This window comes from Kitasatospora sp. GAS1066B (assembly GCF_041262605.1).
Classification (GTDB): Bacteria; Actinomycetota; Actinomycetes; order Streptomycetales; family Streptomycetaceae; genus Kitasatospora.
The window spans coordinates 1-55,121 of the sequence record NZ_JBGCCO010000031.1 but is presented as its reverse complement, the minus strand read 5'-3'; the positions used below and the strand labels follow the sequence as shown (position 1 = coordinate 55,121).

Below are 55,121 nucleotides of genomic sequence, written 5' to 3'. Positions count from 1 at the left end.
CCGCGCGGTGCAGGTAGGCGGCGGTGGCCACCGCGCCCGAGGGCTCGGCGACCAGCCGCCCGCGCCGGGCGAGCACCGCCACGGTGTCCCGGATCTCCTGCTCGGTGACCGTCACGATGTCGTCCACATAGGCCTGGAGGTGCTCGAAGTTGAGCACTCCGAGCGGGCTGCGCAGGCCGTCCGCGACGGTCCGGTACCGCTCCTCGACCGACCACGGCCGCAGTTCGCCGGAGCGCAGGCTGTCGCGCGCGTCGGCGGCGAGTTCCGGCTCGACGCCGATCACCCGCACGCCCGGGGTGGTCAGCTTGATCGCCGCCGCGGTGCCGCTGATCAGCCCGCCGCCGCTGACCGGCACCAGCACGGTGTCCAGCTCGTCCGGGGCGTCCTCGCCGATCTCCAGGCCGACCGTGCCCTGCCCGGCGATGATGAACGGATCGTCATACGGCGGTACCCAGACGTAGCCGTGCCGCCGGGCCAGCTCGGCCGGCCGGCTGTCCCGCTCCTCGGCCGGCACCAGCACCACCTCGGCGCCGTAGGAGCGGGTGGCCGCCACCTTGACCTCGGGCGAGGTGTCCGGCATCACGATGACGGCCTCGATGCCGAGCTGCCGGGCCGCGTAGGCGACCGCCTGGGCGTGGTTGCCGCTGGACTGGGCGACCACGCCGCGGGCCCGCTCCGCGGCGCTCAGCTGGGCCAGCCGGTTGTGGGCGCCGCGGATCTTGAAGGCACCGGTCGGCTGGAGGTTCTCGGGCTTGAGCCAGAGGCGGCGGTGGCCGTCCTCGGCCCAGGGCGCCGGCATCAGCGGCGTGCGCACCGCCACGCCGGCTATCCGCCGTTGGGCGGCGCGCAGCTCGTCCAGCCCGACCAGTGCCATCGCCTACTCCCCCGTGCCCAGCGGCAGTTCGCTGACCCGGTTCTCCCACTTGGTGGAGAGCACGACCGTGGTCCGGGTCCGGGCCACGCCCTTGGTCCCCGACAGCCGCTTCACCACCGACTCCAGGCCCTCCACGTCGGAGACCCGGGCCTTGAGCATGTACGAGTCGTCACCCGCGATGAACCAGCAGTCCTCGACCTCGCCGAGGTCCTTCAACCGGTGCGCCACGTCCTCGTGGTCGGCGGCGTCGGTGAGCTGAAGGCCGATCAGCGCGGTGACCCCGAAGCCGAGCGAGGCCGGGTTGACGGTGGCCCGATAGCCGGTGATCACCCCGGCCTGCTCCAGCCGGTTGATCCGGTCAGTGACGCTCGGCCCCGACAGGCCCACCAGGCGGCCGAGTTCCGCGTAGGAGGCGCGGCCGTTCTCCCGCAGTGCCTGGATGAGCTGTCTGTCCACCGTGTCCATGTACCGTCCGCGTCCTTCCGAACCGAGCCAGACCCCGAGAGCATTATCCGCAGTTCCAAGGTCACGCTTGCCGCGCAACCCGGAAATCACAGACGTCAGATGTCGGCTGCCAGATATCGCAGAGAACATACTCTCCCGGGAGGACCCTTCTTACGCCCCCTCGGCACCGCGGGCCGCGCCCAGCTCGCCCGCCCAGCGGCGGTAGAGCCGGTGCGGCACCCCGGCGGCGTCCAGGACCCGCCCCGCGACGAAGTCCACCAGCTCCTGGCCGGTGGAGCCGCCCGCGTAGAAACCGGGGGCCGCGGGCAGCACCACGGCGCCGGCCGCGTCCAGCTCCACCAAGTGACGCAGTGTCACCCCGTCGAGCGGTGTCTCGCGGACGCAGACCACCAGCGGGCGGCGCTCCTTGAGGGTGACGGCGGCGGCGCGCTGGATCAGGTCCTTGCTCAATCCGAGCGCGATCCCGGCCACCGCGCCGGTGGTGGCCGGCACCACCAGCATCCCCTTGGCCGGGTAGGAGCCGCTGGACGGGCCGGCCGCGAAGTCGCCCGCCGGCCAGTACCTGACCTCCGCCAGGCCCTCCTCGGAGCCCAGCCAGTCGGCCAGGTCGGCGCGCCACCGCGCGTCCCGGAAGGAGATCCCGGTCTCGTCCAGGATGGTCAGCCGAGCCGCCCGGCTGACCACCAGGTCGACCGCCTCGCCGGCGGCCAGCAGGGCGCGGATCACCGAGGCCGCGTACGGCGTGCCGGAGGCTCCCGTCACCCCGACCACCCAGGGCCGTCGTACCGCCGCCTGTTGTTCGTTGCGCATACCTCGCACCCTAGAGCGTGCGACGCGGGAGGATGGTCGGCATGGCGCCGATAATGATCGACCTCACCCACCAGGTCACCACCGGCATGCCCGTCTACCCCGGCGATCCCGAGGTGGCCCTGCGCCCCGCGCTGACCACCGACACCGCCGGGGTGAACGTGCTCTCGGTGCACCTGGGCTCGCAGTCGGGCACCCACGTGGACGCGCCCTACCACGTGGACGTCACCTGGCCGACCCTGGACGGCCTGCCGCTGGACCGGTTCACCGGCCCCGCCGTGGTCGCCGACCTGCGCGCGCTGCCCGCCCGCAGTGCGGTGACGCCCGATCAGCTGGCCCCCGCGCTGGCCCGCCTGACGCCGGGCGCGGTGCTGCTGCTGGCCACCGGCTGGCCCCGGTTCTGGGGCACCGAGCGGTACCTGGCGCACCCGTACCTGACGGCGGCGGCGGCCGAGGTGATCGTCGCGGCCGGGGTCCGCACGGTCGGGGTGGACGCGCTGAGCGTGGACCCCACGCCCGACCCCGGTCCGGCCGACCCGGCGGTGGCGGCGCTGCTGGCGGGCCTGAGCGACGAGCACGACGGCGAGCCGCCGGCCGCGGCGCCGGAGCTGGCCGCGCACCGGATCCTGCTCGGCGCCGAGGGCGGCGGTGTGATCGCGGAGAACCTGACCGACCTGACCGCGCTGCTGGAGGCGCAGGCCCGGGAGAAGCCGATCAGCGTGAGCCTCTTCCCGCTGCGGCTGGCGGCGGCGGACGGGGCGCCGGTGCGCGCGGTGGCGCGGGTGGGGTAGTGGGCAGGTACTGTCCGCAGGTGGAGAAACTGCCGATGGAAAATGTGATCTTCAGCTTGTCGAGACGCCAGCTCTCGAACTACCTGGTCCGTCTGATCCTGCTGCTGGCCGTGGTCTGCGGCGTCACCGTCCTGGTCACGCACAACGCCGTGGCCACCGGGGTCGGCGCCGTCGTGGTGCTGGTCACGCTCTGGCTGGGCGCCGCGCGCGGCCGCACCACGCTGAGCCGCACCGGCATCGAGATCCGCCGCCCGCTCGGCCCGCGGCAGCTCGTCGACTGGAAGCAGGTCAAGGAGATCCGCGACGAGCAGCGGGGCGGCACCCGGCTGCTGCGGGTCGAGCTGACCGGCGGCCGCAGCTTCCCACTGCCCGCCCCCACGCACAGCGCGCTGTCCCCCAACCCCGACTACGCCACCGAGCGGGACCAGTTGCTCGCCTACCGCAAGCGGCGCTCCGGCCGTCGCTAGGCCGGACCCGGCCGCAGCTCGCACCTTGGTCTAGACCATCCCCGGGCACCCCCGATAGGCTGACCGGCCATGGCAGAGATCGTCGGTGTGGTCGAGCGACTCTGGCGCTACCCCGTGAAATCCACCGCCGGGGAGCGCCTGACCCAGGTCGCCGTCGACGATCGCGGCCTGGCCGGGGACCGGCTCTACGCGGTCCGGGACGGGGAGGGCAGGCTCGGCTCGGGCAAGAACACCCGCCGCTTGCGGCGGATGGACGGGCTGCTGCGGCTCGGCTCGCGGCTCGGGCACCTGCTGGACGGCCCCGAGCTGCTCGACCCGCTCGGCCGGACCGTCGCCGACCCCGCCGCCTTCCTCCGCGCCTACCTGCAGCGGGACGACGTCACGCTGGCCCGCGAGGACGCCGTCTCGCACTTCGACCAGCTCCCGGTCAGCCTGCTGACCACCGCCACCCTGGACTGGGTCCGCGAGGCCGTGCCGACCGCGCTGGTCGACGAGCGGCGGTTCCGCCCCAACATCCTGCTGCGCACCCCGCCGGGCACCAGGCCGTTCGTCGAGGACGACTGGTTCGGCCGGGAGGGCGAGCTGAAGTCCGGCGCCCGGCTGGCCTTCGTGCGCTCCAGCGAGCGCTGCGTGATGGCCACCGCGGCCCAGCCGGGCCTGCCGTACGCCCCCGAGATCCTGCGGGTGCTGGCCGGGGAGCACGCCAACCGGCTGGACGCGCTCGCGACCGTGAGCGCGCCCGGACTGCTGCGGGTCGGCGACCGGCTGCGGCTGCTCTGACGGTACGTCAGGACCGCTGGTGGGCCGGCAGCAGGCAGAACGGGTGCCCGGCCGGGTCGGCGTAGATCACCCAGCCGCCCTCGCGGCGCAGGAAGGCCGCTCCGTGCGCCGTCACCTCGCGCTCGGCGGCGGCCAGGTCCACCACCTCGACGTCCAGGTGGAGCTGCTGCGGGTGCAGCGGGTCGGGCCACTGCGGCGGGTGGAAGTCCTCGACCCGCTGGAAGGCCAGCACCAGGCCGCCCGGCGTGTGCAGGGTGGACCACCCCTCGTCCAGCGACCAGCGCGGGTCCGGACGGTCCACCTCGCCGCCGAGCAGCACCGCGTAGAAGCGGGCCAGCGCGGCCGGGTAGTGACAGTCCAGGACCACGCACTGCAGGGTGCCGAGCATCGTGGCCACCTCCTTCGGGCCGGCTTCGGGCTGGGGCTCCGATCATCCCGCAGCCGTCCGGGCGCCCCGGGCGCGCCACCCCGGTGCCGGTCGGCCTCAGCTGAAGTGCAGCCCGCGCAGGATCAGGTCGAGCAGCGCGAAGCCGAAGAGCGAGACGCCGACGAACCCGTTGGTGGTGAAGAAGGCGCGGTTGAGGCGGGAGAGGTCGCCCGGCCTGACGATGCGGTGCTCGTACAGGAAGGCGGCGCAGACCACGACCAGGCCGACGAAGAAGGCCGGACCGGCGTGGGTCAGGACGCCGTACCAGGCCAGCAGGCCGGTGGTGAGCAGGTGGCAGACCCGGGCCCCGTAGAGCGCCCCGGCGATGCCGAACCGGGCCGGCACCGAGCGCACCCCCTCGGCGCGGTCGGCGGCCACGTCCTGGCAGCCGAAGATCAGGTCGAAGCCGCCGATCCAGATCCCGACCGCCAGGCCCAGCACCACGGCGTCCCACGACCAGCTCCCGGTGACCGCCAGCCAGGCGCCGATCGGCCCCATCGCCTGGGCCAGCCCGAGGATCGCGTGCGGGAAGTCGGTGAACCGCTTGCCGTACGGATAGACCACCATCGGCACCACCGCGACCGGCGCGAGCACCAGGCAGAGCGTGTTGAGCGAGGCGGCGGCGCCGAGGAAGACCAGCAGCGCGAGGGCCGAGCCGGTGTAGACGGTGCGCAGCGAGACCGCGCCGGTGACCAGCTCGCGGCCCGCGGTGCGCGGGTTGCGGGCGTCGATCTCGCGGTCGATGATCCGGTTCGCCGCCATCGCGAAGGTGCGCAGGCTCACCATGGCGATCGTGACGATCAGCAGCTCGCCCCAGTGCACCCGCCGGTCGGCCAGGAACATCGCGGTGAGGGTGGCGATGTAGGCGAACGGGAGGGCGAAGACCGAGTGCTCGATCAGGACCAGGCGCAGGAAGGCCTTGACCCGGTTCGGGGGCGGTGCCTCGAAGAGATCGGCGGCAGTGGTCACAGCCCGTATTCCTTCCAGCGCTTGGTCACCCGTTCGGCGGTGGCCGGGTCCGAGGTGATCATCTCGGGCCATCCGCCGTCGCGGGTGTAGCCCTCCTCCGGGAGCTTACGGGTCGCGTCGATACCCGCCTTGCCGCCCCAGAACTTCTGGTACGAGGCGTGGTCGAGGTGGTCCACCGGGCCCTCGACCACGCTCAGGTCGCGGCTGTAGTCGGTGTTGCCCAAGGCCCGCCAGGCGACCTCCTGGTAGTCGTGCACGTCGCAGTCGGCGTCCACCACGATGATCAGCTTGGTCAGCGACATCATGTGGGCGCCCCAGATGGCGTGCATCACCTTCTGGGCGTGCTTGGGGTACTTCTTGTCGATCGAGACGATCACGCAGTTGTGGAAGCCGCCGGCCTCGGGCAGGTCGTAGTCGACGATGTCCGGCACGATCACCTTGAGCAGCGGCAGGAAGAAGCGCTCGGTGAACTTGCCCAGCGGACCGTCCTCGGTCGGCGGGCGGCCGACCACGATGGACTGCAGCAGCGGGCGCCGACGCATCGTCAGGCAGTCGATGGTGAGGGCGGGGAAGAGCTCCTGCGGGGTGTAGAAGCCGGTGTGGTCGCCGAACGGGCCCTCCGGGAGCAGCTGGTCGGGCTCCAGCCAGCCCTCCAGGACCACCTCGGCGTCGGCCGGGACCTGCAGCGGGACGGTCTTGCAGTCGACCATCCTGACCCGCTCGCCGGCCACGAAGCCCGCGAACAGGTACTCGTCGATGTCGCCGGGCAGCGGGGCGGTGGCGGCGTAGGTGACCACCGGCGGGCAGCCGAAGGCGATCGCGACCGGCAGCCGCTCGCCGCGCCGGGCGGCCACCGCGGCGTGGTTGCGGCTGTCCTTGTGGATCTGCCAGTGCATGCCGATGGTCCGCTTGTCGTGCCGCTGCAGGCGGTACAGGCCCAGGTTGCGCACCCCGCTGTCGGGGTCCTTGGTGTGGGTCAGGCCCAGGTTGAAGAACGAGCCGCCGTCCTTGGGCCAGGTGAAGAGCGCGGGCAGCTGCTCCAGGTCGACCTGGTCCCCGGTGAGCACCACCTCCTGCACCGGCGCCTCGGTCGACTTGACCTTGCGCGGCGGCACGTGGGCCATCGAGGCGAGCTTGCCGAAGGCGTCCCGGACGCCGGTGAAGCCGTGCGGCAACTCGGGCTTGAGCAGGCCCGCGATCTTCTCGGCGATGTCCTCGGGCGACTTGAGGCCGAGCGACTTGGCCAGCCGGCGCTCGGTGCCGAAGACGTTCATCGCCAGCGGCATCGCGCAGCCCTTGACGTTCTCGAAGAGCAGGGCCGGGCCCTTGGCCTTCTGCACCCGGTCGACGATCTCGCCGATCTCCAGATGGGGGTCGACCTCGACCTTGATGCGCTTGAGGTCGCCTTCGCGTTCGAGGGCCCGCAGGAAGGAGCGGAGATCGTCGTATGCCATGCCTGTCAGTATCGGCTACCCGATAGCCTGGCCCGGTCAACAGGGCCCGCCGCAGCCCGCTCGGCGCCGGCCCGGCCGCCGCCCGGCCTTGGGGGAGATCGCCACCGTGCTGGATATCGTGCCCGTTCTTCTCGTCCTGGTGCTCTGGATCTGGGCGTTCATCGACTGCCTGACCACGCCGGAGCACGAGGTCAGGCTGCTGCCGAAGGTGGTCTGGATCCTGATCATCCTGTTCTTCGGCGAGGTGCTGCTCGGGCCGCTGGCCTGGCTGCTCGTCGGCCGGCGCCGCGGCCTGCTGCCGCTCGGGCCCGCCCGGTCCGCCGCCGAGCCCCAGTCGCCCCGGCGGCCGGTGGCGCCGGACGACGACCCCGAGTTCCTGGCCGCGCTCGGCCGCGAGATGGAGCGGCGCCGGCGCGAGGAGCCGGAGGACGGATCCGCCTGAGCAGGCCCCGGTTGCCGCCACTGACCTAGGACTTTGCCTTTTGGTAAATCCCTACGACTGACGGTCCGTGGTCGGTATCACCGGCCTACCCGCCGAGACCCCCTAGCGGCCCCCTACAACCCCTCAGTGCGCACCGCCGCAGACCCACGCTGAGCTGGGCAGTCGTCCGACCGGACGGCCCAGCGCCGATCTTGGCGTGCTCCAGGCAAGGATGGGCAGGGCGGGGCGTCCGGCCACCGGCTCCAGCAGGCCCTGAGCCGATTTTCTGTACATCCTCGACAGGTAAAGCCCTAGGACCTTGTACAGAACCAACGCCGAAACCGAGTGGTCCGGCCTCGTAGTGTCGTAGGGGAAGCAGGAAATCGCAGCCGGAGCCCACAGCCGACACCGACTGCTCGGTCGCTCATCTATCTGGGAGTTCGAGATGACGGTGTTGCAGCAGGCCGCGGGGGAACCCGCCGACGCGCGCGGCCGGGTCGCGGAGCTGCACGAACTGCGCGAGCAGGTGCGGCGCGGTCCGAGCGAGAAGGCGACCGAGGCGCAGCACGCCAAGGGCAAGCTGACCGCGCGCGAGCGGATCGAGCTGCTGCTGGACGAGGGCTCGTTCCACGAGGTGGAGCCGCTGCGCCGGCACCGCGCGCAGGGCTTCGGCCTGGAGGCCAAGAAGCCGCACACCGACGGTGTGATCGTCGGCTGGGGCACCGTGCACGGCCGCACGGTCTTCACCTACGCGCACGACTTCCGGATCTTCGGCGGCGCGCTGGGCGAGGCCCACGCGCAGAAGATCCACAAGATCATGGACATGGCCATCGCGGCCGGCGCTCCGCTGGTCTCGCTCAACGACGGCGCCGGCGCCCGGATCCAGGAGGGCGTCACCGCGCTGGCCGGCTACGGCGGCATCTTCCAGCGCAACACCCGCGCCTCCGGCGTGATCCCGCAGATCTCCGTGATGCTCGGCCCGTGCGCCGGCGGCGCCGCCTACAGCCCCGCGCTGACCGACTTCATCTTCATGGTCCGCGAGACCTCGCAGATGTTCATCACGGGACCCGACGTGGTCCAGGCCGTCACCGGCGAGAAGATCAGCCAGAACGGCCTGGGCGGCGCCGACGTCCACTCCGCCGTCTCGGGCGTCTCCCACTTCGCCTACGACGACGAGCAGTCCTGCATCGAGGAGGTCCGCTTCCTGCTGTCGCTGCTCCCGCAGAACAACCGCGAGATGCCGCCGGCCACCCCGAGCGACGACCCGATCGAGCGGCGCAACGACTCGCTGCTCGACCTGGTGCCCGCCGACGGCAACCGCCCGTACGACATGCGCAAGGTGATCGAGGAGATCGTCGACCACGGCGAGTACCTGGAGGTCCACGAGCGCTGGGCCACCAACGTGATCGTCGCGCTGGCCCGGATCGACGGCCACGTGGTCGGCCTGATCGCCAACCAGCCGCAGTCGCTGGCCGGCGTGCTCGACATCAACGCGTCGGAGAAGGCCGCCCGCTTCGTGCAGATGTGCGACGCCTTCAACATCCCGCTGGTCACCCTGCTCGACGTCCCCGGCTTCCTGCCCGGCGTGGACCAGGAGCACGGCGGCATCATCCGGCACGGCGCCAAGCTGCTCTACGCCTACTGCAACGCCACCGTGCCGCGGATCTCGCTGATCCTGCGCAAGGCCTACGGCGGCGCCTACATCGTGATGGACTCCCAGTCCATCGGCGCCGACCTGACCTACGCCTGGCCCACCAACGAGATCGCCGTGATGGGCGCCGAGGGTGCCGCCAACGTGATCTTCCGCCGCGACATCAACGGGGCCGAGGACCCCGAGGCGATGCGCGCGCAGAAGATCAAGGAGTACAAGAGCGAGCTGATGCACCCGTACTACGCGGCCGAGCGCGGCCTGGTGGACGACGTCATCGACCCGGCCGAGACCCGCTCCGTACTCGCCGCCGCGCTCGCCATGCTCCGCACCAAGCACGCCGACCTGCCCTCCCGCAAGCACGGCAACCCGCCGATGTAGCGGCTGCGCGCAGCCGTCCGACCACTCGTCATCCGCAGCTTCCGGGGGAGAGAAACCCGATCATGACCAGGTCCACCGAATCGCTCGTCCGCGTCACCCGCGGCACCCTGTCCGACGAGGAGCTGGCCGCCCTCACCGCCGTGCTGCTGGCCCGCGCCGCCGCCCAGCAGGCCACCGCGGCACTGCCGGCCGTCGAGCCGATCGCCCGCTGGCAGCGCCTGGAGCGCCGCCCGGCGTACTACTCGCCGGTCAGCTGGCAGTGGGCGGCATAGTCCGCGCCGGCAGGCTCTTCTCGAACCAGTGGTCCGAGAACGCGCTGTCGTTGTACCGCGGGATCTCGCGGTAGCCCTGCCGGGCGTAGAGCGCCCGCGCCTCCACCAGGTCGGCGCGGGTGTCCAGGCGCACGGTGGTCATCCCCAGCTCGGCGGCCGCCGCCTCGATGGCGGTGATCAGCCTGGCCCCGCCGCCCTGGCCGCGGGCCGCCGGGTCGAGGTAGACCTTGGTCAGCTCGCCCAGGGCGGGCGTCAGTCGGCGCAACCCGACGCAGCCCACCGGCAGGCCGTGCCGACGGGCCACCAGGAAGGCGGCCAGGCCGGTATCGGGCTCCCACTCGCCGAGTTGGTCGACCTCCGCCTCGGTGGCCGGGCGGCGGTGGTAGCGGCTGATCAGTTCGGCCCGGTAGGCGCGGAGCAGCGCGACGGCGTCCGGCCGGTCGATCGGGGTGGCCTCGAAGGTCCAGATGGTCATCCGGCCATCGTGGCCGCCACGGGCCGGGCGGGCACCTGAATTACCCGGGTCCGGAGGCCTCAGCCGTGACGGCCTTACGCGGCCACCAGGGCCGAGGATCGGCCGGCGTGCATCAGGTCCAGGTGGTCGGCCAGCACCTGCGGGTCCTGGGCCAGCCAGAGCCGCAGCGCGGCCCCGAGCATCGCGCACCCCGAACCGAGCCGTACCCCGGTCGCCCGCGCCACCTGCTCGGCGGCGGGCACCAGCAGGTCGGCCAGCGGCGCCGGCAGCCAGACGGTCAGCGCGCAGGGCGCCGGCTCGGCCAGCGCGGCCAGCAGCCGGTAGGCCCGCGCGGTGCCCTGCAGCGTCGGCAGGACGTCGAGCAGCCCGTCGGCGACCACCTCGGAGAGGTCACTGCGGTGCCCCTGCGCCAGGCGCCGCAGCAGCGCGCGCTCGGCGACCGTGATGCGCACCGTCAGCATGAGCTCCTCGCTGTCCATGACGCGGCCTCCTCGCCTTCGGCACAACGGATTTGGTACTGGTACGTCCTACTTTGTCACAGCGGATCACCCGCTCTGACATCTGCCCACCGCGCGGGTCATGACACCTCGCCGGACACGTGATCCAGCCAACGTCAGGTCGGGCTCGGGCCGTTCGCGGGGCGTCCCGCGAACGGCCGTCGGCCGCAGGCCGTTTGCTGCGGGCCGTTTGCTGCGGGCCCGGCTATCCCACGCCGGCGTACGAGTGCTTGCCGGTGATGAAGATGTTGACGCCGTAGTAGTTGAAGAGGAAGCAGGCGAAGGCCAGCAGCGCCAGGTACCCCGCCTTGCGGCCGCGCCAGCCGGCGGTGGCCCGGGCGTGCAGGTAGCAGGCGTAGACCACCCAGGTGATGAAGGACCAGGTCTCCTTCGGGTCCCACTCCCAGTACTTGCCCCAGGCCGACTCGGCCCAGATCGCGCCCGCGATGATGGTGAACGTCCAGAGCGGGAAGACCAGGGCGTTGATCCGGTAGGAGAGCTTGTCCAGGGTGGCGGTGGCGGGCAGCCGCTCCCAGACCGAGGCCGAGGTCCGGAACGGGCCGCCGGGCAGACCGGCCGCCAGCCGCTTGTCGTAGGCCTCACGGCCCAGGTAGAGCGCGGTGGAGGCGAAGGCCGCGTAGAAGGCGCCGCCGCAGATGATCGCGGTGGTGACGTGGATCCCCAGCCAGTACGAGTGCAGCGCCGGGACCAGCTGCTCGTCGGCGGTGTAGAGCACCGTGGTGGCCAGGCCCAGGGTCAGGGTGGCGGCGACCACCGCCGGCAGGCCCATCCAGCGCACCGGCTTGCCGAGCGCGAGCAGCAGCAGGTAGGTGCCGATCATGGTGACGCCGAAGGCGCAGGAGAACTCGTACATGTTCCCCCACGGGAACCGCATCACCGACAGGCCGCGCAGCAGCACGCCGCCGAAGTTGCACGCGAAGCCGAGGATGGTGAGCGAGATGGCGATCCGGCCCGCCAGGTCGCCCTTCTCGCTGGTGCCGGCCGCGCCCGGGCCGTCGATCTCCCGCTCCTCGCCACGGCCGCTGGTGACCACGATGGCGCCCTCGCCGGCCAGCGCGGTGCGGGTCAGCGTGGTGGTGCCGCCGTCGGCCGAGGCGACCGTGACGGTCACCTTCTTGGCCGCCTTCGCCTCCTTGGCCGCGCGCACCTGCTCGGTGACGCTGACCTGGGCCGCCGCGGCGGCCAGCGAGGCCTGCTCGGCGGAGCGGCGGGCGACCCCGCCCTTGCTGCCGAAGGTCCACTCGAACATGTGCGCGAACATGGCGAGCGCGTAGACGAACATGGCCGAGTAGATCAACTTGTCGGACAGGCCCGACAGTTGGGTATTGACCCCGATGGCGAGAATCACCGTCTACTCCTTGGTTTCCGGGGCGGAAGGGGTGGCGTCTGCTGGGGTGTCAGGCGCGGCGGATTCTGACGGGCCGTCGGGTTCGTCCGGTTCCGCTGAGGCGCCTGAGGCGTCGGGCTCCTCGGGCTCCTCGGGTTCGTCGAGGGCCGGTGCGTCATCCTGCAGGTCGACCGCGAGGTCCGCCAGCTCCTCGGCGATCTTCGCCGACTCGCTGCGTGCCAGACCCGCCAGCTCCACCAGGGTCCGGCCGTCCGGCGTGGTGACCGCGCGCACCCAGATCCGGCGGCGCTGCACCAGCAGCGAGCCGATCAGGCCCAGGATCGCCAGCATCGCGCCGGTGAGCGCGACCGTGTTGCCCGGGCGGTGCGAGACGCTGAAGCTGGCCCACTGCTTGTAGCCGTCGAAGCTGATCGAGCCGTAGCCGTCCGGCAGCGTCCAGCCCTGACCCGGTGTCAGCTTGGTCCTGGCCGGCTGCCCGTCCTGCTGCAGCTGGGTCAGGTGGCTGAGGTCGAGCTGGTAGATGTTCTGCGGCACGCCGGAGTCGGTGCCCAGATCGCCCTCGTAGGCGGTGAGCACCATCGCCGGGTTCGCGTCGCCGGGGAAGAGCGAGCGCGGGCCGGTGGTCGGGCCGAAGCTGTCCGGTGCGGTCGGCAGGAAGAAGCCCGAGAAGCCGAGCTGGACCTTCTTGCCGTCCTTCTGCCCGTAGTCGCCGACCTTGACCACACCGGTCGAGGTCAGATTGGGGTCCTGCGGCAGGAACGGCACCGCGTCGTGGTAGACGACCTTGCCGCTGCCGTCCTTGACCGTGATCACCGGGGCGTAGCCGTGGCCGATCAGGAAGACCTTGCTGCCGCCGATCTCCAGCGGGTGGTTGACCGAGATGACGCCGCCCTTGGTCCTGGTCGGGTCGGAGCCCGTCCAGTAGTGGACGTTCGCGTCGAAGGTGCGCGGCTGGCCCATCTGGTCACCGGTCAGCTGGTAGGTCGCGGTGAAGTTGTCCAGGTGGAAGCCGAACGGGTCCAGGTCGTTCGGCCCGTAGAAGGCCGAGCCGTTGAAGTCGTCCATCTGGGTCAGCGTGTTGGTGTAGCCGTCGCCCTCGATCACCAGCTTGCCGCCGGTGCCGCTGGCCAGGCTGGCCCAGGCGAAACCGGCCAGCAGGGCGAAGAGCGAGAGGTGGAAGAGCAGGTTGCCGACCTCGCGCAGGTAGCCCTTCTCGCCGGCCACCGCACTGCCCGAGCCGTGCACCCGGAACCGGCGCCGGCGCAGCAGCCGCTGCGCGGCCGCCACCGCGGTGGCCGGGTCGGCGTCGGTGTGCCAGGCCGCGTAGACCGGCATCCGGGTCAGGTTGGCGGGCGCGGCCGGCGGCTTGGCCCGCAGCACGCCGACGAACTGCCAGGTGCGCGGGATGATGCAGCCGGCCAGCGAGACGAAGAGCAGGATGTAGATCGCCGAGAACCAGACCGAGCTGTAGACGTTGAACAGCTGCAGCTTCTGGTAGATCGGGGTCAGGTCCTTGTGCGCCGCCTGCCAGGTCTGCACCTGGAAGGCGTTCTCGGCGGTCTGCGGGATCAGCGAGCCCGGAATCGCGGCGACCGAGAGCAGGAAGAGCAGGATCAGCGCGACCCGCATCGAGGTGAGCTGGCGCCAGGTCCAGCGCAGCCAGCCGAACACCCCTATGCCGGTGGGCGCCTCGGACTCGACCGGAGCGGAGGTGAGCCGCTCGGCTGACGCCTCGTCGGCCGGCGGCTGCCCGTTTCCGGGGGTGGCCTTGAGGTCGGTGTCGCTCACGGTCAGATTCCGATCGAGAAGTTGCCGGTCAGGTACTGCAGCTGGTTGACCAGGTAGGTCCAGCCACCGGTGATCAGCAGCACGCCGACGGCGACCAGCATGCCGCCACCGATCCGCATCACCCACTGGTAGTGCCGCTTGACGAAGCCGAAGGCGCCGATCGCCCGGCGGAAGGCCAGCGCCGCCACCACGAACGGTATGCCGAGTCCGAAGCAGTACACGGCCATCAGGAACGCGCCGCGCCCGGCACTGGCCTGGGTGAAGGAGAGCGCCTGCAGCGAGCCCATGGTCGGTCCGATGCACGGCGTCCAGCCGATCCCGAAGACCACGCCCAGTGCCGGGGCGCCGAGCAGCCCGACCACCGGACGGCGGTGCGAGCGGATCTCCCGGGTACTGAAGCCGGGCAGCAGGCCCATGAAGGCCAGGCCCATCAGCACGGTCAGCGCGCCGAGCACCTCGCTGATGCCGCGGCTGTGCTCCTGCATGGTGCGGCCGAAGTAGCCGAAGAGCGCGCCGCCGGAGACGAAGACGGCGGAGAAGCCGAGGATGAAGAGCAGCGACCCGGCCAGGATCCGCCCGCGCTGCCGGCCCTGGGCGTCCGCCAGGTCGACGGCTGAGAAACCGGTGACGTAGGAGAGGTAGCCGGGCACCAGCGGCAGCACGCAGGGCGAGAAGAAGGAGAGCAGCCCGGCCGCGACGGCCACCGGAACGGCGAGCAGCAGCGGGCCGCTCTGCACCGTCTGATTGTTCTCCCCGAAGGCGAGCAGCGCGCTGGTCACGAGTGCTGCTCCGCCAGCAGCGGCGTGAGCATCGTGTCCAGGTCGTAGACCGACATCGGCTTCATCGCGCGGGCGGCCAGCCGGCCCTGGCGGTCGATCACCATCGTGGTCGGGACGGACTGCGGGTTGAGGCTGCCCTTGGGGAACTTGAGGATCTGGGTGCCGTCCGGGTCGTAGATGCTCGGGTAGCTGATGCCCTGGTTGACCTCGAACTGGCGGGCGTTGGTCGGGTCGGTGTCCCGGGTGTTGATGCCCAGGAACTGCACGCCCTGGTCCTTGTACTTCTCGTAGGACTGCTCCAGGCCCTTGGCCTCCTCGCGGCACGGCGAGCACCAGGAGCCCCAGATGTTGACCACCACGATCTTGCCCGCGTAGTCGGAGAGCCCGACCTGCTGGCCCTCCAGGTCCTTGCCCGCGATCGCCGGGGCCGGCTTGCGGGAGGCCGTCGGCACGGTGTCGAACCCGCTGGTGCCGGTGACGAACCCGGCCTGGGCGTCACCGCTGCCGCCCGACCCCGTCGAACTGCATCCGGCGAGCGTGAGGACGGCCGCCGCAGCGGTGAGGAGCGCGGCCAGACGGAAGCGGGGCGTACCAGACATGTGAAAAGTTTCGCATGGCAGTTCAGAGGCTTTGCGGGGGGTCGGCAGTTGCGTGTCGACCCCCCGCTGAACTGGCGTTGTAAAGATCCTTTAAACGCCTCGACGGAGATGAGAAGTTAGGCCCCGAAGCTTTTTCCGACGGGCTTGTCGCCCTTCTTGCCCTGCCCCAGCAGGTGGGCCGGCAGCAGGTCGCGGGCCGGCTCGCGGTAGCCGACCGAGACCAGCTTGTCGCCCTCGTACGTGAAGCTGGTCACCGAGGCGAGCGAGCACTGCCGCTTGCGCGGATCGTGCCAGAGCCGGCGCTTCTCGGCGAACGAGCGGGCGGTCCAGACCGGCAGCTGGTGGCTGACCGCCACGGCCTCGTGCCCGCGCGCCGCGTCCCGGGCGGCGGCCAGCGCGCCCATCATCCGCACCGCGATCTCGACGTACGGCTCGCCCCAGGAGGGGCGGAACGGGTTGGTCAGGTGCTTCCAGTAGCGCGGGTTGCGCAGCGAGCCGTCGCCGACCCCGAAGGTCTTCCCCTCGAAGACGTTGTCGGCCTCGATCAGCCGGTCGTCCACCGCGACGGTCAGGCCGTGCTCCTTGGCGGTCGGCTCGGCCGTCTCCTGGGCGCGCTCCAGCGGCGAGGCGACCACGTAGGTGATGTCGCGGTCGGCCAGGTGCTCGGCGACCCGGTCGGCCATCTGCCGGCCCAGCTCGGAGAGGTGGTAGTCGGGCAGCCGGCCGTAGAGCACGCCCTGCGGGTTGTGCACCTCGCCGTGCCGGACCAGGTGGACGACGGTGATCTCGGGGGTCGTCCCCGGGGTGTTCGTGCTCATCGCAGCTCCTCCGCGGGCTTGGCCAGCGCGGCGGCGCGGGCGGCGGCCGGCAGTGCGGCCGCGATCTTCTCGAGTGCGCGCTCGTCGTGCGCGGCCGAGACGAACCAGGACTCGAAGGCGGACGGCGGCAGGTAGACCCCGTCGGCCAGCAGGCTGTGGAAGAAGTCGGTGAAGCGGAAGGCCTCCTGGCGCTTGGCCGCGGCGTAGTCGGTGACCGGCTCGTCGGTGAAGAAGACCGAGAACATGGTGCCCGCCTTCTGCAGCCGGTGCGCCACACCCTCCTTGGTCAGCGCGTCGCCGACCAGGCTCGACACGGTCTCGGCCACCTTGCCGAGGGTCGCGTAGACCTCGTCGGTGCAGGCCCGCAGCTGGGCCAGGCCGGCGGCGGTGGCGACCGGGTTCCCGGACAGGGTGCCCGCCTGGTAGACCGGGCCGGCCGGCGCGAGGTGGGCCATCACGTCGGCCCGCCCGCCGAAGGCCGCGGCCGGGAAGCCGCCGCCCATCACCTTGCCGAAGGTCAGCAGGTCCGGGGCCCAGCCCTCGTGCGCCGCCTCCAGGCCGTACCAGCCCGCCTTGGAGACCCGGAAGCCGGTCATCACCTCGTCGGAGACGAAGAGCGCGCCGTTCTCCCGGCAGAGCTTGGCCAGGCCCGCGTTGAAGCCGGGCTTCGGCGGCACCACGCCCATGTTGCCGGGGGCCGCCTCGGTGATCACGCAGGCGATCTCGCCGCTGTGCAGCTTGAAGGCCTCCTCGACCGCCGCCAGGTCGTTGTACGGCAGCACGATGGTGTCGCCGGCCTGAGCCCCCGTCACCCCCGGGGTGTCCGGCAGCGCGAAGGTGGCCACGCCCGACCCGGCGGCGGCCAGCAGCGCGTCCACGTGGCCGTGGTAGCAGCCGGCGAACTTGACCACCTTGGCCCGGCCGGTGAAGCCGCGGGCCAGCCGGATCGCGGACATGGTGGCCTCGGTGCCGGAGGAGACCAGCCGGACCTGCTCGACCGGGGCCACCCGGGAGACGATCTCCTCGGCCAGCTCCACCTCGCCCTGCCCCGGGGTGCCGAAGGAGGTGCCGCGGCCGACGGCCTCCCGGACCGCGTCCAGCACGGCCGGGTACGCGTGGCCGAGGATCATCGGGCCCCACGAGCAGACCAGGTCGACGTACTCGCGGCCGTCGGCGTCGGTCAGGTACGGGCCGGTGCCCGAGACCATGAAGCGCGGGGTGCCGCCCACCGCACGGAAGGCGCGCACCGGTGAGTTCACGCCGCCGGGGGTGACCGCCGAGGCGCGCTCGAAGAGCGACTGGGACTGGGGTGCTTCATAGGGGTAGCTCACGAGACCACATCCTCTCAAACGGCTCGAACGGCTCCGCTCTCAAATCGTGTCCTTTACCTCTGCATGTCGGACCCGATCATCTGGAACGATGATCCGTGTGCGGCTACGGGTACGTTCATCCCGCACACTGGAGAGCGCGCGGTGCGCGCCCCGGTGCGGGCGCGGGCTCAACACGGGCTCAAGGTGACGTGATTCGGTCGAGCCTGGCCGATTGCGGCCGCACTGAGGATGACAAAAACGGTAATACAGGACATCCGGCGGGACACCGGAGGTCCGGGGGTCTGTCGATTCCGGCGAATTCCGGTGAGGATGGTCCGAGTGTCCGAGGAGCAGGACGGCTTCGAGGAGGCCACGGGGGCCGGCCGCAAGGCTGCCCGCGCGGGAAGGGGAAGGCGGGGTGAAGGACGCGTGGGGGTGACGTACAAGTACTTCGGCGCACCCGACCGCGCGACCGCTGCGAGAGTCCCCACCGCTCTCGGCCCCGGCGGTCTCGGCCTGGACGCCGGCGAGCTCGGCTCGCTCGGCCGCCTCGGCGACCTGATGGAGACCAGCGGCTCCCCCACCGGCCACCTCTCCACCAAGATCAAACCCGAGACCATGAGTGCCATGGTGCTCACCGGCATCGAGGGCATCCCCCTCCACCAGGTCCCGCCGCTGGAGCTCGTCGTCCTGCACCCCGACTACGCGGTCGTCCAGCTCCCCCACACGGTGGTCGAACCCCTGCGCAAGGCCGACGACACCGAGCTGGGCGCGGCGGCGTTCATCTGGTCCACCGTGCCGGACCGGCGGGGGCCGCGGGACGCGTTCGTGATCTACACGATGCTGCACGAGTGGCAGGACTTCGCGAACCGGCTGCACGACGCGGGGCACCAGCTGTACTGCCTGGTGTGGCCGTGAGCGGCAGCCGTACGGCCTGCTGAGGGTCCGTCAGCAGGCCGTACGGGGGGTCAGGGGCGCAGGATCAGGCGGATCGGGTCGCCTTCCTTGGTGTGCAGGCGCTGGACGGCCTTGGCGGCGTCGGCGAGTGGCAGCACGTCGGTGATCGAGCGTGAGAAGTCCAGCCGGCCGCCTTCGGTCAGGGCGACCAGCTGCGCGACGGCGTTCTCCTCGGAGCCGTAGTGGCCGAGGATCTGGTGCCGGAGGTAGCTGAAGCGGGTGCCGTCGGTGACGGTCAGCGGTTTGTCGGTCAGTCCGACCAGGACGAGGCGTCCCTTGGGGGCGAGGACGGTCAGGGCCTGTTCGCGGACGGCGGCGACGCCGGCGAAGTCGAAGGCGGCCGCCAGGCCCTGGTTGCCGGTGGCCGCCAGGACCTGCTCGCGCAGCCGGGGGTCGGCCGGGTCCAGGGCCAGGTCGGCGCCGAAGTCCAGGGCGCGCCGGCGGGCGGCCGGGACGGGGTCGACCGCGATGATCGGACAGGCCCCGACGGCGCGCAGCAGCTGGACACCGTGGGCGCCGAGCCCGCCGATGCCCCAGACACCCACGGCCTGGGCCGGCCGGACCTGGGCGGTGGTGGTGATGGCTCCCCAGGGGGTGGAGACCGCGTCCGGGATGATCGCGGCCTGCTCGATCGGGATCGAGTCGGGCAGCGCGAACAGCGTGCCGACACTGGCCAGCGCGTACTCGGCCCAGCCGCCGTCGTAGTCGACGCCTCGCGTCAGGAGGCGGCCGTCGCGGACCTCGCCCGCCTGCAGCACGACCCGCTGCCCGGCCGTCCATCCGGTCACCTCCGGTCCGAGCTCGGCGATCGTTCCGGCGACCTCGTGCCCGAGGGTGACGCAGTCGCCCGGCGGATAGGTCGGCGTGAGGGTGCCGTCGATCAGGTGGACGTCGGACAGGCAGACGCCGGCTGCCTCGACCTTCACCAGCACCTGCCCCACGCCGGGCACGGGCCGTGGCACGTCCTCGATCGTCAGTGCGTGGGAGGGGAGGTGGAGCCGCGCGGCACGCATGAGGTCCATGGCGGGGTCGTCCGTTCCGGTCGGTGGCCTGTGGTTATCGCACATCGTCCTGCTCTCCGACGTACGTCCGCGACACGGCGCTCCCGGCACCTGGTCGACCTGGTCCTGGACGGGGCGCGGGCCTGACTCGCGCCGTGCCGCTCATGCGATCATCTACCCGTACGGCATGATCCGCTTCCTTGGTGACGTTGGTTGGGAGGAACAGGTGTCAGCCGATGGCCCGGTCACCAGGACAGCGCGGAGAGCTGACGGGCCGCCAACACCGCCCTCGGGCCCCGCGCTGTTGCGCGACCGCAGTGGCGCGCAGCGCGTGTCGTTCCTGGAGCTGTTCTTCGACCTGGTCTACGTGTTCGCCGTCACCCAGCTCTCGCACGGGCTGCTCCAACACCTGGGTTGGGCCACCGCGGGGCAGCTGTTCCTGCTGCTCCTGGCCGTGTGGTGGGCCTGGAACTACACGGCGTGGTTCACCAACTTCCTTGACCCGGACCATCCCGCGGTGCGCCTCGTGCTCGTCACGATCATGCTGGCCAGTCTGGTGATGTCGGCGGCGCTGCCCCAGGCGTTCGGCGAGCGGGGGCTGGTCTTCGTCGTCGCGTACCTGGCCATCCAGATGGGGCGGCATCTGTTCGTGGTGATCTCGCTGCGCGGTCAGTCGCTGTCGCGGGAGTTCGAACGGGCGCTCGTCTGGTTCTGTCTCAGCGCGGTGCCCTGGACCGCCGGGGCCCTGGTGGCGGGTTGGGCGCGAACCGGCCTGTGGGCCTTGGCGCTTGCCCTGGAGTACGGGTCCGTGCTGGTGGGCTTTCCGGTCCCCGGTCTCGGCCGCGGCCGTACCGATGCGTGGACGATCTCCGGCGAACACCTGGTGGAGCGCTTCCGGCTCTTTCTGATCATCGCCCTGGGCGAGTCGATCCTGGTCACCGGCGCGACGTTCGGCGCCGGGGCCTTCGACACGGGCAGGACGGCCGCCTTCGTGGTCGCGTTCATCTGCGCGGTCACGCTGTGGTGGATCTACTTCGGCCTGGGCATCGAGGCGGCGGACGCCGCGGTCGAGTCGGCCAGTGACGCCGGGTTGCTCGGCATGCTGGCCACCTACATCCACGTGGTGACCGTCGCCGGTGTCATCGCCTGCGCGGTCGGCGACGAGTTGGTGATCGCGCACCCCACTGGCCATACCGCCACGACGACCGCGGTGGTGCTCACCGCCGGACCCGCGCTGTTCCTGATCGGCAACGCCCTGGACCGGCGGGTGATGCTCGGCCGCGTGCCCCGGTCCCGCGTCGCGGCGGTCCTGGCCCTCGCGCTCCTGGTGCCGGCCGGCCGTCTGCTGCCCCCGCTGGCGCTCGCCGCGGCCATCACCACCGTACTGATCGCCGTCGCGGTCCGCGATGTCCTGGAGAAGCGGCGCGAGAAGCGGCTCGGGCAGCAGCACCGATCGCCTGGTGATCGCTGAGTTCCGGTCCACCGACCGCGTGCCGGGCGGTAGTTGGGCGATGGTTGGGCGATGGTTGGGCGATGGCCGGTGCCTGGCGCACCGGCCACCACCGTGTCGCGGGTCAGACCAGGTCGCCCAGGGCGTAGGCGTAGGAGAGCTGGACCAGCTGCCAGACGAGCTCCAGTTCGCCGCGGTTGCGCGGGCCGTAGACCATGATCACGTTCTGCTCGGGGTGGCGGACGCCCCAACCGGCCTTCTCCACGTCGTCCTTGGCCGGCTCGGGCAGCGTGAGGTGGAGGCTGCCGTCGTGGTGGGGATGGATGTGGGCCCACTCCCGACCCTTCTGGAAGGCGGCCCGCGGGCCGGTGCCGATGCCTTCGGGCAGGAAGAGCGAGCGGGAGTGCGAGACGGAGACCAGGGTGGGCGCCATGTAGACGTAGGAGAGGGCACGCATGCGCTGCCACAGCTCCTCCTGCAGCATCACGGGGGCCGTCTGCGAGCGCTGGGCGTGCGGGGCGGGGCCGAAGACCTCCGGGGCCGGGCCGGGGCGGGTGGGAAGGTCGAGCATGGTGACGGTCCTTCGTTCGGGAGCAGTGTCGAGTTGTCGGGAAACGCCGGGAGGTTCCGGGGTGACCCGCCGTGTGGCGGGCCGCCCCGGAACCTCGGGATGCGGAACTGTCAGCGAGCCAGGCGTTCGCGGATCGCGGCCACCAGTTCGGCGACGCCGGCCTCCTTCAGCACGCTGTAGTGGTCGCCCTTCAGGGTCACCACGGTCGGCGGGGTGGCGGAGTAGCCGGAGCTGCCCTCGATGAACGAGTAGTCGTCACCGGTCGCCTTGAACATGGTGACCGGTGCGTCGAGCTGACGCTGCGACAATTCACGGAAGCTGTACTCGAATTCGTAGGTCTCCTGGACGATCCGGGTGATCCGGCGGATCATCGGCTCGCCGAGGCTGGGCAGCAGGGCGTGCACGAAGGCCACGAAGCTGTCCTCGTCGCGCGTCACCTCGAGGCAGCGCTGCAGGTCGGGGCCGCTGATGGAGCCGGCGAAGACGGAGAACAGGATCGTCACGTAGGCCGGGTTGCGGTACGAGGACTCGCGGCCGTACTGCGCGCCGTCGGCCTGCCGGACCTTCGGGTTCCCGGGGCAGATCAACAGCAGGTTCTCGACCCGCTCGCCCAACTGCTCCAGCTGCCAGGCCGCCTCGAACGCGACCCGGGCGCCGAAGGAGTAGCCCCACAGCATGTACGGGCCGTCGTGCTGCACCCGCCGGATCTCCGCCACGTCGGCGGCGGCCATCTCCCGGATGGTCGAGTAGGGGACCTCCTGGGCGTTGATGCCGTGCGCCTGGACACCGTAGAAGGGCCGGTCCAGGCCGATCTCACGGCCGAGCAGCCGCAGGTTCATCGGGTAGCCGCCCAGGCCCGGCCAGCAGAACACCGGGGTGTCGGCGCCGCCGTTGTGCAGCAGCACCAGCCGGGAGGCCGCCTCGGTGCCGCCGCTGTCGATCCGGGCCGCCAGGTCGACCAGCTTCGGTGCCTCGAAGAGCACCTGGAGCGGCAGTTGGGTGCCCCGCTCCCGGTTGATCCGGTTGACCAGGGCGACGGCGATCAGCGAGTTGCCGCCGGAGGCGAAGAACTCGTCCTCCACCGACACGTCCTCGTACTTGAGCGCATGCCCCCAGACCTCGGCGAGCCAGCGTTCGGTCGCCGTGGCGGGCGCGACGAAGGTGCCGCCGGTGTTCGCCGAACGCACCTGCTCGGAGGCGGCCAGCGCCTTGGCGTCGACCTTCCCGTTGGCGGTCAGCGGCAGCGCGTCGAGCACCAGCACCCGGTTGGGGAGCATGTAGTCGGGCAGGAGCTGGGCGAGTTCGTCCTTGATGATCTCCGCGGGGCCCTTCATGTGGACCGTGTCCTCGTACATGCCCTCGCTGCGGATCTGCTCCTCGCTGACCTTGCCGCCGAGGAAGAAGTACGACGGGCCGGTGGCGATCCCGCGCGAGGCCAGGATCTCGTCGAGCCGGCGCGCGGCGGGCAGCGGGTGGCCGGTCTTCGAGCTGTAGCCCGAGGACATGAAGCCCAGTCCGATGCCGTTGCGCTGCAGCTGGTGCAGCTTGCGGCCCAGGTCGATGTAGGCGAGCCAGTCCTGGTCGGTCCGGCTGACGGCGCTGATGCCGAAGCTCGACCGGTCGTAGACCTGCTGGTTGATCGCGATCACGTGCTTGGGCTGCAGCAGGTCGGGCGAGATGGGCTCCAACTCGCCGTCGGCATAGCGGTACAGGCCGGCGGACAGGCCGTCCACCCGGCCGGGGTGGGCCTGCAGGTAGACCTCGGTCGGGTCGGGCCGCGGGTCGCCGTCGTTGGAGTAGATCTCGAACGTGCCCAGGTAGTAGTCCTCCTCGGCGACGCCGAGGCTGCTCTTGACGGACGGGTGGTAGGCGGAGGGACGGATGTTCAGTCCGTACTCGGGCAGGATCTCCTCGAAGACGCCCAGCATGTGGCCAGTCTCGAACTCCAGTACTTCCTGGATGTTGTTCTTGTAGACCGGCTCGATCGCCCGCTTCTTGCCGACGAAGTGGGCCTCCAGGTACCGGCCTGAGCCGGCCGTGGCCGGGCCGATCCGCACCAGGGTGTGCTCCAGCGGGTGGTAGTAGTACACCCCCGACTCCAGGCCGGCGATGCCGCCGGTCTCCAGGTACAGCTGCGTGGCGTACAGCGCGCCGGGCGAGGCGTAGGAGTACTTGGGCAGCAGCCGTTCCTCGCTGTGGAACTGGCCGAACCAGCGCAGGATCTCGCCGAGTTCGGCGGACATCAGCTCGTCGAGGCCGCGCGAGAGGCTGCTCACCGGCTGGGGGGCGAGCAGTTCCAGCAGGTCGGCGCGGCTGACCTGGCCGCCGTCGTAGAAGCGGTAGGTCTTGCGGGCGAAGGTCTCGCGCCGCTGCCGCTCGGACTCCTGCTTGCCGGCCAGCTCCACCACGGGCAGGCCGGCCAGCTCCTCGGGTTCGCGCAGGCCGGGGTTGGACAGCTGGGCCTTCACCTGGAGCTTGCTCGCCTTGGACTGGTGGTGGCCGCCGGCGTTCCCCTGGTCCATCAGCGCGGCTTCCTTGGGGTTCAGCTCGATGCACGCCACCAGGTTCTGGAAACCGGTGCGCGGGTCGTCGACGACGATCGCCGCCGCCCGCTTGGCCCAGCTGTGCTCCTCGATCGCCAGCGCGATCTCGTCCAGCTCCACGCGGTAGCCGCGCAGCTTGATCTGGTTGTCCACCCGGCCGGCGAACTGGATCGAGCCGTCCGGGTTCCACTGCGCGAGGTCGCCGGTCCGGTACAGCCGGTCGGTCGGCACGAAGGGCGAGGGAACGAACCGCTCGCAGGTCTGCTCCTCGCGGTGCATGTAGCCGCGGGCCAGCTGGACGCCGCCGATGTAGAGCTCGCCGGTCTCCCCGATACCCACCGGCGCGCGGTTCTCGTCGAGGATGTAGCACTGGGTGTTGTCGACCGGAACGCCGATCGGGATGCTCCCGGGGCCCTGCTCGATCGCCTCGGGATCGACCAGGTGGGCGGTCGCGTTGATGGTGCACTCGGTCGGTCCGTAGAGGTTGACCAGCGACACCCACGGCAGCTCGTCCAGGATGGCCCGGGCCAGCTGCCGCGACAGCGCCTCACCACCGGAGAAGACCCGGGTGAGCGTGTCGCAGCGGCGGAACTCCTCGGTGTCCAGCATCGCCTGCAGCAGGGTGGGGACGCACTGCAGCGTGGTGACGTCGTGCTTGATGACCGTCTGGATCAGCGCCTCGGGGTCCCGGAAGATGCCGGGCGCGCCCATCACGACCCGCCCGCCCAGCGCGGGCGCGAGGATCTCCCACTGCGCCGCGTCGAAGCTCATCGGCGTCTTCTGCAGCACCGTGGTACCGACGCCCAGGTGCCCGCAGTCCTGCATCCAGCGCATCTGGGACATGATGCTGCGGTGCTCGATCATCACGCCCTTGGGCCGGCCCGTGCTGCCCGAGGTGTAGATGACGTAGGCCAGCGCGTCCGGCTTCACCGACTCCTGGCTCACCTCGTCACAACCGCCCTCGACGCAGGTGTGCGAGTCGGCCAGGGTGACGATCCGGGTTCCCTGGGGGGCGAGTTCGGTGAGCCGGGAGACCAGGTGGTCGTGGGTGACGACGACCCGGGTGCGGCTGTCCTCGAGCATGTAGCGCAGCCGCTCCTCCGGGTACTCCGGGGAGAGCGGCAGGTAGGCGGCTCCCGCGTGCAGGATGCCCCACGCGCCGACCATCAGGTCCAGGGACGGTTCGACGTACAGGCCCACGCAGTCGTCGGCTCCGACGCCCTGCCGGTGGAGGTAGCAGGCGAGCCGTCTGCTGGCCTGCTCCAGCCCTTGGTACGAGAGGTCCTGGTCGTCGAAGCTGACCGCGATGGCGTCGGGCTGTACCGCTGCCCGCTCGGTGAGCAGGTCGGGCAGGCTCCTGCCCAGGTGGGTGTCCTGTATTCGCGGGCTGAACTGGGTGCTGTTCAAGGTTCCCTCCTTCGCTTACTGAGACTGGTCATGGCGCTCTGCTGACGGGACGTCAGTCGATGGGTGGGCCCGCTGCCGGCCGGAGGCTGGGGGGAGGGTGGCGGCCGGCGCCGGGGCTCGGCGCATGGCGGACCAAGGCCCGGCCGAGCGCGAGGAGGAGCGGCCCGGCGGGCAGCGCCGCGCAGGCGGTCCACCCGGGCCTGCCCGCTGACTCTTTGTCAGTTCTTCAGTAAGCTGTCCGGCGGCTTCGCGGGCGGCCACGACCGTGCGGGATCACCGGGCGGCCGGCCGGCGCTCCGGAGATGTCGATCAAGCCGCTCGGCACACGGCTCCACCGCGCTCGCACGGATGACATGGTCCCCCCTGCTCCAGATCGCCCTGGGCGACATCAAGCCGCGGCGCGTGCTCGCGACCCGGCGGTGCCGCCGGTGCCGGCCCGACAGGCGGCTAGCCACCCGCTGCCGACACCCCTCATTCGACTGACCATCTTTCAGACTGTCAATCACCGTGTCAATCAAATTCGAACAGGTCATCCATAGAGGAGGAAGTCGAGGCGGTGCGGTGATCCGGGACAGCACGCAGACGCCGGTGGGAAGTCGGCCGAGCCGACTTCCCACCGGCGCAAGGGAACTGATCAGCCGTGCAGGTACACGATCCCGAGCTTGGTGAGCTGCCAGAGCTGGGCCGGCGCACCGGTGTCGGCGGCCAGCTCGACGAGCGGGTTGCCCTGGGCGTCGTGGGCCGCGCCGGCGGTGGCGACCATGCCGGTGCTCTGCGAGTCGGCGAGCTTGTAGTGCCCGTTGCCGTCCGGCTCGAAGATCCAGTGCTGGTTGGCGCCGCCGTTGCAGCTCCACTGCTCAAGCTGGGTGCCGGCGGTGGTGACGGCGCCGGTGGCGTCCAGGCACATGGCGCGGTTGCCGCTGAAGTCCATCTCGTAGCTGCCGCCGGACTTGGCCTCCAGCACGAAGGACTGGTTGAGGCTGCCGTCCGCCGGATAGTTGATGGCGGGTCGGCCGTTGGTGCTGTCACCGTAGGTGCCGCCGCCGGAGAGGTCGAGCACCTGACCGGTGGCCGCGTTGGTCAGCTGGTACCAGGCGCCGTCCTCCGGCACGTCACCGAAGGGCTGATGGGCCGTCAGCGGCATGATCGTGGTGCCGTCGGCCTGGTCGAGGGTGCAGTACGCCTCCTGCTGGCCGGGCGCGTTGTAGAACTCGCCGAGGCAGGTCCCCTCGCCGTGGTAGCCGGCCACCCGCGGGTGGTACGACTGCCGGATCTCGTTCTCGCAGAGCGAGAGGATGCCGATCGAGTAGTCGCAGCCGTTGCGGGTGTTCTCGGAGAGGTCGATCACGTCACCGTTGGTGTACTCGTACGGCGAGCTGGTCCACTCGGCGCAGACCTCGTGGCCGTAGGAGACCCGGCGCTGGTCCAGGAAACGCACGCCGGGGACGGCCTCGGCGGCCTGCCGCAGCGCGTCGTCGAAGGTCGGCACCACCCAGTTGTGGCCCCAGGCGAGGTCCTCGGGGAACGCGGGGCAGCCCTGGGCCAGCTTGGTCGCGGGGTCGTTGCTGCGGATGTCGGGGGTGATCGGCGTGTAGTACGACTGGTAGACCAGCTGGTAGGAGCCGTCCGCGTAGCCGGCGGCCCGCATGGTCTGGCGGATGTCGGTGATCGCGGCGGTCACCTTGGGGATGATCTTGGCGGCCCGCTGGGTGATCGTGGCGTTGCCGATGGTGTCCCGGCAGCCCTGGGACTTGGGGATCGGGAAGTACTGAGCGAGGCAGCTCTCCATGATCCCGCTGAAGTCGAAGTCGTCGTTGGCGCCGATCGTGACGACGACCATCTTGACGTCGTACTTGGCCGCGGTCTGGGCGAGTTGGACGTCCTGCTTGGGCTCGCCGAAGTCGCCGAAGCCGCCGCCGGTGATCTTCGCCAGGGTCGGGTCGCTGGTCAGGTCGCCGGTCTGGGCGCCGGAGCAGGCCAGGTCGACAGGGGTGAGGCCGGACAGGCCGGTGTCGAAGATCACCGACTGGGAGTGGCGGTGACAGTAGTTCGTCGGCCCGTCGGTGCCGGGGAAGTAGCCGTCGTTGGTGTCGGTCCCGGCGCCCTCGCCGGATATCGCGCTGTCGCCGAGCGAGACGATCGCGCCCGGCAGGGCGGCTCGCGGGCTCGCGGCGGCGGCGTGCGCCGGTGGGGCGCCGGCGGCCAGGCCGAGGGTGGCGACCAGTGCGGCCACGGCCAGCAGGGCGGTGGGCGGACCTGCGGTGAGTCTCCTGATCACGCATGACTCCTAGGTGGGGGGTGCGGAGTGGTGCGGTGAGCGGGTTCACATCGTAGGTACTGACAAGTAGTGCAACAAGGCTCGTGACAGCGAAACTTGAGTCATCCTCACGTCCCGCTGGGCCGAAGATGTCCAGCCAACGCGGCGCCAGGCATGCCGAAGCCGCCGCCGATCGCCCCAGGAGGAGAGGCGATGGACGGCGGCTCCGCGGGGCGTGATCAGCCCTCGTTGACGCAGGTGTTGCCGAACGCCGGGTTCAGCAGGCCGATCACGTCGACGCTGTTGCCGCAAGCGTTGACCGGGATGTGGATCGGAACCTGGATGGCGTTGCCGGAGAGCACACCGGGGGAGCCGGCCGCGACGCCCTCGGCGCCGGAGCTGGCCAGGGCGGTCCCGGCACCCGCGGCGACGATGCCGACCACGGCGGCGCCGACAGCGGCAGCCTTCTTGACGCTCATATTGAGTCTCCTTGTTGCTGAGCACGATGCGTGCATGATCAGCAACGACCTCTTTGCCGACCAGTTGTGGGCATCGGCCACGAATCACCCATTCGTACGCATCGGGCCGGCACCGGCCCGCCCCCGGCCACCTGGCGCCGCCAGGCGATCGGGTGATCCCGCCGGGTGCCCGTTTCCGCCCGTGCCGCCGGTCGTTCTAGCTCGGGAAGCCGCTTCACACCGTCAGCAACCGTAGGCAGAAAGAGAATTCCGTCATGCGCAAGCTCGTCCACAGCGCGTTCGGCGCGGCCGCCGCCGCTGCCCTGATCCTCGGTGGCGCCTCCATCGCCTCCGCCCACGCTGGTGCCGAGGGCGTCGCGGCCGGCTCCCCCGGCGTGCTCTCCGGCAACCTGATCCAGGTTCCCGTGCACATCCCGGTCAACCTCTGCGGCAACACCGTCGACGTGATCGGCCTGCTGAACCCGGCGTTCGGCAACACCTGCGCCAACGTCTGACGTACCGCCTGAAGTACCCATCCGGCGGGCTCGGTCGGCTCGGCCGACTTTCGCCCGGCGGAGTGATTCCGGGCAGTTGACCGGAACCTTCCGATCGCCATTCCTGTTTCGCCGGGTGCCCCGGGATGTTCAGAACCGGCCCCGAGAAATCAACGGAGGATTACCCATGCGCAAGCTCTCGAAGACCCTCGTCCTGACCACCGCCGCCGCGGGCCTGCTGCTCGGCGGCGCCGGCCTGGCTGCCGCCAGCTCGGGTGCCGAGGGTGCTGCGGTCGGTTCGCCCGGCGTGCTCTCCGGCAACCTGATCCAGGTTCCGGTGCACGTCCCGGTCAACCTCTGCGGCAACACCGTCGACGTGATCGGTGCGCTGAACCCGGCGTTCGGCAACACCTGCGTCAACAACGGCTGACAGCCCCAGTCACGGCTGAGTAGGAGACCTCCATGCAGACCAAGAAGATCGCCATCCTGACCACCGCGGCCGCCGGCCTGGTGCTCGGCGCCGCGGGTGCCGCCAACGCCAGCGCGGGTGCCGAGGGTGTCGCCGCCCACTCCCCCGGTGTCGGCTCCGGCAACGCCATCCAGGTGCCGGTGCACATCCCGGTCAACCTCTGCGGCAACAGCGTCAACGTGATCGGCCTGCTGAACCCGGCGTTCGGCAACACCTGCGTCAACGCCGAGCCCGAGCACCACCACGACGACGACTGCTGAGCAGAAGAAGTCGCGTGTGAGTGTCGGCCCCCGGACTTCCCCGTCCGGGGGCCGACGCCTTTCCCGGAACCGGACCGGTTCTCGACTGAGAAGGACCCCCATGAGCCTCACCACCACCAGTGGCGCGCTGGCCGCGCTCGGGGCCGCGCTGCTGCTCAGCCCGGCCGTCGCCGGCACCGCCGCGGCCGCCGCCAAGGAACCCACCGCCCAGTTGCAGCCGACCGACGTCGCCCCGGCGATCGGCGCCCTGGGCAGCACCACCGGCTACGTCACCGGGCCGGTCAAGGACCTGCGGCTGGACCCGTTCGCCCAGTCCAGCGCCGACCCGTTGAACAACGCGGTCGCCGTCAAGCCCGACAACCCGGGCATGCGACCGGTCAGTTCCTCGGCCGTCACCGGCGCGCTCAGCGACGGCGGCGGGGCGAAGGACCTGCCGGTCCTGAAGCTGCTGATGGGCGCGGTGCCGGGCCACTGAGCACCCGTCAGGCCGGCAGGCGGACAGCGCGAGGCCCGGTGCGGGTGAACGCACCGGGCCTCGGCGCAGCGCGGGCCGGCGGCCCCGCCTCAGCTCTGCGAGCTGTTCCCCAGCGCCTCGTCGGTGGTGGCCATGGTGGTGGTGAGCAGGTCCTGCGCGGTCTTCGTCAGCGGGGCGTGCTGGTCGGGACCGCCGAGGCTGGCCTTGGCCCCAGGCACCGCCGAGACCGCGCCGGGCACGATCCGCGGGTCCAGGTCGCCGGTGGACAGGGCGCCGTCCTTCAGCTGGCCGTCGGCGCCCTCCACGAAGCCCAGCGGGTGCCCGAGGCCCACCGCCGGGCCGACCGCCTTCAGCGGCGCCTCGGGCGCGGTCAGGTCCAGGTTGCCGGGCCGCACCCCGTCGGCCAGCGCCGGCACCGGCACGTTGGAGTCCAGGCTCGGCCCGACCTTGCTGAAGTTGAGCGACGGCACCACCCGGTCCGGCACCAGCTGGTGCTTGTCCTGCGCGGTCGGCACCGGGGGCAGCACCGGCGAGGCGGGCAGCGCACCGGTCACGTCGCCGCCCAGGCCGCCGAGCATCGGCGCGTGCTGGGTGACCGTCTCCAGCGGGACCCGGAGCGGCACGGTCTTGGTCGCCAGCCCGTTCTCCAGCGAGGCCACCTGGTCGGGCGTCATCGTCTGGGGGCCGGCCGCGGCCGCCACCCCCTGGCCCGCGATCGCCGAGGCGCCAACCGCCAGCAGCAGTGCACCGGTCCGCTTGGAGAGCTTCATCGTCTTCCCTGATCCGATCTCTTGAGGCAGTGGGTCATCCGTTTCAACGACCCGGCACCACAGGAGTGGGCACGGATTAACCGGAACGGCGTATTAATAAGACCGACACGCTGTGGCATCCGGTCGTACCGAATTTTTCCCGGCACGCCTCGCGTAACTTTCCTGCCCGCCGTTCTTTGATACCGGTGTCACCGCAGGACGAGCACGACAACGGCCGGATCGGACGCCCGATCGCTCCGCAGCCGGAGAACTGCCGGATGTGATCGATTCCTGAATACGCCGCACAAGTCATGGTGACCAGCAGACCAGGTCAATTCGTTGCACGGATTGCACCCAGACGCAGCGGACGCAGCAATCCAGAGAGGAATTCCCATGATCAAGAAGACCCTGGCCTCCGTCGGCCTGGTGGCCGCCGCCATGGCCGCCGGTGTGACGCCCGCGATGGCCATCGGCAACGCGGACGGTTCCGGCGCTTCGCTGCAGGGCAACGGTGGCACCAACAACACCGGCACCTGGGGCAACCACAGCCCGAACTTCCACTTCCTGGACAACCCGAACATCTGCCTGCCGGAGATCCACCACGTGCAGGTCGGCCTCGTGCCGGTCCAGGCGGACATCCCGGTCGGCAACCAGCAGCTGCACCAGGTCTGCAACGTCGGCCAGCCGACCCAGACGAACGGCGACGGCGCCGCCTCGCACCTGATCGGCTGACGAGCCCTCGGCTCGCCCCCGTTCCATCCGCTCCACCCGTTTCACCCGTTCCACCCGTCTGCAGTCCCAACCCAGTAGCAAGAGAGAGCACCCCATGCTGAAGAAGGTCCTCGCCACCGCCGGCCTGGCCACCGCCGCCATCGCGATGTCCGCCGCCCCCTCGATGGCGATCGGCGACGCGGACGGCTCCGCCGCCTCGGTCCAGGGCAACGGTGGCACCAACGCCACGGGCACCCACGGCGACCACAGCCCGAACTTCCACACCCTGGACAACCCGAACATCTGCCTGCCCGAGGTGCACCACGTCCAGGTCGGCCTCGTGCCGGTCCAGGTCGACGTGCCGGTCCTCAACCAGCAGCAGCACCAGATCTGCAACGTGGGCCAGACCACCCAGTCCAACGGCGACGCCCCGCTGTCGCACCTGATCGGCTGATCAAGCCCCCTGCACGGGCGGACCGGTCGGCCCCGGCCGGTCCGCTTCGAAAGGCCCAGCGGTACCTGACCCTCCAGAGCGGTACCTGACCCTCCAGAGCACGACCTGCGGGGCCTGTGGAGCACAACTTCCCAGGCCCCGCCGTTGTTTGAACGACAGACGTTTCGAGTGACAGATCGTCCAGGACCGAAGAGAGGACCCACCTCATGCAGAGAATGCTGGGCAGGGCCGCCGCCGTCGCGGCCGGCGCGCTGATGATCGCCGGCATCGCCGCTCCCGCCTACGCCCATGTCTACGAGGGTGGTGACGGCGGCGGCGTGGCCACCGCGCACCCCGTCTTCGTGGCCGGCTTCCACGACCACGTCGCGGGCACCAGCCACGTGCACACCGCTTCCTCGGGCGCCGGCTGGGCCACCGACACGGCCACCGGCGGCGAGGGTGCCGGTGGGGTCGAGATCGACGGCATGCACCACCACTGAGCCGGACATGACTGAGGGGGCGTCAGCCGGTGCTGACGCCCCCTCAGTCATGTGCTGCTACAGCATCCGGGCCGCCTCGACGGCCCAGTAGGTCAGGATCTGCTCGGCCCCGGCCCGACGGATCGAGGTGAGGCTCTCCAGGATGGTCCGCTCCCGGTCGATCCAGCCGTTCGCTGCGGCGGCCTCGACCATCGAGTACTCACCGGAGATCTGGTAGGCCGCCACCGGCACCGGCGAGCGGTCGGCCACCTGGCGCAGGATGTCCAGGCAGGGCATGGCCGGCTTGACCATCACCAGGTCGGCCCCCTCCGCCAGGTCGAGCTCCAACTCGCGCAGCGCCTCACGGGAGTTGGCCAGGTCCTGCTGGTAGGTCTTGCGGTCGCCCTTCAACGAGGAGCTGACCGCCTCCCGGAACGGGCCGTAGAGGGCCGAGGCGTACTTCGCGGTGTAGGCGAGCACGGCGACGTCCTGGTGACCTGCCGCGTCCAACGCCCGCCGGACCACGCCGACCTGACCGTCCATCATGCCGGACGGGCCGACCATGTGGACCCCGGCCTCGGCCTGCACCACGGCCATCTCGGCGTAGCGCTCCAGGGTCGCGTCGTTGTCCACCGAGCCGTCGGCGGCCAGCACCCCGCAGTGGCCGTGGTCGGTGAACTCGTCCAGGCACAGGTCGGACATCACCACCAGCTGGTCACCGACCTCGGCGACCACGTCGCGGATCGCCTGCTGCAGGATGCCGTCCGGGTCGGTGCCCGCCGAGCCCAGCGCGTCCTTGGTCTGCGGCACGCCGAAGAGCATGATGCCGCCGATCCCGGCCTCGGCCGCCTCCACCGCCGCCTTGCGCAGCGTGTCGCGGGTGTGCTGGACCACGCCCGGCATCGAACTCACCGGCACCGGCTGGTCGATGCCCTCGCGGACGAAGGCCGGCAGGATGAACTCGGCCGGGTGCAGCCGGGTCTCCGCGACCAGCCGGCGCACCGCCGGGGTGGTGCGCAGCCGGCGGGGGCGGATGGCAGGGTAGGACAAGACTCCTCCAGTGGTCAGCGCGCCTTGCGACGGGAGCCGGGGCGGCGCTCGCTGGGCCGGTAGACCGGCTCGCCGGCCGAGGTCGCGGCGTCCCGACGGCCCGCACCGAACTCTGCCAGGGCCTGGGCCAGCGCGGAGGCCGACGGCGCCGGCGCCATCACGTCGACCCGCAGGCCGTGCTCCTCGGCGGTCTTGGCGGTGGCGGGGCCGATGCAGGCGATGATCGTGACGTTGTGCGGCTTGCCGGCGATGCCGACCAGGTTGCGCACGGTCGAGGACGAGGTGAAGAGCACCGCGTCGAAGCCGCCGCCCTTGATCGCCTCACGGGTCTCGGCCGGCGGCGGCGAGGCGCGCACGGTCCGGTAGGCCGTCACGTCGTCCACCTCCCAGCCGAGCTCGACCAGGCCGGCCACCAGGGTCTCGGTGGCGATGTCGGCGCGCGGCAGCAGCACCCGGTCGATCGGGTCGAAGACCGGGTCGAACGGCGGCCAGTCCTCCAGCAGGCCGGCGGCGGACTGCTCGCCGCTGGGCACCAGGTCGGGCTTGACGCCGAAGTCCACCAGCGCCTTGGCGGTGGTCTCGCCGACCGCCGCGACCTTGATCCCGGCGAAGGCCCGGGCGTCCAGCCCGTACTCCTCGAACTTCTCGCGCACCGCGCGCACCGCGTTGACCGAGGTGAAGGCGATCCACTCGTAGCGGCCTGTGACCAGGCCCTTGATCGCCCGCTCCATCTGCTGCGGGGTGCGCGGCGGCTCGACCGCGATGGTCGGCACCTCCTGCGGCACCGCGCCGTAGGAGCGCAGCTGCTCGGACAGGCCGGTGGCCTGCTCCTTGGTCCGCGGCACCAGGACGTTCCAGCCGAACAGCGGCTTGGTCTCGAACCAGGAGTGCGAGTCGCGGTGCGCGACCTGCTCGCCGACCACGGCTATCACCGAGGTGGCCGGGTCGACCGGGGCGGAGACCGGTGAGGGCAGCACCCGGGCCGCCTTCAGGTCGGCCGCGATGGTGGCGAGGGTGGAGGTGAAGGTGCGCTGGCGGGTGGTGGTGCCCGAGAGCGTCGCGCAGAGCGCGGCGTCCGGCTTGCGGCCGTTGCTGACCAGCGCGTTGGCGGTGGCCGGCAGCTGGCCGAGGGTGGTGCGCACCACCAGGGTGGTCTCGGGGGCGCCGAGGTCCAGCACCGCACCGGCCAGCAGCGCGGAGCCGTCCACGAAGCGCACGTCGGCGCCGTTGCTGCCGCGCAGCGGGACGCCGGCGTAGGCGGGGACGCCGACCGACTGGGCGACGCCCGGGATCACCTCGAAGGCGGTGCCGGCCTTGGCGCAGAGCAGCATCTCCTCGGCCGCCCGGCCGTCCAGGCCCGGGTCGCCGTCGACGGTGCGGACCACGTGCTTGCCGGCCGCGACCGCGTCCACGATCAGCCGGGTCAGCGCGGCGGCGTCGAACTCGGCGCTCTCGCCGTCCACCGCACCCGGCGCGTGCAGGTGGACGCTCTCGGGACAGTGGCTGCGCACGGCGCCGGCGGTCAGCGGATCGGCGATCAGCAGGTCGGCCGAGGCCAGCACCTCGACCGCGCGCAGCGTGAGCAGACCGGGGTCGCCGGGCCCGGCACCGAGGAAGGTGCAGCGTCCGGAGCGGTCGGCGGTGTTGGTGGGGCTCATCAGACTCGCTCCCCCATCAGACCGGCCGCCCCGCCGTCGAGCAGCCGGGCGGCCAGCGCGTGGCCCAGGGCCCGCGCCTGCCGTTCGGCCGTCTCGTCGAACGCGAGCGGGCCAGTGGTGGACATCGTCAGCAGGGTGGCGCCGTCGACCGTACCGACGACGCCCTCCAGCCGCAGGTGGTTCTCGCTGCTCAGCGTGGCCAGCGCGGCCACCGGGGCGGAGCAGCCGGCTTCCAGCGCGGCCAGCAGGGCGCGCTCCGCGACGACGGCGGCGCGGGTGGCGGGGTGGTCGAGCGCGCCGAGGGCGGCGACCAGGTCGGGGGCGTCCGAGCGGCACTCGATCGCCAGCGCGCCCTGGCCGGGGGCCGGCAGCATCAGCTCGGGCTCCAGGTGCTGGCTGATCTCGGCGGACCGGCCCAGCCGGTTGAGGCCGGCGGTGGCGAGCACCACGGCGTCCAACTCGCCGCTGGCGACGAAGCCGATCCGGGTGTCGACGTTGCCGCGGATCGGCACCGTCTCGAGCTCGACGCCCTGGGCGGCAGCCCAGGCGTTCAGCTGGGCCATCCGGCGCGGGGAGCCGGTGCCGATCCGGGCGGGCCGCTCGGCGCACTTCTCGACCAGCGCCTCGAGGCCGAGCCCCTCGCGGGCCACCAGGGCGTCCCGGACGTCCTCGCGCTCGGGCACGGCGGCCAGCGTCAGGCCCTCGGGGTCGGCGGTCGGCAGGTCCTTGAGCGAGTGGACGGCGAAGTCGATCCGGCCCTCGAGCAGCGCGTCGCGCAGCGCGGAGACGAAGACTCCGGTGCCGCCGATCTGGGCGAGCTGCTCGCGGGAGGTGTCACCGTAGGTGGTGATCTCCACCAGTTCGACCGCGCGGCCGGTGCGCCGGCTGACCTCGCGGGCGACCATCCCGGACTGGGCCACGGCCAGCGCACTGCGCCGGGTGCCGAGCCGCAGCGGTATCGTTTCGGCGTCCAACTGGCCCTGCTGCGTGCTCAGTTGACCATTCATAGCGTGATCATCCCGGTCGTGCTGGTGGTCGAGAAGATGGGTCATCGGGCCGCTCCGCCCGCGAGACTACCGCTGCTGGGCTGCGCCTGCGGACCCAGCGGCGTACCGGACACGGCGTGCACCGCGCCCGGGTCGAGGTCGAACAGCTCGCGCAGCGCCTCCGCGTAGGAGGCGCCGCCCGGCTCGGCGGCCAGCTGCTTGACCCGCACCGTCGGTGCGTGCAGCAGCTTGTCGACCACCCGGCGGACGGTCTGCGCCACCTCGGCGCGCGAGCGTTCGTCCAGGTCGGGCAGTCGGGACTCGAGGCGGGCCAGCTCGGCGCCGACCACCTCGGAGGCCATCGCGCGCAGCGCCACCACGGTGGGTGCGATCCGCGCGGCGCGCTGGGCGGCGCCGAAGGCGGCCACCTCGTCGGCGACGATGTCGGTGACGGCGGCCACGTCGCCGGCGCCGGGCAGCGCGGCGTCGACCTGGGAGAGCGACTCCAGGTCGATCAGCAGCGCGCCGGGCAGCTCGTGGACCGCGTGGTCCACATCGCGCGGCATCGCCAGGTCGAGGAAGGCCAGCGGCCCCTGGCGGCCGGCCTCGCGCACCGCGACGGCGGCGGCCACGTCGGCGGCCTGGATCACCACGCCGGCCGAGCCGGTGCAGGAGATCACCAGGTCCGCGTCGGCCAGCGCCTGTGGCACCTTGGCGAAGTCCACGGTCCGGGCACCCAGCGTGGCGGCCAGCCGCTCGGCGCGCTCGGCGGTGCGGTTGGCGATCACCAGGTCGCCGACCCCGGCCCGGGCCAGGGTGGCGGCGGCCAGCGAGCTCATCGAGCCCGCGCCGACCACCAGCGCCCGCTTGCCGGCGATCTCACCGGCGCCCGCGGCGACCTGGTCGAGACCGAAGGTGACCAGCGACTGGCCCGCCTTGTCGATCCCGGTCTCGCTGTGCGCCCGCTTGCCGACCCGCAGGGCCTGCTGGAACAGCTCGTTGAGGCCGCGACCGGCGGTGTGCTCCTCCTGGGAGCGGGCCAGCGCGTCGCGCAGCTGGCCGAGGATCTGGCCCTCGCCGACCACCATCGACTCCAGCCCACAGGCCACCGAGAAGAGGTGGTGCACGGCGCGGTCCTCGTAGTGGACGTAGAGGTGCGCGGTGAGCTCCTCCAGGTCCACCCCGCTGTGCTGGGCGAGCAGCAGCGAGAGCTCGGCCACGCCCGCGTGGAACTTGTCCACGTCCGCGTAGAGCTCGATCCGGTTGCAGGTGTTGAGCAGCGCCGCTTCCGAGACGGTGGCCGTCGCGGCCGCGTCGTGCAGCAGGCGGGTCGGGACGTCCCCGGTCAGCGCGGCGCGCTCGAGGACGGTGACGGGGGCGGTGCGGTGACTCAGCCCGACGACGAGCAGACTCATGCGGGCATCACCGCGGGCCGCTCGTGATCGTTGCCCGCCGCCGACTTCTGGGCCTTGTCGGTCTTCTCCGGCTTGGCCTCGGGCTTGGCGCTGCCGCCGGCCGCGCGGCGCAGCTTGGCCGCGGCGGCGCGCACCGGGTTGGCGGCGCGGCTGGGGGCCGGTTCCTCCTCGCGCTCGTCCTCCGGCTCCTCGCCGGCCTTGCGCTGCTCGTGGAAGGCCAGGATCTGCAGCTCTATCGAGAGGTCCACCTTGCGCACGTCCACGCCGTCCGGCACGGTCAGCACGGTCGGCGCGAAGTTCAGGATGCTGGTGACGCCCGCCTCGACCAGCCGGTCGCAGACCTGCTGGGCGGCGCCCGGCGGCGTGGTGATCACACCGATGGAGACCTGCTGGCTCTCCACGATGGACTCCAGTTCGTCCATGTGCCGCACCGGGAGGCCCGCCGCGCTGCTGCCGACCACGGCCGGGTCGGCGTCCAGCAGGGCCGCCACCCTGAATCCGCGGGAGGCGAAGCCTCCGTAGTTGGCCAGCGCGTGCCCCAGGTTCCCGATCCCGACGATCACGACCGGCCAGTCCTGGGTGAGACCCAGCTCACGGGAGATCTGGTACACGAGGTACTCGACGTCGTAGCCGACGCCCCGGGTTCCGTAGGAACCGAGGTAGGAGAAGTCCTTGCGCAGCTTGGCCGAGTTGACCCCGGCCGCGGCGGCCAGCTCCTCCGAGGAGACGGTGGGCACCGAGCGCTCGGAGAGCGCGGTCAACGCGCGCAGGTAGAGCGGCAGGCGGGCCACGGTGGCCTCGGGGATGCCACGGGCACGGGTCTGACGTCCCACAGGGGTGCGGCGCATGGAGCCTCCGTCGGCAGTGCTGGGGGGCGAGGATTTGGGGGTTGATCGGCCGATTGCCACGGTGCTCCTGTGGGTGAAGCTGGGCTTTGGCTGCCAGGTTATGCGTTTGTGAACGTGTGCACAAAGATGGTGTCCGTTTTGTCCCGCCACAGTGACGCGCATCACGCCGCACGCCGCCCCGGCGGCACCATCGTCGCCCACCGGGGCGCGTCCGACCAGAAGTTCGAACCGAAACGGTGCCGAGTCGCCCGTCAGCGGGTGAGCGCGGCGCGCAGCCGGGTCTCGTCGACCCGCCAGAAGTCGTGCTGGCGGCCGTCCACCAGGGTGACCGGGATCTGCTCCCAGTACTTGCGGTAGAGCTCCTGGTCCTGGGTGATGTCGCGCTCCTCGAAACCGGCCCCCAGTTCGGCGGTGACCCGCGCGATCACCTCCCTGGCCTGCTCGCAGAGGTGGCAGTCGGGCTTGCCGATCAGCGTCACGGTCCGGTCGGCGGGGTTCTTGGCACGGCGCAGGAGTGGAGTCACCGACCCATTGTGCGACGCCTGCGCGTCACCGCCCGGCGCCTCCACCGTCATGATGGCTGACTATGCTCGGTGCCATGGCCGCGCTTCGAAGGCTCACCAAGGCAAGGCGTTCCCCCTCCGAGCGGGCCGCCCTCGCGGGCGAGGCCGCCGCCGACGCCGCCGAGCAGGCGCTGCGCGAGGCCGCGCCGCTGCCGGCCACCGCCGAACAGGAGCCCGCCGGACCGCCGGTGGACCACCCGCAGGGCGCCGCCTTCTTCGACTGCGACAACACGATCCTGCAGGGCGCGGCGGTCTTCTACCTCGGTGTGGGGCTGTACCGGCGCAACTTCTTCACCCGGCGCGACGTGGCCAAGTTCGCCTGGCAGCAGGCCTGGTTCCGGCTGCACGGCACCGAGGACCCCGGTCACATCGCCGACGCCCAGCACACCGCGCTCTCGCTGGTGGCCGGCAAGCGGACCGCCGACCTGGAGGCGATCTGCGAGGAGATCTTCGAGGAGATCGTCGCCGCCAAGGTCTGGCCGGGCACCCGGGCGCTGGTCCAGATGCACCTGGACGCCGGCCAGCGGGTCTGGCTGGTGACCGCGGCCCCGCAGGAGGTGGCCCGGGTGATCGCCCGCCGGCTCGGCATGACCGGCGCGCTCGGCACCGTGGCCGAGGCGGTGGACGGCCGCTACACCGGGCGGCTGGTCGGCGAGATGCTGCACGGCCCGGCCAAGGCGGCGGCGGTGCGGGCGCTGGCCCGGCGCGAGCAGTTGGACCTCGGCCGGTGCGCCGCGTACAGCGACTCGGCCAACGACATCCCGATGCTCTCGCTGGTCGGGCACCCCTTCGTGGTCAACCCCGACGGCCGGCTGCGCAAGTACGCCCGGGCGCACGGCTGGCGGGTGCAGGACTTCCGCACCGGCCGCAAGGCGGTCCGGATCGGCGTGCCCGCCGCGGTGCTGCTCGGGGCGGCGGCCGGCGCCACGGTGGCGGCGATCGCGTTGCGCCGCAAGCGGCGCTGAGCGCGACAGGCCCTGGGCGGATCGCCCGCGACACTCCCGAAACGCCGTCAGGCGCGCTGTCACCAGCGGACTTTGCGGTGCCGTCGGCGTGTTGCGGCAACTGACCGGTTCTGATCGTTCGAACGGCCCGGAAAGTCTGGGATTGGCAGCCGCAACGACGGGGAACCCGCCCGTCCGACCTCGTAATCGGTCACACTCCGCCGTCATATGCACACCAGCAGCGTGCGGTTCGACGCCCTGTTCGGTCGGTTTCAGCTCACATACCACGTGAAGTGGATCCGAAACGACCACTTCCACCACAGGGTGTAGCTGTCATTGCACAAAGCGTTATTCTCTCTGGGATGCACGCCCACCCCAGGTGTCCCCCGGACGGGGTGACGCCTGGGGTGGGCGTGCTCTCCGCGCAGGCGGAGGTGATCCGTCCACAGTTCTGCCTCTGGGAGTCCCGTGTACCCACCCGTCCGGAACGACGCGCCTGCTCCCTCCCGCCCGTCGCCCCCCGTCACCAGGACCCTGCCCCGTGCGGCCGAGCGCAACCTGCGCCTGCTGCGCTCCCTGCTGCGTGCCCAGCTGGCCGTGCTGCCCGAACTCCTCGGCGCCGAACCGGTGCTGGCCGGCGGTGCGTTCGTGCCGGCCCCGGCCCACGGCCCCGGTCTTGCGCTGCGCTCCACCGCCGCCGGCACCCGTAGCCGTGGCACCGGCCTGCGCGGCCGCACCGGGACGCTGCCGCACCAGGGCACCGAGACCGAGCAGAACCCGATCATGGAGCTGGTCGAGCGGGCCCAGGCCGGCGAGAGCGAGGCCTTCGGCCGGCTCTACGACCACTACTGCGACACGGTGTACCGGTACATCTACTACCGGGTCGGCAGCCGGGCCACCGCCGAGGACCTGACCAGTGAGACCTTCCTGCGCGCGCTGCGCCGGATCGGCACCTTCACCTGGCAGGGGCGGGACTTCGGGGCCTGGCTGGTGACCATCGCGCGCAACCTGGTCGCCGACCACTTCAAGTCCAGCCGGTTCCGGCTGGAGGTGACCACCGGGGAGATGCTCGACTCCAACGAGTGCGAGCGCAGCCCCGAGGACTCGGTCCTGGAGTCGCTCTCCAACGCCGCCCTGCTGGACGCGGTCCGCCGGCTCAACCCGCAGCAGCAGGAGTGCGTCACGCTCCGCTTCCTGCAAGGCCTCTCGGTCGCCGAGACCGCGCGGATCATGGGCAAGAACGAGGGCGCGATCAAGACCCTGCAGTACCGGGCCGTCCGCACGCTGGCCCGGCTGCTGCCGCCGGACGCCCGGTGATCCGGCCCGCCTGCCCGCGGTGAACCCAGCTGAACTTCTCTGAGGGTAGTTGACGGCAAGTCACCCACCAGGCCGTTCCCACACGTCCGGGTGAGAATGCGGTCACATGATCAGTCGTGCGTAACCGACCGCCCGCACCGCTCGTTTCCCAGCGTGCAAACCCCCTCGGGAGCCGTGGTCAAGCCAAGCCGCGAACAGTCACCCGAAGGAGTGGATTTGGCCCGCCGCGGCAACCGTCCGGCAGGCCCGGGAGTCGACAACGACGAAGGGAGGTGTGGCCCGTGACGGCAAACGTGCTGGAGCACCGGCGGGCGAAGGCCTTCGCCGAGGCGCTGGAGGCCCACCGGACGGGACAACCGGCGAACAGAGCGGTCCTGGGGCAACTCCTCGACACGGCGGAGGCGTTGACCGCCATCGCCGCGCCCGCCATGGACGCAGAGGTCAGAACCGTCCAACGAGCCACGCTGCTGGCCGCGTTCGAGCAGCACGCCGCAGGCGGGCTGGCTGCACTATCCCCCGGCCGGGAGCGCCGACGGCGCCACCGCGCCGAGCGGGTCGGCCAACGGCGCCGCTGGGGACGGCGGTTCGCGATCACCGGTCTGGTCGCCGGGGTCACCGTCGGCAGCTTCGCGGGCGTTTCGGCCGCGAGCTCGGGCGCACTGCCCGGGGACCCGCTGTACGGCATGAAGCGCGGCCTGGAGGGCCTGCGTCTGGACATGGCGGGCTCGGACGCCGAGCGCGGCGCGCTGCTGCTCGACCAGGCCTCCGCCCGGTTGGCCGAGGCCCGTTCACTGGTCGGCCAGGGCGGCGGGCCCGACGGTCTCAGCCAGAGCACGGTGCAGCGGCTCAACTCCGCGCTGCGGGACATGCACGCCGAGGCCGCCAAGGGCCGCGACCTGCTGCGCGCGGTGTACCAGGCGAACGGCTCGCTCGCCCCGATGCGCAAGCTGGCCGACTTCGCCGAAGCCCAGGACGGCCACTGGAACGCCCTGCAGCCCAAGCTGCCGGCGCAGTTGACGCCGGTGGCCGGTCAGGTGGACCAGCTCTTCGGCGATCTGAACCAGGAGGTCTCACCGCTGCACCTCGATCCCGGCCACAGCGGCCCGGCGACCCGCGACGCCTCGGGCTCCCCCGTCACCGGCGGGCGGTCGGGCGCCAGCCTGCCCGCCTCCGGCGCCCCGAACACGGGTGGCGGAACGTCGGCCGGCCAGGACCCCAGCGGTGGCCAGGCGGGCAGCGGGCAGCCCTCGGCGGGCGGTGCGGCGGCGGGGAGCGGCACCAAGTCCGGTGGCGCGCCGGCCGGTCCGCTCGGCGGCGGCAACCCGGTGAGCGGTCTGGTGAACGGGCTGACCGGTCCGCTGACCGGCTCCGGTGGCACCCCCGCCGCGCCGTCGGCTCCTGCGGGCAACTCGGCGGCCGCCCCGACCCCGGGCAGCACTCCCGCTCCGGGAGCCGCCTCGGGCGCGCCCGGCCAGAGCGGCGGCACCCCGGCCACCGAGCAGGGGCTCAACCTGCCCCCGCTGATCCCCGGGCTGCTCCCGGGGCTCGGCCTGGACGGGAACTGACGGCCTGACGAGCTGAGAAGAGGGGGGGGGGGGGGGGGGGGGGCCCCCCCCCCCCCCCCCCGGCGGGGGGGGGGCCCCCCCCCCGGGGGGGCCCCACCGCCGGCGGCGGGGGGGGGGGGGGGGTGGGCCCCCCCCCCCCCCGGGGGGGGGGGGGGGGGGGGGCCCCGCGCCGCCCCCCCCCCCCCTCCCCGTTGCCGTCAGAAGAACACGCTGCGGCGGTCCACCAGTAGCCGGTACAGGGTGTGCTGGATGGTCTCCCGCACCTCGTCGGTGAGGTTGAAGACCAGCATCGGGTCCTCGGCCGCCTCCGGCGGGTAGCCGTCGGTCCGGATCGGCTCACCGAACTGGATCGTCCACTTGGTCGGCAGCGGCAGCACCCCCAGCGGGCCGAGCCAGGGGAAGGTCGGGGTGATCGGCAGGTAGGGCAGCCCCAGCAGCCTGGCCAGGCTCTTCACGTTGCCCAGCATCGGGTAGGTCTCCTCGGCGCCCACGATCGAGCACGGCACGATCGGCACCTGGGCCCGCAGCGCGGAGGCGACGAACCCGCCGCGCCCGAACCGCTGCAGCTTGTACCGCTCGGCGAACGGCTTGCCGATCCCCTTGAAGCCCTCCGGCCAGACGCCGACCACCTCGCCGCGCTCCAGCAGCGCCTGGGCGTCCTCGTTGCAGGCCAGCGTGTGCCCGGCCTTGCGGGCCAGCTCGCCGACCAGCGGGAGCACGAAGACCAGGTCGGCGGCGAGCATCCGCAGGTGGCGCCGGGCCGGATGGTGGTCGTGGATGGCGACCTGGGTCATCAGCGCGTCCAGCGGGACCACCCCGGAGTGGTTGGCCACCACCAGGGCGCCGCCCTCGGCCGGGATGTTCTCGATGCCGCGGACCTCGATCCGGAAGTACTTCTCGGCCAGCGGCCGCAGCGCGGAGAGGAAGACCTCCTCGGTCAGCTCGCGGTCGAAGCCGAACTCGTCCACCTCGTAGTCACCGGTGATCCGGCGCCGCAGGAAGGCCAGCCCACTGGCCGCCCGGCCTTCCCAACCCTTGCCGAACACCGACTCCGTCACCGGTCCGAGCCGGTCGGCCAGCAGGTCGCCCAACAGGTCACCCAGACCGTCGGCCAGTCGGGCGGCGACGGCAGCGAGGTCGGCACCCGCCTCGTCGCCGGCCGGCGACCAGCTCGGGGCGGACTCGATCGGGATCACCTTGGCCTCGCCGGGCAGCTCCTCGTGGGCGGCACTCATCGGGCCTCAGCTCCTGTCGTCAGGGGTGCGCACGTCCTCGGGGGTACGCAGCAGCGCGGTCAGCCGGTCGGTCACGGTGGCCAGCCGTTCGGGGGGCAGCAGACCGGCGCGCTGCCCGGCGGCGAAGTCGGCGAAGGCCTCGGTGGTGCTGAACCGCGGGCGGTAGCCGAAGACCTCGCGCAGCGCGGTGGTGTCCACCACCCGGCCGTGCGCCAGCAGGCCGATCTGCTCGGTGGAGAAGTCCGACACCCGACTCCGCTTGGCCAGCGCGGCCACCCAACCGAGCGCGGGCAGCAGTATCGGCACGGTGGGCCGGCCCAGCCGCCGGGCGCACTGCGAGAGCAGCAGCACGCCCTCGCCCGCGACGTTGAAGGTGCCGGTGCGCCGCGGCTCGCCCTCACCCGGGTCCAGCGCGGCCAGCCGCAGCACCTCGACGGCGTCGTCCTCGTGCACGAACTGCAGCCGCGGGTCGTGGCCGAGCGCGGTGGGCAGCACCGGCAGCGTGAAGTACTCGGCGAGCGGGGTGTCGGCGCCGGGGCCGACCAGGTTGGCGAACCGCAGCACGCTGACCGCGACGTCGGGGCGGCGCCGGGCGAAGCCGCGCACGTAACCCTCGACCTCCGCCGCGTCCTTGGCGAAGCCGCCGGTCGGCAGGGTCTTGGGCTGGGTCCGCTCGGTGAAGACGGCCGGGTCGCGCGGGGTCGACCCGTAGACGCCCGTGGTCGACTTCACCACCAGGCGGCGGAGCACGGCGGACTGCTGGCAGGCACCGAGCAGCTGCATGCTGCCGATGACGTTGATCTCCTTGACCGTGGCCCGCGCCGAGGTGCCCGGGTTGGTGGCGCTGACGTTGAGGTGCACCACGGTGTCCACCGCGTACTCGGCCAGCACGCGGGCGATCGCCGGGCGGCGCAGGTCGGCGTGCGCGAAGACGAAGTCGGCACAACGGCTGTGGTCCAGCGGTGCGACGGACCCGACCGGACGGCGCGGCGGCTCGGTGTCCACCCCGACCACCAGGTCCACCCCCGGCTCGCGGCGGATCCGGTCGACGAACCGGGCACCGAGTTGCCGGGCCACGCCGGTGACCAGCACGACCTTGCCCACGTCCTCGCCGCCCTCCCTGCCGTCGCCCCGCTGCCACGGGTGGTTGCACCGTACCGCGTCGGCTCCCCGAAACAGACGTTGCCCGCCCCGGCAAGCCGGGACGGGCAACGGTTGCACCTGGAGCGGGGCTCCGAGGGTGTTACTTCTTGTTGCGACGCTGCACGCGGGTCCGCTTCAGAAGCTTGCGGTGCTTCTTCTTGGCCATACGCTTGCGACGCTTCTTGATGACAGAGCCCACGGAACAACCCTCGCTCACTGAGACTTCCGCCCGTGAGAGACGGAGTCCATACGACTGACGGAGGGCCTAGCCTACCGTTTGCGCGGCCAGCACCGTAATCGGGACCGGACGCACCCCCCGGTCAGGCGCTCTGACGGCCGACGTAGGAGTCCTTGAGGTAGTCGTGGACCGCCTGTTCGGGCACCCGGAAGGACCGGCCGACCCGGATGGCGGGCAGCTCTCCGCTGTGCACCAGCCGGTACACCGTCATCTTGGAGACCCTCATGACCGAGGCGACTTCCGCCACGGTCAGGAAGTTGACCTCTTGCAGGGGGCGTTCGCCGGAACTCATGACCTCACCCGACCCTTTTCCGTGTGCAAGGCACCGGCTTCCCCTCCGGTGACTCCACCGACACACGCGTATCCCCAGAGTAGTTGCGGGTGGTACGCGTGGGAAGAGGGGGATGCCGACTCCTTGTACGGTCAGAGATCCCCCTGTTGCAGTACGTAGGCGGTCAGTCGTCTGCCCCAGTCCGCCTCACGTCGGCGCCACTCCGGCCGCACCTCGGCCGCGCGTCCGGCGATCGGGCGGGAGCAGGGCGGGCCGGGTTCAGGCCAGCAGGCCGAGCTGGGGGAAGGCCGCCCGGCGGGTGGCCAGGATCGCCTGGTCGAGGCGGTCGCCGGGGTCGTAGCCGGACTCGGCGAAGTCGCGGAAGTGCGCGTCGGCGCCGTCGGTCATCCGGCTCGGGGCGGGGCAGCGGGTGCGCCGGTAGACCTCGGCGCGCCAGGCCTCGGGGGTTTCGGTGGCCGGGTCGACGGGGTGGCCGGCCGCGATGGCCACCAGGTGGGTCCAGGTCCGCGGCACCACGTCCACCACCGCGTAGCCACCGCCGCCGAGCGCCACCCAGCGTCCCTCGCAGTGCCGGTGGGCCAGCTCGTGCAGGGCGCCGGCGACCGCGCGCTGGGCGTCCACGGTGACCGCGAGGTGGGCCAGCGGGTCCTCCAGGTGGGTGTCCGCGCCGTGCTGGCTGACGATCACCTGGGGGTCGAAGGCCGCGATCAGCTCGGGGACCACGGCGTGGAAGGCACGCAGCCAGCCGGTGTCGCCGGTGCCGGCCGGCAGCGGGAGGTTGACGGCCGAGCCGGGCGCCTGCTCGCCGCCGGTCTCGGTGGCCCAACCGGTCTGCGGGAACAGCGTGCTGGGGTGCTCGTGCAGCGAGATGGTGAGCACCCGCGGATCGTCCCAGAAGGCCTGCTGCACCCCGTCGCCGTGGTGCACGTCCACATCGACGTAGACGACCCGCTCGGCGCCCAGTTCGAGCAGCCGGGCGATCGCCAGGGCGGCGTCGTTGTAGACGCAGAAGCCGGAGGCCCGCCCGGGCATCGCGTGGTGCAGGCCCCCGGCGAAGTTGACGGCGTGCCGGGCCCGGCCCTGCCAGACCGCCTCGGCGGCGCCCACCGACTGACCGGCGATCAGCGCGGAGGCGGTGTGGATGGCCGGGAAGACCGGGTTGTCCTCGGTGCCCAGGCCGTGCCGCTCGTCCAGGGTGCCGGGGTGTGCGGCAGCTTGCCGGACCGCCTCGATGTAGTCCAGCCGGTGGACCAGGTGCAGGGTCGACTCGCCCGCCGGCGGGGCGGCGGTCACCGTCACCCCGGGCAGCCCGGGCAGCCCGAAGGCCTCGACCAGCCGCATGGTGAGCGCGAGCCGGGTCGGGTCCATCGGGTGGGTCGGGCTGAAGTTGTAGGCGGTGACCCCCTCGTCCCAGAAGAGGCGCAGGCTGCAGGGCTGATCAGACTCGGCTTGAGGCATGGTCCAAAAGTAGTGGCTGGCGTTCGGCGGGAGCGAAGTGCCCGGCCAGCGGGACCACCACGAGCACCAGCAGCATCGGCGCCAGCAGCGCCCAGCGGAACGAGCCGGCCCCGGCGATCGCGCCGACCAGCGGCGAACCGATCAGGAAGCCCACGTAGTTGAAGAGGTTCAGCCGGGCCACCGCCGCGTCCGAGTCCTGCGGGAAGAGCCGCCCGCCGGCCGCGAAGACCTGCGGGATGACCGCGCAGATGCCGAGCCCGAGCACGGTGAAGCCGGCGATCCCGGCCCACGGCGCGGGCGCCAGCGCCGCGATGCCGAAGCCGAGCGCCGCCACCGCGGCGCCGCCGCGCACCACCGCGGCGGCACCGAAGCGCTGCACGCCGCGGTCGCCGAAGGTGCGCCCGACCAGCAGCGCGACCATGTAGCCGGCGTAGCCGAGCGCGCCCACCCGGTCGCCGCTGTGCAGCGTCTCGGTCAGGTACTTGGCGCTCCAGTTGGAGACCGTGGAGTCGGCGATGTAGGCGAAGGCCATCGCGGCGCAGAGCGGCAGCAGCGGCTTCCACGGGATCGACCGGGCGGCGGCCGCCACCGCCTCCTCGACCGCGTGGCCGAGTTCACCCGGCCCGGCGAAGAACCGTCCGGCGATCAGCGCGGCCGGGACCAGCACCGCGACACTGGCACCGAAGAGCGTGATCAGGTGCAGGTGCGCACCGCCGCTGGCGAGCAGCGCGCCGATGATCCCGCCGGCGCTGAACGCGGCGTGGAAGCCGAGCATGATCGAGCGGCCGTAGCGGTGCTGCAGGCCGACCCCGAGCATGTTCATCGAGGCGTCCAGCGCGCCGACCAGCAGCCCGAAGGCGGCCAGCGCCAGGGCGAGCGCCCAGAGCGAGTGCCCCAGGCCCACCCCGACCAGGGTCAGGCAGACGGCCGGCTGGACGATCCGCAGCACGGTGCGCGGGGCGGTCCGTTTGACGAGTTGCTCGGAGCTGATCGACCCGACGCCGGCCAGGATCGGCACGGCGGCCAGGAAGATCGTCAGGGTGCCGTCGGACAGCCCGTACTGCCGCTGGATGCCCGGGATCCGGGTGACCAGCAGGGCGAAGGTGATGCCCTGGAGCAGGAAGGCGACCAGCAGGGCGGTGCGGGCCTGGCGCAGCCGAGCCGAGACTTCGGCGGGTACGGCCTGGGTCGTCATCCGGACCTCGCTCACCACCGGTCCAGTGACTACTGGCCGGTACGACGATATTGGCGCGAGCGTAGGGGGTGGGCGCGGGTTTGGGGAGAGGGCCGACGGCAACGATCGGGCGACGAGGACGATCTGGCCTCGATCAGGCGTCCAGCAGCTCCAGCACCTCGGCCAGGCCGCCGATCAGCCCGGTGGCACCGGCCTCGGTGAGCCGCTCGGCCGGGGTGAGCGCGGTGTAGCCGTACACGTCCATCCCGGCGGCCCGGGCCGCCAGCACGCCCATCGGGCTGTCCTCGATCACCAGGCAACGCGCCGGTGCCACCCCCAGGGTGCGGGCGGCGTGCTGGAACAGGTCGGGCGCGGGCTTGCCGACACCGACGTCCTGGGCGCTGAAGATCCGCTCCTCGGGGAGCAGGCCGCGCAGTCCGGTGAGGTCGAGCGCGGCGCGGATCCAGTCGTGCCCGGCCGAGGAGGCCAGGCAGTACGGCACGCCGCGCCGGCCGAGCTCCTTGAGCAGTTCGGCGGCGCCGGGCACCGGCGTGAGCTCGGTCGCGAAGGCGGCGAACACCCGGTCGTGGAAGGCCTGCGGGAAGTCGGCGGGCAGCGTGGCGCCGAACCGCTCGGCGACCAGCTCGCGCACCGCGTGGCTGGCCCGGCCCATCAGCTCGCGGTAGGAGTCCTCGACGGTGATCGGGAAGCCGAGGCCGGTGAGGTACTCGGCCAGCAGGCGGTTGGATATCGGCTCGCTGTCGACCAGCACGCCGTCGTTGTCGAAGATGACCAGGTCGTGGTTCACCGCTGTCACTTCCCGCCGGAGGCCAGCTCGCGGGACCGGTCGCGGGCTGCTTCCAGCGCGCCGAGCAGCGCCGCCCGCACCCCGTGGTTCTCCAGCTCGCGGATGGCCGCGATGGTGGTGCCGGCCGGCGAGGTGACCGCCTCGCGCAGCTTGACCGGGTGCTCGCCGGAGTCCCGCAGCATCACCGAGGCGCCGATCGCGGACTGCACGATCAGGTCGTGCGCCACCTGCCGGGGCAGGCCGAGCAGGATGCCGGCGTCGGTCATCGCCTCGACCAGGTAGTAGAAGTAGGCGGGGCCGGAGCCGGAGAGCGCGGTGGCGGCGTCCTGCTGGGACTCGGGCAGCCGCAGCGCCTTGCCGACCGACTGGAAGATCTGCTCGGCCCGCCGCAGGTGCTCCTCGCCCGCGTGCGAGCCGCCGGAGATGACGCTCATCCCCTCGTCCACCAGGACGGGGGTGTTGGGCATCACCCGCACCACCGGCGTGCCGGCCGGCAGCCGGGCCTCGAACCAGCGGGTCGGGATGCCGGCCGCGGCCGAGATGACCAGCCGGTCGCTGCCGACGTGCGGGCCGAGCTCCTCCATCAGCGTTCCCATGTCCTGCGGCTTGACCGCCAGGATCAGGGTGTCGGCCAGCTTGGCCGCCTCCCGGTTGGTGCAGGCGCCGACCCCGTACCTGCGGGCCAGCTCGGCGGCCCGCTCGGGACGGCGGGCGGTGACCCAGACCTCGGCCGGGCGCTTGCCGGCCCGCAACAGACCGGAGAGCAGCGCTTCGCCGATCTTGCCGGTGCCCAGGAAGGCGATCCGCTGGGGATGGACGGCGCTGCTGGTCATGGCGTGGCTCCTTGATCACCGCGACAGTACTGCCGCCCATCCTCGCACCCGGCCCTGGGCCGTCGGGGGACCCGTCCACCGGGCGGACGGCTCCCCCGACGGCCCAGGGGCGACCAGGCGGTGGTCGAGCATCGCTCGCGCGACGCGCCCGGGCGTCGGGGAGTGAGGAAGATCGCACGGGAGTCTCCGGAGGATTCGCCGGACCGGAGCGCAACCGGGACATCGGACAGTGCGCCCCCGCTTCGCACGGGTTTGTGACTGATCATCAGCGACAAGTTATATTTCTATTTGTCAATTTACTAGTAAATCCCGATCCGCCCGCCGCTCCCGATAACGGCGAAGTCTGGGAGGTTCACCATGCCAACCCCGCCACGGAGCCCTCGGTCGGCGACGCCGGCACCCCACCGGCCGACCACGCAGGGTGGCGACGGCCGGGAGCGCCGATGAGCTCCCTGGACCTCACCACCCGCCTGCTGGCCGGCCTGGCGGTGCTGCTGGGACTGAGCCGCGGCGCCGGACGGCTGGCCACCCGGTTCGGGCAGCCGGCCGTGCTGGCCGAGATCGCGGTGGGCGTGGCACTCGGCCCCTCGGTGCTGGGGCGGCTGCTGCCGCGGGTGCACCAGCAGCTCTTCGGCCGGGACGTGCAGTCGGTGTTGAACGGGCTGGCCCAGCTGGCGGTGGCGCTGTACGCCTTCGAGATCGGGCGGCACCTGGCCGACCGGAAACAGCGGCAGGCCGGCCCGGCCACGGCCGGTGGGCGGGCGCCGCTGGTGCTGGCGGCGGTCTCGCTGCTCACGCCGGCCGCCGCCGGGCTGGCGCTGGCACCGCTGCTGCACGCGCACCGGCTGGCCGGCCCGGGGACCGGATTGGGCGCCTTCGCCCTCTTCCTGGCCTGCGCGCTCGGCGTGACGGCGGTCCCGGTGCTGGCCCGGATCCTGCAGGACCGGGGCCTGGCGGAGACCACCGTCGGACGGCTGAGCCTGCTGGCCGCCTCGGTCGGGGACGCGGCCTGCTGGTGCCTGCTGGGCCTGGTGCTCTTCCTGGCCGGCCGGATGGGGTGGCCGCAACTGCTGGCCGCACTGCTCGGCGCGGGGCTGGCGGCGCTGGTCGCCGGGTACCGTGCCCGGCGGCCGCACCTGGCCGCGCGGCGGGAGGCGAGCACGGTGACGGTGACCGGTGCGATCTGCCTGGCGGCCGCGGCCTCCTCGGCGCTCGGGCTGCACCCGCTCTTCGGCGGGCTGATGCTCGGGCTCGCCTGGCCGGCGAGGGCCTCGGCGATCAGTTCGCTGACCGTCGGCTCGCCGGGCGGCGGCTCAACGGGCGCGGGGTCACCGGGCGTCGGTTCACCGGCTGTCAAATCCGCACTCGACGTTCGGTCAACCCGGCCGCCGGCGCCGCGCCCCGGTCCGCGGTCGAGCCCGGCGGTCGGCCAGCTCGCCGCCGTGCTGCTGCCGTGCTTCTTCCTGGGAACGGGGCAGCAGGTCGATCTGGGCGCGGGCCTGCTGGACGGCGGCTTCCTGCTGCTGGTGGCGGCGCTGCTGGCGGTCGCCACCGCGACCAAGTTCGCCGCCTGCGCGGTGGTCGGCGCCCGCTACGGCTTCCCGCCCAGGGACGCGCTGCGCCTGGGGGTGCTGATGAACACCCGCGGACTGACCGAGATCGTCGTGCTGACCACCGGCTACCAGGCCGGGCTGATCGGTCACCGGCTCTTCGAGGCCCTGCTGCTGGTCGCCCTGCTGGCCACCGCGGCGGCCGGCCCGGCGCTCAGCCTGCTGGCCCCGCGCCGGGCGCCGGTCACCGGACGGCCTCAGGCGACGAGCTTCTCGTAGACCCGCAAGGTGCGCTCGGCCACGCCGGTCCAGGAGAACCGCTCCACCGCCCGCCGCCGCCCGGCCGCGCCGAGCAGCTCGGCCAGGTCCGGATCGTCGAGCAGCCGGTTGACGGCGGCCGCCAGGCCCAGGGTCAACTGCTCCGGCTCCGCCGGCTCGCCGGTCCCGTCGGTCCTGGGCCGGTACTCGACCAGCAGCCCGGTACCGCCGTCCTCGACCACCTCGGGGATCCCGCCCACCGCGGTGGCCACCACGGCCGTCCCGCAGGCCATCGCCTCCAGGTTGACGATGCCCATCGGCTCGTAGAGCGAGGGGCAGACGAAGACCGTGGCGTGGGTGAGCAGTTGGCGCAGGCTGCGGCCGTCGAGCATGCCGTCGATCCGCACCACGCCGGCCCGCCGGCGGCTCAGCTCGGCCACCAGCTCGGCCACCTCGGCGGCGATCTCGGGGGTGTCGGCCTGGCCGCAGCAGAGCACCAGTTGGGCCTCGGGACGCAGCTCGAAGGCGGCCCGCAGCAGCTGCGGCAGGCCCTTCTGCCGGGTCACCCGGCCGACGAAGAGGACGATCGGGCGCTGCGGGTCGATGCCGTACCTGACCAGCGTGTCGATCCGCGGATCGGCCTGGTAGATCTCGGTGTCGATGCCGTTGTGGATCACCTGCACCCGCTCCGGGTCGATCTCCGGATAGGTGGTGAGGATGTCCTCGCGCATCGCCGTCGAGACCGCGATCAGCGCGTCGGCGGCGAGCGCCGCCGACCGCTCGAGCCAGCTCGACAGCGCGTATCCGCCGCCCAGTTGCTCGGCCTTCCACGGCCGCAGCGGCTCCAGGCTGTGCAGCGTCATCACGTGCGGGACGCCGTGCAGCAGCTTGGCCAGGTGTCCCGCGGCGTTGGCGTACCAGGTGTGACTGTGCACCAGGTCGGCGCCGGCGCAGTCGGCTGCCATCCGCAGGTCCGCGCCGAGGAAGCGCAGCGCCGCGTTGGCATCGCCCAGGTCGCTGGGCAGCGGGTAGGCGCGGGTGTCCGGCTCGCTGCGGGGGGCGCCCAGGCAGCGGACGTTGACCTGGGCGAGCTGTCGCAGCGCCCTGGTGAGCTCGGCCGCGTGCACACCGGCGCCGCCGTAGACCTCCGGCGGATATTCCCTGGTGAGCAGGTCGATCCGCATGGTAATTCCCTTCTGGCGAGGTGGCAGCGGGAACTGACGGATCATCAGCAGCAGGCCGGCGGTCCATTGGGAGTCGGCGTGGCGTTGGCCGTGACGGGCGGCGGCGTCGGCGTTGCGGCAGCCGCGCCACCTGCGGTGACGGCCAGGACGCCGGTCATGGCCAGCAGAGTGGCGGCGAAGAAGAGCGGAAGGATCTTGCGCATGGGCTTTGCCTTTCGCTGAGTCACTTTTGTTGACAGCCAGAGTCAATCTTACTTGACCATAGAAGTCAATGATCATCTTTCGCGCTGACTCACCCCACCGGAGAGTGACCATGGCGTACGGGGGAACATCACACCGTGCTGGGGACGTTCGCCGTACCAAGGGGCCATGCGTGGGGCGATAGCCTTGGCGGGGGCCAGCTAGTGATGTAAAAGATGGAGTCAAATGGGTATCTCGCGAGGTACGGCTCAAAGCGCCGCCCTCCCCGTTGACCGGAGAACCATGGAGCAATCACAGAGCGGGACGAATGGCATCGGGCAGCGGCTTCGCGAGCTGCGCCAGAAGCGTGGCCTGAATCAGCAGGACCTCGCGTCCGCGGATATCTCGGTGAGCTACGTGTCGCTGATCGAGACCGGGAAGCGCGCGCCCTCGGAGACCGTGCTCAAGTCACTGGCCGAACGGGTCGGGTGCACGGTCGACTACCTGCGCACCGGACGGGACGACACCCGGGTCAAGGAGCTCGAACTCAAGATCGTCTTTGGTGACATGGCGCTGCGCAACGGTGCCAACGGCGAGGCCCTGCAGTCCTACAGCGAGGCCCTGGCGAACGCCCCGCTGCTCGACGAGGCGATGGTCCGGCGGGCCAAGCTCGGCCAGGCGCTGGCCTTCGAGAAGCTGGGCCGGCTCGAGGCCGCCATCCAGCTGTTCAACGCGCTCTACGACGACCCGGAGACCACTCCGGGCTCGGCCGAGTGGGCCCAGCTCGCGGTGGCCCTCTGCCGGGCCTACCGGGACGCCGGCGACCAGGTGATGAGCGTGGAGGTCGGCGAGCGGGCGATGAAGCAGCTCGACCGGCTCGGCCTGGACGTCACCGACGACCACATCCAGCTGGGCGCCACGCTGATCGGCTGCTACTACAACCGCGGCGACCTGACCCAGGCCCAGTTGCTGAGCAACCGGCTGACCCAGGTCGCCGAGGAGAACGGCTCGCGGGTCGCCCGTGGCGCGGTCTACTGGAACGCCGCGCTGGTGGCCAACTCGCGGGGCCAGGCGAAGGAGTCGCTGGCGCTCGCGGAGCGCGCACTGGCGCTGATGGCGGAGTCCGACAACGTCCGCCACATCGGTCTGCTCAAGGTCAACTGCGCCGCCTACCTACTGGAGATCGACAGCTGCGACCTGGACCACGTGGCGGTCCTGCTGACGGAGGCGCAGGAGACGATGCTGGAGGTGGGCACCGCGGCCGAGCAGGCGAGCGTGGAGACCTACCGCGCGCGGCTGGCGCTGCGCCAGGCCGACCCCGACGCCGCTCTGGAGCGGGCCAGCCGGGCGCTCGGCCTGCTGCGCAACGAGTCCCGCTGGGAGTCCGCCTCGGCCCGCGTGGTGCTGGCCCAGGCCCAGTTCGAGCGGGGCGAGGCCACGGCCGGCGCGGAGACCCTGCACGCGGTGGAGCGCCAGCTCGGGCAGATCCCGGTGAACCGGAACACCGCCCTGGTCTGGCGGCAGGCCGGCGACGTCTGGCAGCTCAACGGCCACCCGAACGAGGCCCTGGCCATGTACCAGCACGCCCTGTCCGGCGTCGGCCTGGTGCCGCTGAAAGGGGCCACCCGGGTCACCGCCCCGCTGATCTGAGCGCCGGGCGCGGCCGACGCGCCCGCGCCCGGTCCACTCAGCCCGCCTCGGGAACCGGTCCGGCCGGCCGGGCCCCGGTCAGCCGAGCCGCCGTCAGCGGCAGCTCCGGCCCCTGCGGGCAGAGCCACACCGTGGCCAGTGGCGGCAGCGTCAGCTCGGCACTGAACGGCTGGCCCTGCCACGGCAGTTCCTCGGCCTGGTGCGGACCGGGGCGGCCCGAACCGGCGCCGCCGTAGCGGGAGTCGTCGGTGTCCAGCACGACCTGCCAGACCCCGGCCGCCGGCAATCCGATCCGGTAGCCGGTGCGCACCGACGGCGACAGGTTGCTGACCGCCACCAGCGAGCGTCCCGCCGCGTCCCGGCGGACGAAGCAGTAGACGTTGTCCTGGGCCGCGTCGGCGTCCAGCCAGGCGAAGCCGGCCGGGTCCGCGTCGAGTTGCCACAGTGGCGGGCAGTCCTGGTAGACCTGGTTCAGGTCGGTCACCAGCCGTCGTACGCCCCGGTGGTCCTCGGCGGCCGGCCAGCCCTCGTCCAGCAGCCACCACTGCGGGCCCTGCTCGTGGTCCCATTCGGCGCCCTGGGCGAACTCCTGGCCCATGAAGAGCAGTTGCTTGCCGGGGTGGGCCCACATGAAGCCGAGGTAGGCGCGGTGGTTGGCCCGCTGCTG

Annotated in this window: 57 protein-coding genes (1 of these 57 running past the window's edge); 20 read left to right on the top strand and 37 right to left on the bottom strand. The window is 71.9% G+C overall.

Features of this window, described 5'->3' with window-relative positions; translation table 11 throughout:
- From ABH937_RS29565 to ABH937_RS29555, 3 genes are all read right to left on the bottom strand, one after another.
- A protein-coding gene (locus ABH937_RS29565; RefSeq protein WP_370220033.1) for a threonine/serine dehydratase crosses the window boundary here: on the bottom strand, positions 1-874 show its 5' portion. 83 nt of this gene lie to the left of the window's left edge; 874 of the gene's 957 nt are visible here — the first part of the coding sequence; the start codon lies at positions 872-874; its stop codon lies beyond the left edge, outside the window.
- A 3-nt stretch (positions 875-877) separates the two neighbouring features.
- Positions 878-1,339: an Lrp/AsnC family transcriptional regulator gene (locus ABH937_RS29560; protein WP_280693309.1), complete on the bottom strand. Its 462-nt coding sequence runs from the start codon at positions 1,337-1,339 to the stop codon at positions 878-880.
- Between the two features lie 150 nt (positions 1,340-1,489).
- A complete protein-coding gene (locus ABH937_RS29555) occupies positions 1,490-2,149 on the bottom strand; it encodes a UbiX family flavin prenyltransferase (RefSeq protein ID WP_280693310.1) in 660 nt (219 codons plus the stop codon).
- A 41-nt stretch (positions 2,150-2,190) separates the two neighbouring features.
- On the opposite strand from ABH937_RS29555, the gene ABH937_RS29550 reads away from it, so the two are divergent.
- From ABH937_RS29550 to ABH937_RS29540, 3 genes are all read left to right on the top strand, one after another.
- A complete protein-coding gene (locus ABH937_RS29550; RefSeq protein WP_280693311.1) occupies positions 2,191-2,937 on the top strand; it encodes a cyclase family protein in 747 nt (248 codons plus the stop codon).
- A 35-nt stretch (positions 2,938-2,972) separates the two neighbouring features.
- Positions 2,973-3,404 carry a PH domain-containing protein gene (locus ABH937_RS29545; RefSeq protein ID WP_280693312.1) on the top strand — a complete coding sequence of 144 codons (432 nt, stop codon included), beginning with the start codon at positions 2,973-2,975 and terminating at the stop codon, positions 3,402-3,404.
- 69 nt (positions 3,405-3,473) lie between these two features.
- Positions 3,474-4,184 carry an MOSC domain-containing protein gene (locus ABH937_RS29540; protein WP_280693313.1) on the top strand — a complete coding sequence of 237 codons (711 nt, stop codon included), beginning with the start codon at positions 3,474-3,476 and terminating at the stop codon, positions 4,182-4,184.
- Positions 4,185-4,191: 7 nt separating this feature from the next.
- Here ABH937_RS29540 and ABH937_RS29535 read toward each other — a convergent pair whose 3' ends face one another.
- The 3 genes from ABH937_RS29535 to ABH937_RS29525 form a co-directional block, all read right to left on the bottom strand.
- Complete coding sequence (locus ABH937_RS29535) at positions 4,192-4,572, bottom strand: VOC family protein (protein WP_370220032.1); 381 nt, start codon at positions 4,570-4,572, stop codon at positions 4,192-4,194.
- A 96-nt stretch (positions 4,573-4,668) separates the two neighbouring features.
- Complete coding sequence (gene mqnP / locus ABH937_RS29530; protein ID WP_280693315.1) at positions 4,669-5,580, bottom strand: menaquinone biosynthesis prenyltransferase MqnP; 912 nt, start codon at positions 5,578-5,580, stop codon at positions 4,669-4,671.
- On the bottom strand, positions 5,577-7,034 hold the full coding sequence (locus ABH937_RS29525; protein WP_370220031.1) for a menaquinone biosynthesis decarboxylase: 1,458 nt from the start codon (positions 7,032-7,034) through the stop codon (positions 5,577-5,579). Before ABH937_RS29525 ends, mqnP begins: the two co-directional genes overlap by 4 nt.
- Between ABH937_RS29525 and ABH937_RS29520 the strand changes: the two genes are divergently transcribed.
- The 3 genes from ABH937_RS29520 to ABH937_RS29510 all read left to right on the top strand — a co-directional run bounded on the left by ABH937_RS29520 (position 7,033) and on the right by ABH937_RS29510 (position 9,756).
- A complete protein-coding gene (locus ABH937_RS29520; protein WP_370220029.1) occupies positions 7,033-7,476 on the top strand; it encodes a PLD nuclease N-terminal domain-containing protein in 444 nt (147 codons plus the stop codon). The genes ABH937_RS29525 and ABH937_RS29520 overlap by 2 nt on opposite strands.
- 424 nt (positions 7,477-7,900) lie before the next feature.
- The gene (locus ABH937_RS29515) at positions 7,901-9,484 is read left to right on the top strand and encodes an acyl-CoA carboxylase subunit beta (RefSeq protein WP_280693319.1); all 1,584 of its coding nucleotides are present in this window, start codon (positions 7,901-7,903) and stop codon (positions 9,482-9,484) included.
- Positions 9,485-9,546: 62 nt separating this feature from the next.
- Positions 9,547-9,756: an acyl-CoA carboxylase epsilon subunit gene (locus ABH937_RS29510; protein ID WP_348533702.1), complete on the top strand. Its 210-nt coding sequence runs from the start codon at positions 9,547-9,549 to the stop codon at positions 9,754-9,756.
- Here ABH937_RS29510 and ABH937_RS29505 read toward each other — a convergent pair.
- The 8 genes from ABH937_RS29505 to hemL all read right to left on the bottom strand — a co-directional run bounded on the left by ABH937_RS29505 (position 9,734) and on the right by hemL (position 17,412).
- Positions 9,734-10,231 (bottom strand): GNAT family N-acetyltransferase, encoded by a 498-nt coding sequence (locus ABH937_RS29505; RefSeq protein WP_370220028.1) that lies wholly within the window; start codon positions 10,229-10,231, stop codon positions 9,734-9,736. The genes ABH937_RS29510 and ABH937_RS29505 overlap by 23 nt on opposite strands.
- Before the next feature lie 74 nt (positions 10,232-10,305).
- Positions 10,306-10,710: a hypothetical protein gene (locus tag ABH937_RS29500; RefSeq protein ID WP_280693321.1), complete on the bottom strand. Its 405-nt coding sequence runs from the start codon at positions 10,708-10,710 to the stop codon at positions 10,306-10,308.
- A gap of 223 nt (positions 10,711-10,933) precedes the next feature.
- The gene (gene ccsB, locus ABH937_RS29495; protein ID WP_370146724.1) at positions 10,934-12,097 is read right to left on the bottom strand and encodes a c-type cytochrome biogenesis protein CcsB; all 1,164 of its coding nucleotides are present in this window, start codon (positions 12,095-12,097) and stop codon (positions 10,934-10,936) included.
- Positions 12,098-12,100: 3 nt separating this feature from the next.
- Complete coding sequence (locus tag ABH937_RS29490) at positions 12,101-13,885, bottom strand: cytochrome c biogenesis protein ResB (protein ID WP_370220027.1); 1,785 nt, start codon at positions 13,883-13,885, stop codon at positions 12,101-12,103.
- A gap of 2 nt (positions 13,886-13,887) precedes the next feature.
- Positions 13,888-14,664: a cytochrome c biogenesis CcdA family protein gene (locus ABH937_RS29485; protein WP_370220026.1), complete on the bottom strand. Its 777-nt coding sequence runs from the start codon at positions 14,662-14,664 to the stop codon at positions 13,888-13,890.
- Positions 14,661-15,263 carry a TlpA disulfide reductase family protein gene (locus ABH937_RS29480; RefSeq protein ID WP_280693324.1) on the bottom strand — a complete coding sequence of 201 codons (603 nt, stop codon included), beginning with the start codon at positions 15,261-15,263 and terminating at the stop codon, positions 14,661-14,663. The genes ABH937_RS29485 and ABH937_RS29480 overlap by 4 nt, the downstream gene beginning before the upstream one ends.
- A 116-nt stretch (positions 15,264-15,379) precedes the next feature.
- A complete protein-coding gene (locus ABH937_RS29475) occupies positions 15,380-16,081 on the bottom strand; it encodes a histidine phosphatase family protein (protein ID WP_280693325.1) in 702 nt (233 codons plus the stop codon).
- Positions 16,078-17,412: a glutamate-1-semialdehyde 2,1-aminomutase gene (gene hemL / locus ABH937_RS29470; protein WP_280693326.1), complete on the bottom strand. Its 1,335-nt coding sequence runs from the start codon at positions 17,410-17,412 to the stop codon at positions 16,078-16,080. Before hemL ends, ABH937_RS29475 begins: the two co-directional genes overlap by 4 nt.
- Positions 17,413-17,826: 414 nt before the next feature.
- On the opposite strand from hemL, the gene ABH937_RS29465 reads away from it, so the two are divergent.
- Positions 17,827-18,309, top strand: coding sequence for a hypothetical protein (locus tag ABH937_RS29465; protein ID WP_370220025.1), 483 nt, complete (start codon positions 17,827-17,829; stop codon positions 18,307-18,309).
- Between the two features lie 50 nt (positions 18,310-18,359).
- On the opposite strand, the gene ABH937_RS29460 is transcribed toward ABH937_RS29465, so the two are convergent.
- Positions 18,360-19,370: a zinc-binding dehydrogenase gene (locus tag ABH937_RS29460; RefSeq protein WP_370220024.1), complete on the bottom strand. Its 1,011-nt coding sequence runs from the start codon at positions 19,368-19,370 to the stop codon at positions 18,360-18,362.
- A gap of 310 nt (positions 19,371-19,680) precedes the next feature.
- Here ABH937_RS29460 and ABH937_RS29455 point away from each other — a divergent pair, with 310 nt between their 5' ends.
- Positions 19,681-20,820: a low temperature requirement protein A gene (locus ABH937_RS29455; protein WP_370220023.1), complete on the top strand. Its 1,140-nt coding sequence runs from the start codon at positions 19,681-19,683 to the stop codon at positions 20,818-20,820.
- Positions 20,821-20,923: 103 nt separating this feature from the next.
- Here ABH937_RS29455 and ABH937_RS29450 read toward each other — a convergent pair whose 3' ends face one another.
- The 4 genes from ABH937_RS29450 to ABH937_RS29435 all read right to left on the bottom strand — a co-directional run bounded on the left by ABH937_RS29450 (position 20,924) and on the right by ABH937_RS29435 (position 28,056).
- The gene (locus ABH937_RS29450; RefSeq protein WP_280693330.1) at positions 20,924-21,370 is read right to left on the bottom strand and encodes a luciferase family protein; all 447 of its coding nucleotides are present in this window, start codon (positions 21,368-21,370) and stop codon (positions 20,924-20,926) included.
- 110 nt (positions 21,371-21,480) lie between these two features.
- Positions 21,481-25,320, bottom strand: coding sequence for an amino acid adenylation domain-containing protein (locus tag ABH937_RS29445; protein ID WP_370220022.1), 3,840 nt, complete (start codon positions 25,318-25,320; stop codon positions 21,481-21,483).
- Between the two features lie 634 nt (positions 25,321-25,954).
- The gene (locus ABH937_RS29440; RefSeq protein ID WP_370220021.1) at positions 25,955-27,598 is read right to left on the bottom strand and encodes an RICIN domain-containing protein; all 1,644 of its coding nucleotides are present in this window, start codon (positions 27,596-27,598) and stop codon (positions 25,955-25,957) included.
- Between the two features lie 218 nt (positions 27,599-27,816).
- Entirely contained in the window at positions 27,817-28,056 is a 240-nt protein-coding gene (locus ABH937_RS29435; protein WP_280693333.1) for a chaplin, read from the bottom strand.
- Positions 28,057-28,310: 254 nt separating this feature from the next.
- Between ABH937_RS29435 and ABH937_RS29430 the strand changes: the two genes are divergently transcribed.
- From ABH937_RS29430 to ABH937_RS29415, 4 genes are all read left to right on the top strand, one after another.
- A complete protein-coding gene (locus tag ABH937_RS29430; protein ID WP_280693334.1) occupies positions 28,311-28,550 on the top strand; it encodes a chaplin in 240 nt (79 codons plus the stop codon).
- 166 nt (positions 28,551-28,716) lie between these two features.
- A complete protein-coding gene (locus ABH937_RS29425; protein ID WP_280693335.1) occupies positions 28,717-28,959 on the top strand; it encodes a chaplin in 243 nt (80 codons plus the stop codon).
- Positions 28,960-28,991: 32 nt separating this feature from the next.
- Positions 28,992-29,258: a chaplin gene (locus tag ABH937_RS29420; protein ID WP_280693336.1), complete on the top strand. Its 267-nt coding sequence runs from the start codon at positions 28,992-28,994 to the stop codon at positions 29,256-29,258.
- 100 nt (positions 29,259-29,358) lie between these two features.
- Complete coding sequence (locus ABH937_RS29415; protein WP_280693337.1) at positions 29,359-29,733, top strand: hypothetical protein; 375 nt, start codon at positions 29,359-29,361, stop codon at positions 29,731-29,733.
- Positions 29,734-29,822: 89 nt separating this feature from the next.
- Here the strand turns inward: ABH937_RS29415 and ABH937_RS29410 are convergent, their stop codons facing one another.
- Positions 29,823-30,503 carry a hypothetical protein gene (locus ABH937_RS29410; protein ID WP_280693338.1) on the bottom strand — a complete coding sequence of 227 codons (681 nt, stop codon included), beginning with the start codon at positions 30,501-30,503 and terminating at the stop codon, positions 29,823-29,825.
- Between the two features lie 372 nt (positions 30,504-30,875).
- Between ABH937_RS29410 and ABH937_RS29405 the strand changes: the two genes are divergently transcribed.
- The 3 genes from ABH937_RS29405 (at position 30,876) to ABH937_RS29395 (ending at position 32,126) form a co-directional block, all read left to right on the top strand.
- Positions 30,876-31,214 (top strand): rodlet layer protein, encoded by a 339-nt coding sequence (locus ABH937_RS29405; protein WP_280693339.1) that lies wholly within the window; start codon positions 30,876-30,878, stop codon positions 31,212-31,214.
- Between the two features lie 94 nt (positions 31,215-31,308).
- Positions 31,309-31,647: a rodlet layer protein gene (locus ABH937_RS29400; protein WP_280693340.1), complete on the top strand. Its 339-nt coding sequence runs from the start codon at positions 31,309-31,311 to the stop codon at positions 31,645-31,647.
- 206 nt (positions 31,648-31,853) lie between these two features.
- Positions 31,854-32,126 (top strand): hypothetical protein, encoded by a 273-nt coding sequence (locus ABH937_RS29395; RefSeq protein WP_280693341.1) that lies wholly within the window; start codon positions 31,854-31,856, stop codon positions 32,124-32,126.
- Between the two features lie 57 nt (positions 32,127-32,183).
- On the opposite strand, the gene hemB is transcribed toward ABH937_RS29395, so the two are convergent.
- The 6 genes from hemB to ABH937_RS29365 all read right to left on the bottom strand — a co-directional run bounded on the left by hemB (position 32,184) and on the right by ABH937_RS29365 (position 38,586).
- Positions 32,184-33,173 (bottom strand): porphobilinogen synthase, encoded by a 990-nt coding sequence (hemB, locus tag ABH937_RS29390; protein WP_280693358.1) that lies wholly within the window; start codon positions 33,171-33,173, stop codon positions 32,184-32,186.
- A complete protein-coding gene (locus ABH937_RS29385) occupies positions 33,170-34,813 on the bottom strand; it encodes a bifunctional uroporphyrinogen-III C-methyltransferase/uroporphyrinogen-III synthase (protein WP_280693342.1) in 1,644 nt (547 codons plus the stop codon). The genes hemB and ABH937_RS29385 overlap by 4 nt, the downstream gene beginning before the upstream one ends.
- Positions 34,813-35,820 (bottom strand): hydroxymethylbilane synthase, encoded by a 1,008-nt coding sequence (gene hemC, locus ABH937_RS29380; RefSeq protein WP_370220020.1) that lies wholly within the window; start codon positions 35,818-35,820, stop codon positions 34,813-34,815. Before hemC ends, ABH937_RS29385 begins: the two co-directional genes overlap by 1 nt.
- Positions 35,821-35,861: 41 nt before the next feature.
- On the bottom strand, positions 35,862-37,214 hold the full coding sequence (locus tag ABH937_RS29375) for a glutamyl-tRNA reductase (RefSeq protein WP_280693344.1): 1,353 nt from the start codon (positions 37,212-37,214) through the stop codon (positions 35,862-35,864).
- Entirely contained in the window at positions 37,211-38,062 is an 852-nt protein-coding gene (locus ABH937_RS29370; RefSeq protein WP_280693345.1) for a redox-sensing transcriptional repressor Rex, read from the bottom strand. The genes ABH937_RS29375 and ABH937_RS29370 overlap by 4 nt, the downstream gene beginning before the upstream one ends.
- A gap of 251 nt (positions 38,063-38,313) precedes the next feature.
- Positions 38,314-38,586, bottom strand: coding sequence for a glutaredoxin family protein (locus tag ABH937_RS29365; RefSeq protein ID WP_280693346.1), 273 nt, complete (start codon positions 38,584-38,586; stop codon positions 38,314-38,316).
- A gap of 74 nt (positions 38,587-38,660) precedes the next feature.
- Here ABH937_RS29365 and ABH937_RS29360 point away from each other — a divergent pair, with 74 nt between their 5' ends.
- The 3 genes from ABH937_RS29360 (at position 38,661) to ABH937_RS29350 (ending at position 42,451) form a co-directional block, all read left to right on the top strand.
- Complete coding sequence (locus tag ABH937_RS29360) at positions 38,661-39,590, top strand: HAD family hydrolase (RefSeq protein WP_370220019.1); 930 nt, start codon at positions 38,661-38,663, stop codon at positions 39,588-39,590.
- Between the two features lie 513 nt (positions 39,591-40,103).
- Entirely contained in the window at positions 40,104-40,886 is a 783-nt protein-coding gene (locus tag ABH937_RS29355; RefSeq protein ID WP_370220053.1) for an ECF subfamily RNA polymerase sigma factor, BldN family, read from the top strand.
- Between the two features lie 281 nt (positions 40,887-41,167).
- Positions 41,168-42,451 (top strand): DUF5667 domain-containing protein, encoded by a 1,284-nt coding sequence (locus ABH937_RS29350; protein WP_370220018.1) that lies wholly within the window; start codon positions 41,168-41,170, stop codon positions 42,449-42,451.
- 197 nt (positions 42,452-42,648) lie between these two features.
- Here the strand turns inward: ABH937_RS29350 and ABH937_RS29345 are convergent, their stop codons facing one another.
- The 8 genes from ABH937_RS29345 to proC all read right to left on the bottom strand — a co-directional run bounded on the left by ABH937_RS29345 (position 42,649) and on the right by proC (position 49,632).
- Positions 42,649-43,686, bottom strand: a complete 1,038-nt coding sequence (locus tag ABH937_RS29345; protein ID WP_280688061.1) for a lysophospholipid acyltransferase family protein — start codon at positions 43,684-43,686, stop codon at positions 42,649-42,651.
- Positions 43,687-43,692: 6 nt separating this feature from the next.
- Positions 43,693-44,790: an NAD-dependent epimerase/dehydratase family protein gene (locus tag ABH937_RS29340; protein WP_280688063.1), complete on the bottom strand. Its 1,098-nt coding sequence runs from the start codon at positions 44,788-44,790 to the stop codon at positions 43,693-43,695.
- A 139-nt stretch (positions 44,791-44,929) separates the two neighbouring features.
- Positions 44,930-45,028, bottom strand: a complete 99-nt coding sequence (locus ABH937_RS29335; protein ID WP_003948845.1) for a 30S ribosomal protein bS22 — start codon at positions 45,026-45,028, stop codon at positions 44,930-44,932.
- A 121-nt stretch (positions 45,029-45,149) separates the two neighbouring features.
- Entirely contained in the window at positions 45,150-45,359 is a 210-nt protein-coding gene (locus ABH937_RS29330; RefSeq protein WP_035847941.1) for a helix-turn-helix domain-containing protein, read from the bottom strand.
- Positions 45,360-45,617: 258 nt separating this feature from the next.
- A complete protein-coding gene (locus tag ABH937_RS29325; RefSeq protein WP_280688067.1) occupies positions 45,618-46,817 on the bottom strand; it encodes an acetoin utilization protein AcuC in 1,200 nt (399 codons plus the stop codon).
- Positions 46,798-48,063 (bottom strand): MFS transporter, encoded by a 1,266-nt coding sequence (locus ABH937_RS29320; protein WP_370220052.1) that lies wholly within the window; start codon positions 48,061-48,063, stop codon positions 46,798-46,800. The genes ABH937_RS29325 and ABH937_RS29320 overlap by 20 nt, the downstream gene beginning before the upstream one ends.
- An 82-nt stretch (positions 48,064-48,145) precedes the next feature.
- Entirely contained in the window at positions 48,146-48,799 is a 654-nt protein-coding gene (locus ABH937_RS29315) for an HAD family hydrolase (protein ID WP_280688071.1), read from the bottom strand.
- A gap of 5 nt (positions 48,800-48,804) precedes the next feature.
- Positions 48,805-49,632 carry a pyrroline-5-carboxylate reductase gene (proC, locus tag ABH937_RS29310; protein WP_280688073.1) on the bottom strand — a complete coding sequence of 276 codons (828 nt, stop codon included), beginning with the start codon at positions 49,630-49,632 and terminating at the stop codon, positions 48,805-48,807.
- A 443-nt stretch (positions 49,633-50,075) separates the two neighbouring features.
- On the opposite strand from proC, the gene ABH937_RS29305 reads away from it, so the two are divergent.
- The gene (locus ABH937_RS29305) at positions 50,076-51,461 is read left to right on the top strand and encodes a cation:proton antiporter (protein WP_370220016.1); all 1,386 of its coding nucleotides are present in this window, start codon (positions 50,076-50,078) and stop codon (positions 51,459-51,461) included.
- Here the strand turns inward: ABH937_RS29305 and glgA are convergent.
- Together glgA and ABH937_RS29295 are read right to left on the bottom strand one after the other, a co-directional pair.
- A complete protein-coding gene (gene glgA / locus ABH937_RS29300; protein ID WP_280688077.1) occupies positions 51,440-52,624 on the bottom strand; it encodes a glycogen synthase in 1,185 nt (394 codons plus the stop codon). The two genes, ABH937_RS29305 and glgA, sit on opposite strands and share 22 nt — an antisense overlap.
- 44 nt (positions 52,625-52,668) lie before the next feature.
- Positions 52,669-52,827, bottom strand: a complete 159-nt coding sequence (locus ABH937_RS29295; protein ID WP_280688079.1) for a hypothetical protein — start codon at positions 52,825-52,827, stop codon at positions 52,669-52,671.
- Between the two features lie 280 nt (positions 52,828-53,107).
- Between ABH937_RS29295 and ABH937_RS29290 the strand changes: the two genes are divergently transcribed.
- The gene (locus ABH937_RS29290) at positions 53,108-54,454 is read left to right on the top strand and encodes a helix-turn-helix domain-containing protein (RefSeq protein ID WP_370220015.1); all 1,347 of its coding nucleotides are present in this window, start codon (positions 53,108-53,110) and stop codon (positions 54,452-54,454) included.
- A 37-nt stretch (positions 54,455-54,491) separates the two neighbouring features.
- On the opposite strand, the gene ABH937_RS29285 is transcribed toward ABH937_RS29290, so the two are convergent.
- Positions 54,492-55,121: alpha amylase C-terminal domain-containing protein (locus ABH937_RS29285; protein WP_370220014.1), on the bottom strand; the 630-nt coding region annotated here is incomplete at its 5' end.

Coding starts and splice junctions, on each gene's coding strand:
- ABH937_RS29360 (WP_370220019.1), top strand. CDS start 38,661: ATGGCCGCGCTTCGAAGGCTCACCAAGGCAAGGCGTTCCCCCTCCGAG.
- ABH937_RS29370 (WP_280693345.1), bottom strand. CDS start 38,062: ATGCGCCGCACCCCTGTGGGACGTCAGACCCGTGCCCGTGGCATCCCC.
- ABH937_RS29560 (WP_280693309.1), bottom strand. CDS start 1,339: ATGGACACGGTGGACAGACAGCTCATCCAGGCACTGCGGGAGAACGGC.
- ABH937_RS29460 (WP_370220024.1), bottom strand. CDS start 19,370: ATGGACCTCATGCGTGCCGCGCGGCTCCACCTCCCCTCCCACGCACTG.
- ABH937_RS29325 (WP_280688067.1), bottom strand. CDS start 46,817: ATGCCTCAAGCCGAGTCTGATCAGCCCTGCAGCCTGCGCCTCTTCTGG.
- ABH937_RS29375 (WP_280693344.1), bottom strand. CDS start 37,214: ATGAGTCTGCTCGTCGTCGGGCTGAGTCACCGCACCGCCCCCGTCACC.
- proC (WP_280688073.1), bottom strand. CDS start 49,632: ATGACCAGCAGCGCCGTCCATCCCCAGCGGATCGCCTTCCTGGGCACC.
- ABH937_RS29345 (WP_280688061.1), bottom strand. CDS start 43,686: ATGAGTGCCGCCCACGAGGAGCTGCCCGGCGAGGCCAAGGTGATCCCG.
- ABH937_RS29430 (WP_280693334.1), top strand. CDS start 28,311: ATGCGCAAGCTCGTCCACAGCGCGTTCGGCGCGGCCGCCGCCGCTGCC.
- ABH937_RS29400 (WP_280693340.1), top strand. CDS start 31,309: ATGCTGAAGAAGGTCCTCGCCACCGCCGGCCTGGCCACCGCCGCCATC.
- hemC (WP_370220020.1), bottom strand. CDS start 35,820: ATGAATGGTCAACTGAGCACGCAGCAGGGCCAGTTGGACGCCGAAACG.
- ABH937_RS29295 (WP_280688079.1), bottom strand. CDS start 52,827: ATGCGCAAGATCCTTCCGCTCTTCTTCGCCGCCACTCTGCTGGCCATG.
- ABH937_RS29550 (WP_280693311.1), top strand. CDS start 2,191: ATGGCGCCGATAATGATCGACCTCACCCACCAGGTCACCACCGGCATG.
- ABH937_RS29405 (WP_280693339.1), top strand. CDS start 30,876: ATGATCAAGAAGACCCTGGCCTCCGTCGGCCTGGTGGCCGCCGCCATG.
- ABH937_RS29510 (WP_348533702.1), top strand. CDS start 9,547: ATGACCAGGTCCACCGAATCGCTCGTCCGCGTCACCCGCGGCACCCTG.
- ABH937_RS29425 (WP_280693335.1), top strand. CDS start 28,717: ATGCGCAAGCTCTCGAAGACCCTCGTCCTGACCACCGCCGCCGCGGGC.
- ABH937_RS29545 (WP_280693312.1), top strand. CDS start 2,973: ATGGAAAATGTGATCTTCAGCTTGTCGAGACGCCAGCTCTCGAACTAC.
- ABH937_RS29420 (WP_280693336.1), top strand. CDS start 28,992: ATGCAGACCAAGAAGATCGCCATCCTGACCACCGCGGCCGCCGGCCTG.
- ABH937_RS29515 (WP_280693319.1), top strand. CDS start 7,901: ATGACGGTGTTGCAGCAGGCCGCGGGGGAACCCGCCGACGCGCGCGGC.
- glgA (WP_280688077.1), bottom strand. CDS start 52,624: ATGCGGATCGACCTGCTCACCAGGGAATATCCGCCGGAGGTCTACGGC.
- ABH937_RS29305 (WP_370220016.1), top strand. CDS start 50,076: ATGAGCTCCCTGGACCTCACCACCCGCCTGCTGGCCGGCCTGGCGGTG.
- ABH937_RS29475 (WP_280693325.1), bottom strand. CDS start 16,081: ATGAGCACGAACACCCCGGGGACGACCCCCGAGATCACCGTCGTCCAC.
- ABH937_RS29395 (WP_280693341.1), top strand. CDS start 31,854: ATGCAGAGAATGCTGGGCAGGGCCGCCGCCGTCGCGGCCGGCGCGCTG.
- ABH937_RS29410 (WP_280693338.1), bottom strand. CDS start 30,503: ATGAAGCTCTCCAAGCGGACCGGTGCACTGCTGCTGGCGGTTGGCGCC.
- ABH937_RS29385 (WP_280693342.1), bottom strand. CDS start 34,813: ATGAGCCCCACCAACACCGCCGACCGCTCCGGACGCTGCACCTTCCTC.
- ABH937_RS29500 (WP_280693321.1), bottom strand. CDS start 10,710: ATGGACAGCGAGGAGCTCATGCTGACGGTGCGCATCACGGTCGCCGAG.
- ABH937_RS29480 (WP_280693324.1), bottom strand. CDS start 15,263: ATGTCTGGTACGCCCCGCTTCCGTCTGGCCGCGCTCCTCACCGCTGCG.
- ABH937_RS29525 (WP_370220031.1), bottom strand. CDS start 7,034: ATGGCATACGACGATCTCCGCTCCTTCCTGCGGGCCCTCGAACGCGAA.
- ABH937_RS29535 (WP_370220032.1), bottom strand. CDS start 4,572: ATGCTCGGCACCCTGCAGTGCGTGGTCCTGGACTGTCACTACCCGGCC.
- ABH937_RS29435 (WP_280693333.1), bottom strand. CDS start 28,056: ATGAGCGTCAAGAAGGCTGCCGCTGTCGGCGCCGCCGTGGTCGGCATC.
- ABH937_RS29520 (WP_370220029.1), top strand. CDS start 7,033: ATGCCTGTCAGTATCGGCTACCCGATAGCCTGGCCCGGTCAACAGGGC.
- ABH937_RS29555 (WP_280693310.1), bottom strand. CDS start 2,149: ATGCGCAACGAACAACAGGCGGCGGTACGACGGCCCTGGGTGGTCGGG.
- ABH937_RS29415 (WP_280693337.1), top strand. CDS start 29,359: ATGAGCCTCACCACCACCAGTGGCGCGCTGGCCGCGCTCGGGGCCGCG.
- ABH937_RS29505 (WP_370220028.1), bottom strand. CDS start 10,231: ATGACCATCTGGACCTTCGAGGCCACCCCGATCGACCGGCCGGACGCC.
- ABH937_RS29540 (WP_280693313.1), top strand. CDS start 3,474: ATGGCAGAGATCGTCGGTGTGGTCGAGCGACTCTGGCGCTACCCCGTG.
- ABH937_RS29290 (WP_370220015.1), top strand. CDS start 53,108: ATGGAGCAATCACAGAGCGGGACGAATGGCATCGGGCAGCGGCTTCGC.
- ABH937_RS29450 (WP_280693330.1), bottom strand. CDS start 21,370: ATGCTCGACCTTCCCACCCGCCCCGGCCCGGCCCCGGAGGTCTTCGGC.
- ABH937_RS29330 (WP_035847941.1), bottom strand. CDS start 45,359: ATGAGTTCCGGCGAACGCCCCCTGCAAGAGGTCAACTTCCTGACCGTG.